The 55,474-nt window shown below is 60.5% G+C and carries 61 protein-coding genes, 4 tRNA genes and 2 rRNA genes (1 of these 67 cut by a window edge); 62 read left to right on the forward strand and 5 right to left on the reverse strand.

Annotated features, from left to right (window positions below):
- From C266_RS21400 to rpoC, 16 genes are all read left to right on the forward strand, one after another.
- Window positions 1–447, forward strand: a 23S ribosomal RNA gene (locus C266_RS21400); the annotation flags it as partial.
- A 146-nt stretch (window positions 448–593) separates the two neighbouring features.
- Window positions 594–706 (forward strand): 5S ribosomal RNA (gene rrf, locus C266_RS21405).
- 465 nt (window positions 707–1,171) lie between these two features.
- Complete coding sequence (locus C266_RS26415; protein ID WP_010804168.1) at window positions 1,172–1,945, forward strand: glycosyltransferase family 25 protein; 774 nt, start codon at window positions 1,172–1,174, stop codon at window positions 1,943–1,945.
- A 154-nt stretch (window positions 1,946–2,099) separates the two neighbouring features.
- Window positions 2,100–2,185, forward strand: a tRNA-Tyr gene (locus C266_RS21415).
- Between the two features lie 74 nt (window positions 2,186–2,259).
- A tRNA-Gly gene (locus C266_RS21420) sits at window positions 2,260–2,333 on the forward strand.
- Between the two features lie 34 nt (window positions 2,334–2,367).
- Window positions 2,368–2,442: transfer RNA gene (locus C266_RS21425), tRNA-Thr, on the forward strand.
- A gap of 73 nt (window positions 2,443–2,515) precedes the next feature.
- Entirely contained in the window at window positions 2,516–3,706 is a 1,191-nt protein-coding gene (gene tuf / locus C266_RS21430) for an elongation factor Tu (RefSeq protein WP_010804167.1), read from the forward strand.
- 64 nt (window positions 3,707–3,770) lie between these two features.
- Window positions 3,771–3,846: transfer RNA gene (locus tag C266_RS21435), tRNA-Trp, on the forward strand.
- Window positions 3,847–3,869: 23 nt separating this feature from the next.
- Entirely contained in the window at window positions 3,870–4,250 is a 381-nt protein-coding gene (gene secE / locus C266_RS21440; RefSeq protein WP_010804166.1) for a preprotein translocase subunit SecE, read from the forward strand.
- Window position 4,251: 1 nt separating this feature from the next.
- The gene (gene nusG / locus C266_RS21445) at window positions 4,252–4,809 is read left to right on the forward strand and encodes a transcription termination/antitermination protein NusG (protein WP_010804165.1); all 558 of its coding nucleotides are present in this window, start codon (window positions 4,252–4,254) and stop codon (window positions 4,807–4,809) included.
- Between the two features lie 144 nt (window positions 4,810–4,953).
- Window positions 4,954–5,385, forward strand: coding sequence for a 50S ribosomal protein L11 (rplK, locus tag C266_RS21450; protein WP_010804164.1), 432 nt, complete (start codon window positions 4,954–4,956; stop codon window positions 5,383–5,385).
- A complete protein-coding gene (gene rplA / locus C266_RS21455; protein WP_010804163.1) occupies window positions 5,385–6,080 on the forward strand; it encodes a 50S ribosomal protein L1 in 696 nt (231 codons plus the stop codon). The genes rplK and rplA overlap by 1 nt, the downstream gene beginning before the upstream one ends.
- A gap of 323 nt (window positions 6,081–6,403) precedes the next feature.
- Window positions 6,404–6,901 carry a 50S ribosomal protein L10 gene (rplJ, locus tag C266_RS21460; RefSeq protein ID WP_010804162.1) on the forward strand — a complete coding sequence of 166 codons (498 nt, stop codon included), beginning with the start codon at window positions 6,404–6,406 and terminating at the stop codon, window positions 6,899–6,901.
- A gap of 60 nt (window positions 6,902–6,961) precedes the next feature.
- Complete coding sequence (rplL, locus tag C266_RS21465; RefSeq protein ID WP_010804161.1) at window positions 6,962–7,339, forward strand: 50S ribosomal protein L7/L12; 378 nt, start codon at window positions 6,962–6,964, stop codon at window positions 7,337–7,339.
- A 495-nt stretch (window positions 7,340–7,834) separates the two neighbouring features.
- The gene (gene rpoB / locus C266_RS21470) at window positions 7,835–11,941 is read left to right on the forward strand and encodes a DNA-directed RNA polymerase subunit beta (protein ID WP_010804160.1); all 4,107 of its coding nucleotides are present in this window, start codon (window positions 7,835–7,837) and stop codon (window positions 11,939–11,941) included.
- 26 nt (window positions 11,942–11,967) lie between these two features.
- Entirely contained in the window at window positions 11,968–16,179 is a 4,212-nt protein-coding gene (gene rpoC, locus C266_RS21475; protein ID WP_010804159.1) for a DNA-directed RNA polymerase subunit beta', read from the forward strand.
- 197 nt (window positions 16,180–16,376) lie between these two features.
- Here the strand turns inward: rpoC and C266_RS21480 are convergent, their stop codons facing one another.
- Entirely contained in the window at window positions 16,377–18,572 is a 2,196-nt protein-coding gene (locus C266_RS21480) for a TonB-dependent siderophore receptor (RefSeq protein ID WP_081636374.1), read from the reverse strand.
- Window positions 18,573–19,072: 500 nt separating this feature from the next.
- On the opposite strand from C266_RS21480, the gene hpaH reads away from it, so the two are divergent.
- The 9 genes from hpaH to C266_RS21525 all read left to right on the forward strand — a co-directional run bounded on the left by hpaH (window position 19,073) and on the right by C266_RS21525 (window position 27,926).
- Window positions 19,073–19,882 carry a 2-oxo-hept-4-ene-1,7-dioate hydratase gene (hpaH, locus tag C266_RS21485; RefSeq protein ID WP_010804157.1) on the forward strand — a complete coding sequence of 270 codons (810 nt, stop codon included), beginning with the start codon at window positions 19,073–19,075 and terminating at the stop codon, window positions 19,880–19,882.
- A 57-nt stretch (window positions 19,883–19,939) separates the two neighbouring features.
- Window positions 19,940–20,725, forward strand: a complete 786-nt coding sequence (hpaI, locus tag C266_RS21490) for a 4-hydroxy-2-oxoheptanedioate aldolase (RefSeq protein ID WP_010804156.1) — start codon at window positions 19,940–19,942, stop codon at window positions 20,723–20,725.
- 52 nt (window positions 20,726–20,777) lie between these two features.
- A complete protein-coding gene (locus tag C266_RS21495; RefSeq protein ID WP_010804155.1) occupies window positions 20,778–22,253 on the forward strand; it encodes an aldehyde dehydrogenase family protein in 1,476 nt (491 codons plus the stop codon).
- A gap of 53 nt (window positions 22,254–22,306) precedes the next feature.
- Window positions 22,307–23,170: an extradiol ring-cleavage dioxygenase class III protein subunit B gene (locus C266_RS21500; RefSeq protein WP_010804154.1), complete on the forward strand. Its 864-nt coding sequence runs from the start codon at window positions 22,307–22,309 to the stop codon at window positions 23,168–23,170.
- Window positions 23,171–23,182: 12 nt separating this feature from the next.
- On the forward strand, window positions 23,183–24,133 hold the full coding sequence (locus C266_RS21505) for a fumarylacetoacetate hydrolase family protein (protein ID WP_010804153.1): 951 nt from the start codon (window positions 23,183–23,185) through the stop codon (window positions 24,131–24,133).
- A gap of 4 nt (window positions 24,134–24,137) precedes the next feature.
- Window positions 24,138–25,127, forward strand: a complete 990-nt coding sequence (locus C266_RS21510) for a 2-dehydropantoate 2-reductase (RefSeq protein WP_010804152.1) — start codon at window positions 24,138–24,140, stop codon at window positions 25,125–25,127.
- A gap of 275 nt (window positions 25,128–25,402) precedes the next feature.
- Window positions 25,403–26,335, forward strand: coding sequence for a LysR family transcriptional regulator (locus C266_RS21515; RefSeq protein ID WP_010804151.1), 933 nt, complete (start codon window positions 25,403–25,405; stop codon window positions 26,333–26,335).
- 198 nt (window positions 26,336–26,533) lie between these two features.
- Window positions 26,534–26,941 (forward strand): DUF302 domain-containing protein, encoded by a 408-nt coding sequence (locus tag C266_RS21520; protein WP_010804150.1) that lies wholly within the window; start codon window positions 26,534–26,536, stop codon window positions 26,939–26,941.
- 274 nt (window positions 26,942–27,215) lie between these two features.
- The gene (locus C266_RS21525) at window positions 27,216–27,926 is read left to right on the forward strand and encodes a dienelactone hydrolase family protein (protein ID WP_010804149.1); all 711 of its coding nucleotides are present in this window, start codon (window positions 27,216–27,218) and stop codon (window positions 27,924–27,926) included.
- A 297-nt stretch (window positions 27,927–28,223) separates the two neighbouring features.
- On the opposite strand, the gene C266_RS21530 is transcribed toward C266_RS21525, so the two are convergent.
- Complete coding sequence (locus C266_RS21530; protein WP_010804148.1) at window positions 28,224–28,532, reverse strand: DUF4148 domain-containing protein; 309 nt, start codon at window positions 28,530–28,532, stop codon at window positions 28,224–28,226.
- A 151-nt stretch (window positions 28,533–28,683) separates the two neighbouring features.
- Here C266_RS21530 and C266_RS21535 point away from each other — a divergent pair, with 151 nt between their 5' ends.
- Entirely contained in the window at window positions 28,684–29,082 is a 399-nt protein-coding gene (locus C266_RS21535; RefSeq protein WP_010804147.1) for a CopD family protein, read from the forward strand.
- A 213-nt stretch (window positions 29,083–29,295) separates the two neighbouring features.
- On the forward strand, window positions 29,296–29,997 hold the full coding sequence (locus C266_RS21540; RefSeq protein WP_246189928.1) for a helix-turn-helix domain-containing protein: 702 nt from the start codon (window positions 29,296–29,298) through the stop codon (window positions 29,995–29,997).
- On the opposite strand, the gene C266_RS21545 is transcribed toward C266_RS21540, so the two are convergent.
- The 3 genes from C266_RS21545 to C266_RS21560 all read right to left on the reverse strand — a co-directional run bounded on the left by C266_RS21545 (window position 29,945) and on the right by C266_RS21560 (window position 33,648).
- On the reverse strand, window positions 29,945–30,667 hold the full coding sequence (locus tag C266_RS21545) for an HAD family hydrolase (RefSeq protein ID WP_010804145.1): 723 nt from the start codon (window positions 30,665–30,667) through the stop codon (window positions 29,945–29,947). The two genes, C266_RS21540 and C266_RS21545, sit on opposite strands and share 53 nt — an antisense overlap.
- A gap of 220 nt (window positions 30,668–30,887) precedes the next feature.
- A complete protein-coding gene (locus C266_RS26420; RefSeq protein WP_010804144.1) occupies window positions 30,888–32,123 on the reverse strand; it encodes a hypothetical protein in 1,236 nt (411 codons plus the stop codon).
- 130 nt (window positions 32,124–32,253) lie between these two features.
- Window positions 32,254–33,648 (reverse strand): PLP-dependent aminotransferase family protein, encoded by a 1,395-nt coding sequence (locus C266_RS21560; RefSeq protein ID WP_010804143.1) that lies wholly within the window; start codon window positions 33,646–33,648, stop codon window positions 32,254–32,256.
- Between the two features lie 387 nt (window positions 33,649–34,035).
- Between C266_RS21560 and rpsL the strand changes: the two genes are divergently transcribed.
- The 35 genes from rpsL to dsbD all read left to right on the forward strand — a co-directional run.
- The gene (rpsL, locus tag C266_RS21565) at window positions 34,036–34,410 is read left to right on the forward strand and encodes a 30S ribosomal protein S12 (RefSeq protein ID WP_010804142.1); all 375 of its coding nucleotides are present in this window, start codon (window positions 34,036–34,038) and stop codon (window positions 34,408–34,410) included.
- Window positions 34,411–34,533: 123 nt separating this feature from the next.
- Window positions 34,534–35,004: a 30S ribosomal protein S7 gene (gene rpsG, locus C266_RS21570; RefSeq protein WP_010804141.1), complete on the forward strand. Its 471-nt coding sequence runs from the start codon at window positions 34,534–34,536 to the stop codon at window positions 35,002–35,004.
- Between the two features lie 117 nt (window positions 35,005–35,121).
- Complete coding sequence (gene fusA, locus C266_RS21575) at window positions 35,122–37,224, forward strand: elongation factor G (RefSeq protein WP_010804140.1); 2,103 nt, start codon at window positions 35,122–35,124, stop codon at window positions 37,222–37,224.
- Between the two features lie 83 nt (window positions 37,225–37,307).
- Window positions 37,308–38,516 carry an elongation factor Tu gene (gene tuf, locus C266_RS21580; protein WP_010804139.1) on the forward strand — a complete coding sequence of 403 codons (1,209 nt, stop codon included), beginning with the start codon at window positions 37,308–37,310 and terminating at the stop codon, window positions 38,514–38,516.
- A 118-nt stretch (window positions 38,517–38,634) separates the two neighbouring features.
- Window positions 38,635–38,946 carry a 30S ribosomal protein S10 gene (rpsJ, locus tag C266_RS21585; protein WP_010804138.1) on the forward strand — a complete coding sequence of 104 codons (312 nt, stop codon included), beginning with the start codon at window positions 38,635–38,637 and terminating at the stop codon, window positions 38,944–38,946.
- 204 nt (window positions 38,947–39,150) lie between these two features.
- The gene (gene rplC / locus C266_RS21590) at window positions 39,151–39,807 is read left to right on the forward strand and encodes a 50S ribosomal protein L3 (RefSeq protein WP_010804137.1); all 657 of its coding nucleotides are present in this window, start codon (window positions 39,151–39,153) and stop codon (window positions 39,805–39,807) included.
- 2 nt (window positions 39,808–39,809) lie between these two features.
- The gene (rplD, locus tag C266_RS21595) at window positions 39,810–40,430 is read left to right on the forward strand and encodes a 50S ribosomal protein L4 (RefSeq protein WP_010804136.1); all 621 of its coding nucleotides are present in this window, start codon (window positions 39,810–39,812) and stop codon (window positions 40,428–40,430) included.
- Window positions 40,427–40,741: a 50S ribosomal protein L23 gene (gene rplW / locus C266_RS21600; protein ID WP_010804135.1), complete on the forward strand. Its 315-nt coding sequence runs from the start codon at window positions 40,427–40,429 to the stop codon at window positions 40,739–40,741. Before rplD ends, rplW begins: the two co-directional genes overlap by 4 nt.
- Before the next feature lie 2 nt (window positions 40,742–40,743).
- Window positions 40,744–41,571 carry a 50S ribosomal protein L2 gene (gene rplB, locus C266_RS21605; RefSeq protein ID WP_010804134.1) on the forward strand — a complete coding sequence of 276 codons (828 nt, stop codon included), beginning with the start codon at window positions 40,744–40,746 and terminating at the stop codon, window positions 41,569–41,571.
- 13 nt (window positions 41,572–41,584) lie between these two features.
- Window positions 41,585–41,860 carry a 30S ribosomal protein S19 gene (gene rpsS / locus C266_RS21610; RefSeq protein ID WP_010804133.1) on the forward strand — a complete coding sequence of 92 codons (276 nt, stop codon included), beginning with the start codon at window positions 41,585–41,587 and terminating at the stop codon, window positions 41,858–41,860.
- Between the two features lie 10 nt (window positions 41,861–41,870).
- Window positions 41,871–42,200, forward strand: a complete 330-nt coding sequence (gene rplV, locus C266_RS21615) for a 50S ribosomal protein L22 (RefSeq protein ID WP_010804132.1) — start codon at window positions 41,871–41,873, stop codon at window positions 42,198–42,200.
- A gap of 9 nt (window positions 42,201–42,209) precedes the next feature.
- Window positions 42,210–43,013 (forward strand): 30S ribosomal protein S3, encoded by an 804-nt coding sequence (rpsC, locus tag C266_RS21620; RefSeq protein WP_010804131.1) that lies wholly within the window; start codon window positions 42,210–42,212, stop codon window positions 43,011–43,013.
- A gap of 2 nt (window positions 43,014–43,015) precedes the next feature.
- Entirely contained in the window at window positions 43,016–43,432 is a 417-nt protein-coding gene (rplP, locus tag C266_RS21625) for a 50S ribosomal protein L16 (RefSeq protein ID WP_010804130.1), read from the forward strand.
- A 14-nt stretch (window positions 43,433–43,446) separates the two neighbouring features.
- A complete protein-coding gene (rpmC, locus tag C266_RS21630; RefSeq protein WP_010804129.1) occupies window positions 43,447–43,641 on the forward strand; it encodes a 50S ribosomal protein L29 in 195 nt (64 codons plus the stop codon).
- Window positions 43,638–43,910, forward strand: coding sequence for a 30S ribosomal protein S17 (rpsQ, locus tag C266_RS21635; protein ID WP_010804128.1), 273 nt, complete (start codon window positions 43,638–43,640; stop codon window positions 43,908–43,910). The genes rpmC and rpsQ overlap by 4 nt, the downstream gene beginning before the upstream one ends.
- 265 nt (window positions 43,911–44,175) lie before the next feature.
- A complete protein-coding gene (gene rplN / locus C266_RS21640) occupies window positions 44,176–44,544 on the forward strand; it encodes a 50S ribosomal protein L14 (protein WP_010804127.1) in 369 nt (122 codons plus the stop codon).
- Between the two features lie 11 nt (window positions 44,545–44,555).
- Window positions 44,556–44,867 carry a 50S ribosomal protein L24 gene (rplX, locus tag C266_RS21645; RefSeq protein WP_010804126.1) on the forward strand — a complete coding sequence of 104 codons (312 nt, stop codon included), beginning with the start codon at window positions 44,556–44,558 and terminating at the stop codon, window positions 44,865–44,867.
- A gap of 18 nt (window positions 44,868–44,885) precedes the next feature.
- Entirely contained in the window at window positions 44,886–45,425 is a 540-nt protein-coding gene (gene rplE, locus C266_RS21650; RefSeq protein ID WP_010804125.1) for a 50S ribosomal protein L5, read from the forward strand.
- 7 nt (window positions 45,426–45,432) lie between these two features.
- On the forward strand, window positions 45,433–45,738 hold the full coding sequence (rpsN, locus tag C266_RS21655; RefSeq protein ID WP_010804124.1) for a 30S ribosomal protein S14: 306 nt from the start codon (window positions 45,433–45,435) through the stop codon (window positions 45,736–45,738).
- A gap of 13 nt (window positions 45,739–45,751) precedes the next feature.
- On the forward strand, window positions 45,752–46,147 hold the full coding sequence (gene rpsH / locus C266_RS21660; protein WP_010804123.1) for a 30S ribosomal protein S8: 396 nt from the start codon (window positions 45,752–45,754) through the stop codon (window positions 46,145–46,147).
- Between the two features lie 15 nt (window positions 46,148–46,162).
- Window positions 46,163–46,696, forward strand: a complete 534-nt coding sequence (gene rplF / locus C266_RS21665; protein WP_010804122.1) for a 50S ribosomal protein L6 — start codon at window positions 46,163–46,165, stop codon at window positions 46,694–46,696.
- A gap of 11 nt (window positions 46,697–46,707) precedes the next feature.
- A complete protein-coding gene (rplR, locus tag C266_RS21670) occupies window positions 46,708–47,073 on the forward strand; it encodes a 50S ribosomal protein L18 (protein WP_010804121.1) in 366 nt (121 codons plus the stop codon).
- A gap of 13 nt (window positions 47,074–47,086) precedes the next feature.
- Window positions 47,087–47,605: a 30S ribosomal protein S5 gene (gene rpsE / locus C266_RS21675; RefSeq protein WP_010804120.1), complete on the forward strand. Its 519-nt coding sequence runs from the start codon at window positions 47,087–47,089 to the stop codon at window positions 47,603–47,605.
- Window positions 47,606–47,616: 11 nt separating this feature from the next.
- The gene (gene rpmD / locus C266_RS21680; RefSeq protein WP_010804119.1) at window positions 47,617–47,799 is read left to right on the forward strand and encodes a 50S ribosomal protein L30; all 183 of its coding nucleotides are present in this window, start codon (window positions 47,617–47,619) and stop codon (window positions 47,797–47,799) included.
- 11 nt (window positions 47,800–47,810) lie between these two features.
- On the forward strand, window positions 47,811–48,245 hold the full coding sequence (gene rplO / locus C266_RS21685; RefSeq protein ID WP_010804118.1) for a 50S ribosomal protein L15: 435 nt from the start codon (window positions 47,811–47,813) through the stop codon (window positions 48,243–48,245).
- Between the two features lie 23 nt (window positions 48,246–48,268).
- The gene (gene secY / locus C266_RS21690) at window positions 48,269–49,606 is read left to right on the forward strand and encodes a preprotein translocase subunit SecY (protein ID WP_010804117.1); all 1,338 of its coding nucleotides are present in this window, start codon (window positions 48,269–48,271) and stop codon (window positions 49,604–49,606) included.
- Between the two features lie 12 nt (window positions 49,607–49,618).
- Window positions 49,619–49,837: a translation initiation factor IF-1 gene (gene infA / locus C266_RS21695; RefSeq protein WP_010804116.1), complete on the forward strand. Its 219-nt coding sequence runs from the start codon at window positions 49,619–49,621 to the stop codon at window positions 49,835–49,837.
- A gap of 19 nt (window positions 49,838–49,856) precedes the next feature.
- Entirely contained in the window at window positions 49,857–49,973 is a 117-nt protein-coding gene (rpmJ, locus tag C266_RS21700; protein ID WP_010804115.1) for a 50S ribosomal protein L36, read from the forward strand.
- Between the two features lie 35 nt (window positions 49,974–50,008).
- Complete coding sequence (rpsM, locus tag C266_RS21705) at window positions 50,009–50,374, forward strand: 30S ribosomal protein S13 (protein ID WP_010804114.1); 366 nt, start codon at window positions 50,009–50,011, stop codon at window positions 50,372–50,374.
- A gap of 17 nt (window positions 50,375–50,391) precedes the next feature.
- The gene (gene rpsK / locus C266_RS21710; protein WP_010804113.1) at window positions 50,392–50,796 is read left to right on the forward strand and encodes a 30S ribosomal protein S11; all 405 of its coding nucleotides are present in this window, start codon (window positions 50,392–50,394) and stop codon (window positions 50,794–50,796) included.
- 149 nt (window positions 50,797–50,945) lie between these two features.
- Entirely contained in the window at window positions 50,946–51,569 is a 624-nt protein-coding gene (rpsD, locus tag C266_RS21715; protein WP_010804112.1) for a 30S ribosomal protein S4, read from the forward strand.
- Window positions 51,570–51,671: 102 nt separating this feature from the next.
- Window positions 51,672–52,649 carry a DNA-directed RNA polymerase subunit alpha gene (gene rpoA, locus C266_RS21720; protein WP_010804111.1) on the forward strand — a complete coding sequence of 326 codons (978 nt, stop codon included), beginning with the start codon at window positions 51,672–51,674 and terminating at the stop codon, window positions 52,647–52,649.
- 155 nt (window positions 52,650–52,804) lie between these two features.
- Window positions 52,805–53,197, forward strand: coding sequence for a 50S ribosomal protein L17 (gene rplQ / locus C266_RS21725; protein ID WP_010804110.1), 393 nt, complete (start codon window positions 52,805–52,807; stop codon window positions 53,195–53,197).
- A gap of 193 nt (window positions 53,198–53,390) precedes the next feature.
- A complete protein-coding gene (cutA, locus tag C266_RS21730; RefSeq protein ID WP_010804109.1) occupies window positions 53,391–53,723 on the forward strand; it encodes a divalent-cation tolerance protein CutA in 333 nt (110 codons plus the stop codon).
- Window positions 53,716–55,474 carry the 5' portion of a protein-disulfide reductase DsbD gene (gene dsbD / locus C266_RS21735; protein ID WP_010804108.1) on the forward strand. The gene runs 227 nt beyond the window's last position, so the window shows 1,759 of its 1,986 coding nt (coding positions 1–1,759); the start codon lies at window positions 53,716–53,718; the stop codon falls past the right edge of the window. Before cutA ends, dsbD begins: the two co-directional genes overlap by 8 nt.

Consider the following 55,474-nt stretch of genomic DNA (forward strand, 5'->3'; position numbering starts at 1 on the left):
GATACCGCCCAAGAGTTCATATCGACGGCGGTGTTTGGCACCTCGATGTCGGCTCATCTCATCCTGGGGCTGTAGCCGGTCCCAAGGGTATGGCTGTTCGCCATTTAAAGAGGTACGTGAGCTGGGTTTAAAACGTCGTGAGACAGTTTGGTCCCTATCTGCCGTGGGCGTTGGAAGTTTGAAGGGGGCTGCTCCTAGTACGAGAGGACCGGAGTGGACGAACCTCTGGTGTACCGGTTGTCACGCCAGTGGCATCGCCGGGTAGCTATGTTCGGAAGAGATAACCGCTGAAAGCATCTAAGCGGGAAACTCGCCTTAAGATGAGACTTCCCTGGGAACTCGATTCCCCTTAAGGGTCGTTCAAGACCAGGACGTTGATAGGTCAGGTGTGGAAGCGCAGTAATGCGTTAAGCTAACTGATACTAATTGCCCGTGAGGCTTGATCCTATAACCAGTGTGTTTTTCCTGGTGTGAGTTGCGTGTGTGCCCCAATGCGGGCGCTGATACCCTCACAACCCAACTAAATGTTTGTACTACGCTTCTTCTGAATTGGTTTTGTTGCACTCACCGTGCAGCAAAACATACAAGTTATGCCTGATGACCATAGCGAGTTGGAACCACCCCTTCCCATCCCGAACAGGACCGTGAAACGACTCCACGCCGATGATAGTGCGGATACCCGTGTGAAAGTAGGTAATCGTCAGGCTCCCCTAAAAAACCCCTTGCTACAACGCGTAGCAAGGGGTTTTTGCTTTGTACTCCCACATGGCCTGTTTTGGTGGCTTCTTCTCGCGCCTCTCTCTCTCTTCCTCCATCCTCGCTTTTCTCATCCCGGCGGTGTTCCGTCGGGATCGCAGCCCAACTTCGAGGAAGATTTAATCTGCCTCAATGAAATATCTCATTGAATTCATCTGAAGTTAATTCAAGCAGCGAGAAAAAAAGGCATTTCCATTTGTCCAAAGCGAACTCTCCCATTTTCTTCGGTAGTTAGAGCTCCAAAGGGCCTGATCGCCGGCAACTAACAGAACATGAATTCCGTGGAGAGATTCTCTCGAAATGCGATGAGAGGCATCAACATTTGACATTTTTTGTCGTTATCGTATTGTCGTTTTAGTTGACGATACGAGCGCAATCCAGCTCTTACATTGGATGCGCGCTAACGATAGAAAGAATGAACCAGATATTCGCTTCGAACCAAAAACTTCCGCCCGTCGTTGTCATTTCCCTCGTGGATAGCGATGTCCGTCGCGCCCACATCACGGCGCAATTAGCGGATGCCGGTGTGCTCTTTCGCTTCTTCAACGCGCAGCGCATCGAGAAATACCCACCCGAATACGACGCCCGCACGCGTCTGCAGATGTACGCCAACCATCTGACGCTCGGGGAGGTCGGATGCTATGACAGCCATTACCGAATCTGGCAGGATCTGGCGCGCTCCAATGACGACATCTGGTGCATCCTGGAAGACGATATCGAACTGGCCCCCGATTTCTCGCAGCGCTTGGCTGGCGCATTGGATGTGCCGGTGCCGTGGGGTGTCATGCGGTTGAAAGACGCCGGTTCCGCAGGTCGGTGGCAAGTGGCTCAACTGCCCGGCGGCGGGGTTCTGAACGATCACCGCAAGCAACCAGGGGGTACGCAGGGTTACCTCATCCGACGCGATGCGGCATTAACGCTTCTGGCGTACGGAAAACGCATGATTCATCCCGTCGACGACATGCTCAATCGCAACTGGGAGCATGGCATTCGGATGATCTCCATATCACCGGATATGGTGGCTGATCGAGGCGATGAGTTGGGGACCACCATCGTCGGTCGCCAGAAAGCCAGGCGCAGCATTTCGCAGAAGCTCCGGCGCGAGTTTCATATGGGCCGAGATAGTCTGAGCCGATATATCGACGCCTGGCGCCGCCGGCTACTGACACCCACCCGTCGTTGGGAGTGACCGAGACCCGGTCGGCCTTCACATATCCAAGCAAATCAAAGACTTGCCGCATATAGTGAAAATCCGCAGAGCATCAGGCACAAAAACTGCGTATTTAATGCATGGAAGGTGTTGACAAGGCCGGGGGACATCTCCATAATTGCAAATTCTCTGCGGAGGGGTGCCCGAGTGGCTAAAGGGGGCAGACTGTAAATCTGTTGGCTTACGCCTACGTTGGTTCGAATCCAACCTCCTCCACCAGAATGCGGAAGTGATAAGCGTCGGGAATCCAGGTTTCCGGCGCTTGTTACCGAGAAGCGAGAGTCGGAATCCACGCGGGTGTAGCTCAATGGTAGAGCAGAAGCCTTCCAAGCTTATGACGAGGGTTCGATTCCCTTCACCCGCTCCAGGTGACGCGCAGACGCAGTAGAAGTAAAGGATTCGCCCATGTGGCTCAGTGGTAGAGCACTCCCTTGGTAAGGGAGAGGTCGGCAGTTCGATCCTGCCCATGGGCACCAAAAGATAGTGTGAAGCGCGGCAATCAACATGCCGAGCAACCTCGGCAATAGATAACCCCGTTAGGAGTCGGAAATGGCAAAGGAAAAATTCGAGCGGACTAAGCCGCACGTGAACGTTGGCACCATCGGTCACGTTGACCATGGCAAGACCACCCTGACGGCCGCTATCGCAACGGTTCTGTCGTCGAAGTTCGGCGGCCAGGCCAAGAAGTACGACGAAATCGACGCAGCACCGGAAGAAAAGGCGCGCGGTATTACCATCAACACCGCGCACATCGAGTACGAAACGGCTAACCGCCATTACGCACACGTTGACTGCCCGGGCCACGCCGACTACGTCAAGAACATGATTACCGGTGCCGCCCAGATGGACGGCGCTATCCTGGTTTGCTCGGCCGCTGACGGCCCGATGCCGCAAACGCGTGAGCACATCCTGTTGGCCCGTCAGGTTGGCGTGCCGTACATCATCGTGTTCCTGAACAAGTGCGACATGGTCGACGACGCCGAGCTGCTCGAGCTGGTCGAAATGGAAGTTCGCGAACTTCTGTCGAAGTACGACTTCCCGGGCGACGACCTGCCGATCATCAAGGGTTCGGCCAAGTTGGCGCTGGAAGGTGACAAGGGCGAACTCGGCGAACAAGCCATCATGCAGCTGGCTGACGCGCTCGACTCGTACATCCCGACGCCGGAGCGCGCCATCGACAAGGCATTCCTGATGCCGGTGGAAGACGTGTTCTCGATCTCGGGCCGCGGTACGGTTGTGACGGGTCGCGTTGAGTCGGGCGTGATCAAGGTCGGCGAAGAGATCGAAATCGTTGGCATCACGCCGACGGTCAAGACGATTTGCACGGGCGTTGAAATGTTCCGCAAGCTGCTCGACCAAGGTCAAGCAGGCGACAACGTCGGTATCCTGCTGCGTGGCACGAAGCGTGAAGAAGTTCAGCGTGGTCAGGTTCTGGCCAAGCCGGGTTCGATCACGCCGCACACGGAATTCACGGGCGAAGTGTACGTTCTGTCGAAGGATGAAGGTGGTCGTCACACCCCGTTCTTCAACAACTACCGCCCGCAGTTCTACTTCCGTACGACGGACGTCACCGGTTCGATCACCTTGCCGGAAGACAAGGAAATGGTCATGCCGGGCGATAACGTGTCGATCAGCGTCAAGCTGATTGCCCCGATCGCCATGACTGAAGGTCTGCGTTTCGCAATTCGCGAAGGTGGCCGTACCGTCGGCGCCGGCGTGGTTGCAAAGATCGTAGCTTAAGCCGGTACCTTAACGGTCCGCGCTTACGGGGTCAGCTTTTGGCGGCTGGCCCCTCTGCTGTTTTAGGGGTATAGCTCAACTGGCAGAGCGTCGGTCTCCAAAACCGAAGGTTGGGGGTTCGATTCCCTCTGCCCCTGCCAAAACAACTGTCTGCAAGCTGGAAATGGCGAATTCTCCCGTAGAAACTGTACGTACGACTGGCGACAAGCTGCTGCTGGCACTGGCCGGGCTGCTGGTTATTGCTGGCGTCGTGGCGTTCTACGCGTTGGAGCAACAAGCACTGTATGTGCGCGTTGCTGCCATCGTCGTCGTTCTGGCCATCGCAGCAGGTGTTGCATTGGCATCGCAAACCGGCAAAGGCTTCCTGGCTTTTGCCAAGGATGCGTATCGGGAAGTGGGTAAGGTCGTTTGGCCGACCCGTAAAGAGGCCGCTCAAACGACAGCGATTGTCTTCGCGTTCGTCATCGTCATGGCGCTGTATCTTTGGCTCAGCGACAAGACGATCGAATGGGCGGTGTTCTCTTTGATTCTTGGCTGGAAGTGATATGTCTGATACCGGGGCTGCACCGAGTAAGAAGCGCTGGTACGTCGTTCATGCGTATTCCGGCATGGAAAAGAGCGTAGCCAAGGCGCTTCGCGAGCGCATTGCGCGCGCTGGCATGGAAGAATACTTCGGCGAGATTCTCGTTCCGACCGAAGAAGTTGTTGAAACAAAGGGTGGCCACAAGTCGGTCACCGAGCGTCGTTTCTTTCCCGGCTATGTGCTGTGCGAGATGGAAATGACGGACGACACGTGGCACTTGGTGAAGAACACCGCCAAGGTCACCGGTTTTGTCGGCGGCACGGGCAATCGTCCGATTCCGATCCGTCAGGCCGAGGTCGACAAGATCATGTCGCAAATCAAGGACGGGGTGGAAAAGCCGCGTCCCAAGACGTTGTTCGAAGTGGGCGAGCTGGTTCGAGTCAAAGATGGTCCTTTCACGGACTTCAACGGCTCGGTGGAAGAAGTGAACTACGAAAAATCTCGCCTCCGTGTTTCCGTCACCATTTTCGGACGGGCGACTCCGGTAGAACTGGAGTTCGGACAAGTCGAAAAGATCTAAGAATAAAATGCGCCGGCGCGACGTCCGGCGCGTTTTTGCGTTGGTGACAGCCGTCGCCGAGGAGCGCCAGTAGCCGGTTTTCCGGTGAAAACGCGCTATGACTCAACCCCGAATATGCGCCACATATTCGTTCCGGAGTAAACCATGGCAAAGAAAATCATCGGCTTTATCAAGCTGCAGATTCCTGCAGGTAAAGCCAACCCGTCGCCCCCCGTGGGCCCGGCACTGGGTCAACGCGGCCTGAACATCATGGAGTTCTGCAAGGCGTTCAACGCGCAAACGCAGAGCCTCGAGCCGGGTCTGCCGATTCCGGTGGTGATCACCGCATTTGCGGACAAGAGCTTCACGTTCGTCCTGAAGACCCCGCCGGCAACGGTGCTGATCAAAAAAGCTGCCAACCTGCAAAAGGGTTCGAGCAAGCCGCACACCGATAAGGTGGGCAAGATCACCCGCGCACAAGCGGAAGAAATCGCGAAGACCAAGATGCCTGACCTTACCGCCTCCGATCTGGACGCCGCGGTTCGCACCATCGCTGGCAGCGCACGTTCGATGGGCATCACGGTGGAGGGTCTGTAATGGCTAAGATCTCGAAGCGTCAACAAGCACTGGCCGCCAAGGTCGATCGCAACAAGCTGTACCCGGTCGGCGACGCTCTGGCCCTGGTCAAGGAATGCGCAAGCGCCAAGTTCGACGAGTCGATCGACGTCGCCGTGCAACTGGGCGTGGATGCGAAGAAGTCGGACCAGGTGGTTCGTGGTTCGGTCGTTCTGCCGGCAGGTACCGGTAAGTCGGTTCGCGTGGCTGTTTTCGCCCAAGGCGAAAAGGCTGAGCAAGCCAAGGCTGCCGGCGCTGAAATCGTGGGCATGGAAGACCTGGCCGAGCAGATCAAGGCCGGCAACATGGACTTCGATATCGTGATCGCTTCGCCGGACACGATGCGTATCGTCGGTACGCTGGGCCAGATCCTCGGCCCGCGCGGCCTGATGCCGAACCCGAAGGTTGGCACGGTGACCCCGGACGTTGCTACGGCTGTGAAGAACGCCAAGGCAGGTCAGGTGCAGTTCCGCGTTGACAAGGGCGGCATCATTCACGCCACGATCGGTCGCGCATCGTTCGAACCGGCAGCGCTGCAGAAGAACCTGTCGGCACTGTTGGAAGCCCTGACGAAGGCCAAGCCGGCTTCGAGCAAGGGTGTCTACCTGCGCAAGATCGCCCTGTCGAGCACGATGGGCGTTGGCGTGCGTGTGGATCAGGCTAGCTTGGCTGCCTAAGCGAGACAGTATCGCAATCGCAGGGTGATGGCGTCCCCTGCGATGGCTGAGATCCTCGAGATCGAAAGCCAGTAGCAAAAGACTTTGGGCGGAAGCGAGTTCTTCGGAATGCGCTTCCGGTTATCAAAGACCGTTGGCGGGAATGGGCATTCACTGACGCTCCCTTAATACGCCAGCCAACGCAGATGGCGAACCCGAACAAGTTTTGCAGTCACACCGTCGCACGCGGGCAACCGGGCGCGAGGGTTGAAACTCCAGACATGTCGGTAAGCCGTTAGTGGAACGGCGTCACCATGAGGTGATGTCAATTTTGGAGGTTAACCGTGGCACTTAATCTTGATGATAAGAAAGCCGTCGTGGCAGAAGTTTCGGCGCAAGTCGCCGGCGCTTCGACCATCGTTGTGGCTGAATATCGCGGAATCACGGTTGGCGATCTGACGAAGCTTCGCGCCAATGCGCGTCAGCAAGGTGTCTACCTGCGCGTTCTGAAGAACACGCTGGCACGCCGCGCGGTGGAAAACACCCCGTTTGCTGACCTGGCTGAGCAGATGACCGGTCCTCTGATCTACGGTATCTCGACGGATCCCGTAGCCGCTGCGAAAGTCTTGAACGACTTTTCGAAGGGCAACGACAAGTTGATCTTGAAGGCCGGCTCGTACGACGGCAAGGTGATGGACAAGGCAGGCGTGCAAGCGCTGGCCTCGATCCCGAGCCGCGACGAACTGCTCGCGAAGTTGCTGGGTGTCATGCAAGCGCCGGTTTCCGGCTTTGCTCGCGTCCTGGCTGCCGTGGCCGAGAAGAAGCAAGCGGAAGCTGCTTAATTCTCGCCCCGGTTACACGATCGCTGACTTCGGTCCGAACACAATCTAGGAGTTTTACAAATGGCAATCACGAAAGACGAAATCATCGAAGCCGTAGGCGCGATGTCGGTTATGGAACTGAACGACCTGGTCAAGGCGTTCGAAGAGAAGTTCGGCGTGTCGGCTGCTGCCCTGGCAGTTGCTGGCCCGGCAGGTGCTGGCGGCGCCGCTGCTGCTGCTGAAGAGCAAACCGAATTCAACGTCATCCTGGCGGAAGTCGGTGCAAACAAGGTCGGCGTCATCAAGGCCGTCCGCGAAATCACCGGCCTGGGCCTGAAGGAAGCCAAGGATCTGGTTGATGGCGCTCCGAAGGCAGTCAAGGAAGGCGTTGACAAGGCTGCTGCTGAAGAAGCCAAGAAGAAGCTGGAAGAAGCCGGCGCCAAGGTCGAAGTCAAGTAATTCGGCTCTGCGCGTAGGGAAGGCTGGCGACGAAAAGTCGTCAGCCTTTTTGTGCTTTCAGGAGATGCAAATCCCATAAAGGATGTGCGGAATTCGAAAGCCGGCGCGAGGCAGCGCCAAGTGGTTGAAAGCAAAATGATTTCGCCAAAGTCGATGCAGACCGCGCTGTTTCAAACGCGTGTCCCATCGGCGAGTTGAGCGAAAGCGCGGTACCAGGGAAGTACGGAAGACGTATCGAAGAGGCCAAAGAAAAAATCGCGCGGCGTGTGTCTGCGGCGGTTTTCTCTTTGTCTTCTGAAGCGACTGCAGAAGGCAAGTTTGGTCGGGCGACGGGCAACACAGGCATCCGTCGCCGTCAGCCAGCGGTTGGTAGCGGCCAACCACCAAGCTCGTTGCTCTACGGCAAGCCCGCCGTGGGGGACGTCTGGTCTCAGTCGATGAACACCCGTTGACGATGCCTGCCGTCGTCGTCAGCGTAGTGATTCGGAGATCGTAATGCACTATTCCTTCACCGAGAAGAAACGCATTCGCAAAAGTTTTGCGAAGCGTCCGACCGTGCACAAGGTGCCGTTTTTGCTGGCCACCCAGCTCGCCTCGTACACATCGTTCTTGCAAGCCGATGCGCTTGCATCGGAGCGGAAGCCGGAGGGTCTGCAAGCAGCCTTCTCCTCCATTTTCCCGATCGTTTCTCACAACGGGTTCGCACGCCTGGAGTTTGTCAGCTATCTGCTCGGTACTCCTGCGTTCGATGTCAAGGAATGTCAACAGCGCGGCCTGACCTTTTGCTCGGCCCTGCGCGCCAAGGTTCGTCTGGTGATTCTCGACAAGGAATCGCCGAACAAGCCCGTCGTCAAGGAAGTCAAGGAACAGGAAGTGTACATGGGCGAAATTCCGCTCATGACCTCGACGGGTTCCTTCGTCATCAATGGCACGGAACGTGTCATCGTCTCGCAGCTGCATCGTTCGCCGGGCGTGTTCTTCGAACACGACAAGGGCAAGACGCACAGCTCGGGCAAACTGCTTTTCTCCGCGCGTATCATCCCCTACCGCGGCTCGTGGCTGGACTTCGAATTCGATCCGAAGGACATCCTGTACTTCCGCGTCGACCGCCGTCGCAAGATGCCGGTCACGATCCTGCTCAAGGCCATTGGCCTGACGCCGGAACAGATCCTCGCGAACTTCTTCGTGTTCGACAACTTCAAGCTGATGCCGGAAGGCGCACAGATGGAGTTCGTGCCGGAGCGTCTGCGCGGTGAAGTCGCGCGTTTCGATATCACGGATCGCGAAGGCAAGGTCATCGTCCAGAAGGACAAGCGCGTCAACGCGAAGCACATCCGTGATCTGGAGAACGCCAACACCAAGTTCATCTCGGTGCCGGAAGACTACCTGCTCGGCCGTGTGCTCGCGAAGAACGTGATCGATGGCGATACCGGCGAGGTGATCGCCAACGCCAACGACGAAATCACCGAAAGCGTGCTGGTCAAGCTGCGCGAGTCGGGCGTGTCGGACATCCAGACGCTGTACACGAACGATCTGGACCAGGGTTCGTACATCTCGGCCACGCTGCGTATTGACGAAACCGCCGACCGGACGGCTGCGCGTATCGCGATCTATCGCATGATGCGCCCGGGCGAGCCGCCGACCGAAGATGCGGTCGAGGCGTTGTTCAACCGTCTGTTCTACAGCGAAGAAGCGTACGACCTGTCGAAGGTGGGTCGTATGAAGTTCAACCGTCGTGTTGGCCGTGACGAAGTGCTCGGACCGATGACGCTGGAAGACGACGACATTCTCGCGACCATCAAGATCCTCGTGGATCTGCGTAACGGCCGCGGCGAAGTCGACGACATCGACCACTTGGGTAACCGTCGTGTGCGTTGCGTCGGCGAACTGGCCGAAAACCAGTTCCGTGCCGGTCTGGTGCGTGTCGAGCGCGCTGTGAAGGAACGTCTGGGTCAGGCCGAGTCGGAAAACCTGATGCCGCACGACCTGATCAACAGCAAGCCGATCTCGTCGGCCATTCGCGAGTTCTTCGGTTCGTCGCAGCTCTCGCAGTTCATGGACCAGACCAACCCGCTGTCGGAAATCACGCACAAGCGTCGCGTGTCCGCACTGGGCCCGGGCGGTCTGACGCGTGAGCGTGCAGGCTTCGAAGTGCGCGACGTGCACCCGACTCACTACGGTCGTGTGTGCCCGATTGAAACGCCGGAAGGCCCGAACATCGGTCTGATCAACTCGCTGGCACTGTACGCTCGCCTGAACGAATACGGCTTCCTCGAGACGCCGTATCGCAAGGTGGAAGACGGCAAGGTCACCGACCAGATCGACTACCTGTCGGCCATTGAAGAAGGTCGTTACGTGATCGCTCAGGCGAACGCGTCGATCGGCGAAAACGGCGAACTGACCGACGAACTGGTCTCGTCGCGTGAAGCTGGCGAAACGCTGATGGTCACGCCGGACCGCATCCAGTACATGGACGTGGCGCCGTCGCAGATCGTGTCGGTGGCAGCCTCGCTGATTCCGTTCCTCGAGCACGACGATGCGAACCGCGCATTGATGGGTTCGAACATGCAGCGCCAGGCCGTGCCTTGCCTGCGTCCGGAAAAAGCGGTCGTCGGTACGGGTATCGAACGTACGGTGGCGGTTGACTCGGGTACGACCGTGCAGGCGTTCCGTGGCGGCGTGGTCGATTACGTCGATGCCGGCCGTGTGGTGATTCGCGTGAACGACGATGAAGCCGTTGCCGGTGAAGTCGGCGTGGACATCTACAACCTGATCAAGTACACGCGTTCGAACCAGAACACCAACATCAACCAGCGCCCGATCGTGGAAGTGGGCGACAAGGTGGCGCGCGGCGATGTGATCGCCGACGGCGCGTCGACCGATCTGGGTGAGCTGGCGCTGGGTCAGAACATGCTGATCGCGTTCATGCCGTGGAACGGTTACAACTTCGAGGATTCGATCCTGATCTCGGAGCGCGTCGTTGCGGAAGACCGTTACACGTCGATCCACATCGAAGAGTTGAACGTGGTCGCTCGCGACACGAAGCTCGGACCTGAGGAAATCACGCGCGACATCTCGAACCTGGCGGAAGTGCAACTGAGCCGTCTGGACGAGTCGGGCATCGTGTACATCGGCGCGGAAGTCGAAGCCGGCGACGTGATGGTGGGCAAGGTCACGCCGAAGGGCGAAACCCAGCTCACGCCGGAAGAAAAGCTGCTGCGCGCGATCTTCGGCGAGAAGGCATCGGACGTGAAGGACACGTCGCTGCGTGTGCCGTCGGGCATGAGCGGCACGGTGATCGATGTGCAAGTGTTCACGCGTGAAGGCATTCAGCGCGACAAGCGCGCTCAACAGATCATCGACGATGAACTGAAGGGCTACCGCCTGGACCTGAACGACCAGCTGCGTATCGTGGAAGGCGATGCATTCCAGCGTCTGGAGCGCTTCCTGGTGGGCAAGACGGCCAATGGCGGTCCGAAGAAGCTCGCCAAGGGCACCAAGCTCACGAAGGAATACCTGGCCGATCTGGATCGCTACCACTGGTTCGACATCCGTCTGGCCGACGACGAAGGCGCGCAACAGCTCGAGCAGATCAAGGAATCGATCGAGCAGAAGCGTCACCAGTTCGATCTGGCCTTCGAAGAAAAGCGCAAGAAGCTCACGCAGGGCGACGAACTGCCGCCGGGTGTGTTGAAGATGGTCAAGGTGTACCTGGCAGTCAAGCGTCGTCTGCAGCCTGGCGACAAGATGGCCGGCCGTCACGGTAACAAGGGCGTGGTCTCGAAGATCGTGCCGATCGAGGATATGCCGTACATGGCCGATGGCCGTCCGGCCGACATCGTGCTCAACCCGCTCGGCGTGCCGTCGCGGATGAACGTGGGTCAGATTCTCGAGTCGCACCTCGGCTGGGCAGCGAAGGGTCTGGGCTGGCGTATCGGCGAAATGCTGCAAGCGCACACCAAGGTCCAGGAAGTTCGCAAGTTCCTGACGAAGATCTACAACGAGAGCGGTCAGCAAGAAGATATCGACAGCCTGTCGGACGACGAAATCATGTCGCTGGCGCGCAACTTGCAGAACGGCGTGCCGTTCGCAACGCCGGTGTTCGATGGTGCCCATGAAGAGGAAATCCACCGCATGCTGGATCTGGCGTTCCCGGATCACATCGCGAAGGAACTCGGCATGACGCCGTCGAAGAATCAGGTCACGCTGTTCGACGGTCGTACGGGCGAAGCCTTTGAGCGTCCGGTCACTTGCGGCTTCATGCACATGCTCAAGCTGCACCACTTGGTCGACGACAAGATGCACGCGCGTTCGACCGGTCCGTACTCGCTGGTGACGCAACAGCCGTTGGGCGGTAAGGCTCAGTTCGGTGGTCAGCGTTTCGGTGAAATGGAAGTGTGGGCACTGGAAGCCTATGGCGCATCGTATGTGCTGCAGGAAATGCTGACCGTGAAGTCGGATGACGTGACGGGTCGTACGAAGGTGTACGAAAACCTCGTCAAGGGCGATCACGTGATCGATGCCGGCATGCCGGAATCGTTCAACGTGCTGGTCAAGGAAATCCGTTCGCTCGGTATCGATATCGACCTGGAGCGCGGTTAATCGCGTTCAGGCAACAGGAGAAAGCAATGAAAGCTTTGCTCGATCTATTCAAGCAAGTCCAGCAGGACGAACAGTTCGACGCGATCAAGATCGGTCTGGCTTCGCCGGACAAGATCCGTTCGTGGTCGTTCGGCGAAGTGAAGAAGCCGGAGACGATCAACTACCGGACTTTCAAGCCCGAGCGTGACGGTCTGTTCTGCGCAAAGATCTTCGGTCCGATCAAGGACTACGAATGCCTTTGCGGCAAGTACAAGCGCCTGAAGCACCGTGGCGTGATCTGCGAGAAGTGCGGCGTGGAAGTCACGCTGGCGAAGGTGCGTCGCGAGCGCATGGGCCACATTGAGCTGGCCTCGCCGGTCGCGCACATCTGGTTCCTGAAGTCGCTCCCGTCGCGTCTGGGCATGGTGCTCGACATGACGCTGCGAGACATCGAACGCGTGCTGTACTTCGAAGCGTATGTGGTCCTCGAACCTGGCATGACGCCGCTCAAGCGTTGCCAGATCATGACGGAAGAGGATTACTACAACAAGGTCGAGGAATACGGCGACGAATTCCGTGCCGAGATGGGCGCGGAAGGCGTGCGCGAGCTGCTGCGCTCGATCGACATCGATCAGCAGGTCGAGCATCTGCGCGCCGAGCTGCAAGCCACGGGCTCGGAAGCCAAGATCAAGAAGTACGCCAAGCGCCTGAAGGTGCTCGAGGCCTTCCAACGCTCGGGCATCAAGCCCGAGTGGATGGTGCTCGAAGTGCTGCCGGTGCTCCCGCCCGAGCTGCGCCCGCTGGTGCCGCTCGACGGTGGCCGCTTCGCGACCTCGGACCTGAACGACCTGTATCGCCGCGTCATCAACCGTAACAACCGTCTGAAGCGTCTGCTCGAGCTTAAGGCCCCGGACATCATCGTGCGCAACGAAAAGCGCATGCTGCAAGAGTCCGTGGACTCGCTGCTCGACAACGGCCGTCGCGGTAAGGCGATGACCGGTGCGAACAAGCGCCCGCTCAAGTCGCTGGCCGACATGATCAAGGGTAAGAGCGGTCGTTTCCGTCAGAACCTGCTGGGTAAGCGCGTCGACTACTCGGGCCGTTCGGTGATTACCGTGGGCCCGACGCTCAAGCTGCATCAGTGCGGTCTGCCGAAGCTGATGGCGCTCGAACTCTTCAAGCCGTTCATCTTCCACAAGCTGGAAGTGATGGGCGTGGCCACGACCATCAAGGCCGCGAAGAAGGAAGTCGAGAACCAGACGGCCGTGGTGTGGGACATCCTCGAAGAGGTGATCCGCGAGCATCCGATCATGCTGAACCGCGCACCGACGCTGCACCGTCTGGGTATCCAGGCGTTCGAGCCGGTGCTGATCGAAGGCAAGGCAATTCAGCTTCACCCGCTGGTTTGCGCGGCATTCAACGCCGACTTCGACGGTGACCAGATGGCCGTTCACGTGCCGCTGTCGCTCGAAGCGCAGATGGAAGCGCGTACCCTGATGCTGGCCTCGAACAACGTATTGTTCCCGGCTAACGGCGATCCGTCGATCGTGCCGTCGCAGGATATCGTGCTGGGTCTGTACTACGCGACGCGCGACAAGATCAACGGCCGCGGCGAAGGCTTGTCGTTCATCGACGTGTCGGAAGTGCTGCGTGCGTACGACAACAAGGAAGTCGAACTGGCTTCGCGCGTGAACGTGCGTATCACGGAGTACACGGTCGATCCGGAAACGGGCGAAAAGACGCCGAAGATCACGCTGTACCCGACGACTGTCGGCCGCGCGATCCTGTCGGAAATTCTGCCGCCGGGCCTGCCGTTCTCGGTGCTGAACAAGTCGCTCAAGAAGAAGGAAATCTCGAAGCTGATCAACACGGCGTTCCGTCGTTGCGGTCTGCGCGAGACGGTCATCTTCGTCGACAAGCTGATGCAGTCGGGCTTCCGCCTGGCAACGCGTGCCGGTATCTCGATCTGCGTCGACGACATGCTCGTGCCGACGAAGAAGGAAGAGCTGATCGGCGAAGCGTCGAAGAAGGTCAAGGAATACGACCGTCAGTACATGTCGGGTCTGGTCACGGCACAAGAGCGTTACAACAACGTCGTGGACATTTGGGGTGCTACCGGTGACGCCGTGGGTAAGGCGATGATGGAGCAGCTCTCGAAGGAAAAGACGATCGATCGCGACGGCCACACCGTGGATCAGGAGTCGTTCAACTCGATTTACATGATGGCCGACTCCGGTGCGCGCGGTTCGAGCGCCCAGATTCGTCAGCTCGCCGGTATGCGTGGCCTGATGGCCAAGCCGGACGGCTCGATTATCGAGACGCCGATTACCGCGAACTTCCGCGAAGGCCTGAACGTGTTGCAGTACTTCATCTCGACCCACGGTGCACGTAAGGGTCTGGCCGATACGGCGTTGAAGACGGCAAACTCGGGTTACCTGACGCGTCGTCTGGTCGACGTGACGCAGGATCTGGTCGTGGTCGAAGACGATTGCGGCACGAGCAACGGCGTGGCGATGAAGGCGCTGGTCGAGGGCGGTGAAGTGGTCGAAGCCCTGCGTGACCGTATCCTGGGTCGCGTGGCAGTGGCTGACGTCGTGAATCCGGAAACGCAAGAGACGGTGTACGAGGCCGGCACGCTGCTCGACGAAGACGTCGTCGAGATGATCGAAACGCTGGGCATCGACGAAGTGCGCGTGCGCACGCCGTTGACCTGCGATACGCGCTACGGTCTGTGCGCAGCCTGCTACGGCCGCGACCTGGGTCGTGGTTCGCGCGTGAACGTCGGCGAAGCGGTCGGCGTGATCGCAGCGCAGTCGATCGGTGAACCGGGCACGCAGCTTACGATGCGTACGTTCCACATCGGTGGTGCGGCATCGCGTGCGGCAGTGGCCTCGTCGATCGAAGCCAAGTCGAACGGTACGGTTCGCTTCACGGCGACCATGCGTTACGTGACGAATGGCCGTGGCGAGCAGATCGCGATCTCGCGTTCGGGCGAAATCCTGATCACGGACGATCACGGCCGTGAGCGCGAGCGTCACAAAGTGCCGTACGGCGCCACGCTGCTGCATCTGGACGGCGCACAGGTCAAGGCCGGTGCCCAACTGGGGACGTGGGATCCGCTGACGCGCCCGATCATTACCGAACACGGCGGTTACGCCAAGTTCGAGAACGTCGAGGAAGGTGTCACGGTTGCCAAGCAGATCGACGATGTGACGGGGCTGTCCACGTTGGTCGTGATCGATCCGAAGCGCCGTGGTCCGGCGTCGAAGAACGTGCGTCCGCAGGTCAAGCTGCTCGACGAGAATGGTGTGGAAGTGAAGATCCCGGGTACCGATCACGCTGTGACGATCGGCTTCCAGGTGGGCGCACTGATTACCATCAAGGACGGTCAGCAAGTGCCGGTGGGCGAAGTGCTCGCACGTATCCCGACCGAAGCGCAGAAGACTCGCGATATTACGGGGGGTCTGCCGCGTGTGGCCGAACTGTTCGAAGCGCGTGCACCGAAGGACGCCGGCATTCTGGCCGAAGTCACGGGCACCACGTCGTTCGGTAAGGACACGAAGGGCAAGCAGCGTCTGGTCATTACCGATCTGGACGGCAACCAGCACGAATTCCTGATTCCGAAGGAAAAGCAGGTGCTGGTGCACGACGGTCAGGTGGTGAACAAGGGCGAAATGATCGTGGACGGCCCGGCCGACCCGCACGACATCCTGCGTCTGCAGGGTATCGAAGCGCTGGCACGTTACATCGTCGACGAAGTTCAGGACGTGTACCGTTTGCAGGGTGTGAAGATCAACGACAAGCACATCGAGGTGATCGTTCGCCAGATGCTCCGTCGTGTACAGATCACCGACAATGGCGATTCGCGCTTCATCATCGGCGAACAGGTCGAGCGTTCGGACATGCTTGACGAGAACGACGCCATGAACGCTGCGGACAAGCGTCCGGCGCAGTACGAGAACGTGCTGCTGGGTATTACGAAGGCGTCGCTGTCGACGGATTCGTTCATCTCGGCGGCATCGTTCCAGGAGACGACGCGCGTGTTGACCGAAGCCGCCATCATGGGCAAGAAGGACGACCTGCGTGGCCTGAAGGAAAACGTCATCGTCGGCCGTCTGATCCCGGCAGGTACGGGTCTGGCGTATCACAAGGCCCGCAGGGCCCGCGAGACGTCGGATCGCGAGCGTCACGACCAGATCGCTCTGGAAGAGGCGTTTGCCCCGATGCCGAACTCGGTGGAAGAGCCTACGGCAGAGTAATCAGGAAGGCGGCGCTTGCGAAAGCGAGCGCTGCCGGCCCGAAACCGACGTCGTTACAGAAACGGCACCCTTTGCGGGGTGCCGTTTTTTTTTGAGGAATTACGTCATCGCGATAACGGCCACGTTGAAGGGGCACGTGCAGGATGCGAAGGGCGCGATCCCGTCGGCATCGCGCCCGCGCCTTAACCGTTTCCGGATCAGAACCCGAAGTGCCCCTGCACGTAGACCATGCGCGGTGCGCCGACCATGCGTCCCGCGTTGCCGTCCACGTTACGCGCGTAGTAGCGCTTGTCGAATATGTTGTTCAAACCCACGGTGACGTCGGCATTCTTGTAACCGGGGAGCTTGTACATCGTTTGCAGGTTCCACACGCGAAAGCCCGGCACCTTGCCGTTGCTGCCATCGGCCGATTCCACCGCGGTATTCGCCAGATCCGAGTACTGCGAGCTTTGGTGCGTGGTCGAGACATTGAACGTCCACTGACCGATCTCGTACCGAGCGCCGAGCGTGTCGGTGACGCGCGAGTAGAACGGCACATCGAGACCGGCGGTCGCGCCCGACTTCTGGATCGCACGCGTGTAGGTGAAGTTCGCATACACGTTCAGCCCGCGAAGCACGCTGTCGCGATCGAACGTGTAGTCGACGGCAGTTTCGATACCGTCGTGATTCGTCGCACCAATGTTCTGGAAGACAGGCGGGTTCGTGCCGGACACTTGCAGAATCTGATTGTCGAACCGCATATGGAAGGCGGTCAGCTCCGCCTTCCAGCGCTTATCCGTCCAGCGTGTACCGATTTCATACGTGCGCGCCAGTTCCGGCACCAGCGGGTTGGTGGCCGACATCGAGTTCAACTGTGAATTCTGCACCGGTCCGAACGACGTGCTGTAGTCGGCGAATACCGTCCACGCATCGTTCACCAGATACGACAGGTTCACCGACGGAAGCGGCTTGTTGTTGTCCGTTCGATAGGTTGCGCCCGACGCGTTGTCGACGCGCTGCGAGCGGATCGCTTCGTAGCGCACGCCCGGCGTGAAGCGCCAGTTGCCCCACGCCATGCGATCGTCGATATAGAACGCGCTCGCGTTGGTGAAGTTGTTGAACGTCTGAGTGGCCGAGTTGCGGCCAGTGGCAAGGGTCGTGGTCCAGTTATTGTCGTCGCCGCGCTCGTGCACGTAACGGTAGCCGACAGTCACGTCGTGTGCGGTCGGGCCGAAGAAAAGACGCTGCGTGAAGCGTGGCTCGATGCCGAACGTCTGATAGTTGCGTGGTTGGTGCGTGGTCTGAGTGTAAGTCGAGTTGACCAGCGTGCTCTGGCGGTAGCTCTCGTTGTAGAACGTGCGAACCTCGAATTCCTGCGTCTCGGACAAGGTGTTCAGATACCCGAAATCGAGGCCGGTGCGGTTGCCGCTCCAGTAGTCGTTCGGACGCGTGTTCTGGAATGGGTCGGCGTTGTATTGCGCGACGCTCAGGCCGCCGGGCGTCTTCGACTTCACGTCGTAGTACGAGACCTTGCCGTACACCTGCTGGTTCGGTGTGATGTCGTAGCGCCACTTCAGCGCTAGGTCGTTCACGCGTTCGTCGCTACCCTTGCGCCAGTCGCGTCCGACCATGCCCGAATACAGTAGCGCGAGCCCCAGGCCGTTGTCCATCTGCGTGCCGAGGAACACGCCGTACTGCGTGTTCGCGCCTCCCCCCGTGGTGTAGATGTTCTCTCGCACCGTGGCATCTGCGGTGAGGCCTGGCGTGTTGGGAATCGAACGGGTCTTGAAGTTGATCACCCCGCCTACGTTTTGCGGCCCATAGCGCACGGCGCCGCCGCTGCGCACCACGTCGATGCTCTCGATGTTGAACAGACTCACCGGGGCGAACGACAACTGCGGCTGGCCATAAGGGGCCACCGCCATGGGAACGCCGTCGAGCAGCACGGTCGAACGCGGCGTGAATCGGCCGGATAGACCGCGTACCCCGATGTTCAGCGAAATGGCGCTGCCGGCGGTGCCCGAGTTGTCCGTGGCTTGCACCCCCGGAATGCGGCGCATGACGTCGCCGATGCTCGTCGCACCGGATTCCTCTATCTGCTGCTTCTTCACGACGGTGCGCGCGCCGGGAAACGTTTTCGCGCTGTTGTCGAGTCCGGTGCCGAGCCAGTCGCCCGAGACATTGACCGCGCCGAGTTCGACGTCGGCCTTGGCTTCTGCGGCTGGGTTGGCCGGTGTCGTCTGCTGCGCATGGGCGATGCCGAGCGTTGCCATAAGCAACGCAGCGGCACAGACGGTGGCGCGGGGGCGACGAGCCGGGGAGGTGAGGCGATCGACTTGAATGGGACTGGCGGCGCTAACCGTGCTCGCGGCGTCGGCGGCCACGTGCATACGGCGACTTACGGACATCTTCATCTTGGCTGACCTTCGTAACTGCGAGAGTGTGGCGAGCGCTAGCCGCCGGCAAAATCGGAGACAGCGGCGTTCGTATCGTTACGCGTAACGCGTCGTAATAAAGCGTCGCAGATTATAAATGCAAATCACTCTCATTTCTAATTTGTCTTCCTGAGTCTCGAGCGCCAATGGTCGGCGGAGGCAGGGACGGAAGACGAAAGTGACGAGAAATGCCGAGGTTGCCGGCAGAAGTCGGTCAATGGCGTTGTGAAGCCTGGAGAAAGGCTGAAAGGCGGGCTTCGCCGGACGGGGTTCAACGCACGGTTGAAGATGCGGCGGTCTGGCGCCAGCGGGGGCATTCCGCGCGGACGGGACGCATCAGGCGCCGCACGATTATCCAGTTTTACTTATGAATCGCCCAAAATCGATTGATTGTCGGTGGTGCGGGCGACCGTAAGAATAGCGGCTATCGACCGACAAAACACGCCGCCTGCGCCGGGCGGTGCCATGGAGACAACGCGATGCCGACGCTCGATGCCTCGACTCATCAGGCCCTTGCCCGCGAGCTGCACGATGCCGAGCGCAGCCGCACGCCTGTCATGCAGTTTTCCCGCCGCTATCCCGACATGACGATCGCCGACAGCTACGCGATTTCGCAAGCGTGGCTGGCATTGAAGTACGCGCAAGGCCGTCGCATGATCGGGCACAAGATCGGGCTGACGTCGCGCGCCATGCAGGTTGCCGCGCAGATCGCCGAACCCGATCACGGCACGCTGCTCGACGACATGCTCGTGGCCGACGGCGCGACGCTCGAGGCCTCGCGCTTCATCGTGCCGCGGCTCGAAGTGGAGTTGGCATTCATTCTGGCCAAGCCGCTCAAGGGACCGGGTGTCACGCTGTTCGACGTGCTCGACGCCACCGCATGGGTGACGCCGGCACTCGAATTGATCGACGGCCGCATCGAGCTGTTCGACCGCGACACGAAAGCGCCGCGCAAGGTCTTCGACACGATTGCCGACAACGCGGCCAACGCGGCGGTGATTCTTGGCGGGCGTCCCGTGAAGCCGGACGCCATCGACCTGCGCTGGACAGGTGCACTGCTCTATCGCAACGGCGTGATTGAAGAGTCGGGCCTGAGTGCGGCCGTACTCAACCATCCCGGCAACGGCATTGCGTGGCTCGCCAACAAGCTGGGGGCATTCGACGAAGGGTTGCAGGCCGGCGAAATCGTACTGGCGGGGTCGTTTACGCGGCCCGTGGCCTGTGCAGCGGGCGACGTCTTCCACGCAGACTACGGCCCGCTCGGCGCCATCGGTGTGCGCTTCGTCTAACCTTGTGCGAGGGCGCGCGCCGCGCCTGTCCTTCCGTATCTCACTGGAGCCGATGTCATGAAAACACCCCCGAATCTCTTCAAGCAGGCACTCGCGCGCGGCGAGCGTCAGATCGGTCTGTGGCTGGGACTGGCGACACCGTACGCTGCCGAATTGTGCGCGGACAGCGGCTTCGACTGGCTGGCGATCGACGGCGAGCACGCGCCGAACGACTTGCGCACGATGCTGGCGACATTACAGGCGGTGGCGCCGTACCCGACGCATCCCATCGTGCGGTTGCCCCACGGCGATGCCGTGTTGATCAAACAGGTGCTCGAAATCGGTGCGACGACGCTGCTCGTGCCGATGGTCGAGTCTGCCGCGATGGCTCAGGCCCTTGTCAGCGCCACGCGCTATCCGCCGCAGGGCATACGCGGCGTAGGCAGCGGATTGGCGCGCTCCTCGCGGTGGAATCGCTACGACGACTATCTGCATGCCGCGAACGATACGACCTGTCTGCTTGTGCAAGTGGAGACGGCCAATGCGCTGGCGCAGGTCGACGACATTGCCGCCGTCGAAGGCGTCGACGGCGTGTTCATCGGTCCGGCCGATCTCGCCGCGTCGATGGGCTATCTCGGTCAGGCAGCGCATCCCGAGGTGCGCAAGGCCATCGACGATGGCATCGCGCGTATTCGCCGCGCGGGCAAAGCCGCCGGCATCCTGTGTGCCGACGAGACGCTTGCCCGCCATTACCTCGACCAGGGCGTGACTTTCATCGCGGTAGGCATCGACACTGCGTTGCTCGCGAGCGCGAGCCGTTCGCTGGCCGCGAAGTTCGTCCCCGGCAAAGACGCGACGCGCTGAGGACGCGCCGTGGGCTTCACGTCGTCCCTCACCCTTTCGCAAGAGACATGGCATGAGTGCTACCCGCTTTGACGTCACCGGCGTATCGGTATCGCCCGACCACTATATCGACGGTCGCCGCGTGGCGTCCGACGATACCTTCGAGTGCTTCTCGCCCATCGACCAGACCCGGCTTGGCGACATCGCCGGTGGCAGTCTGGCGCATGTCGATGCGGCGGTGACGTCGGCAGCACTGGCGTTTCCCTCGTGGGCGGCGCTGGGAGCGGCGGGGCGTCAGCCGTATCTTCAGCGCTTTGCCGAGGCGATCGGGCGTCGCGCCGACGCTTTCGCCACGTTGGAGAGTGCCGACGCGGGTGTGCTGCGCTCGCGTATGGCACACGGCGTGGTGCCGCGGGCGATGCAGAACCTCACATGGTTCGCCGAGCATGCATTGACGTTGCAAGACCGCGTGATCGAGACGCCGCAGGCGCGCCACCTCGTGCGTCACGACCCGGCAGGGGCGGTTGCGGTGATCACACCATGGAATTCGCCGCTGATGCTTGCGACATGGAAGATCGGTCCGGCGCTCGCATCTGGCAACACGGTGGTATTGAAGGCCCCGGAGTGGGCGCCACTCACTTCCTCGCTGCTCGCCGACTGCGCGCACGAAGCGGGCTTGCCGCCAGGCGTGTTCAATCTGTTGCAGGGCTCGGGGGCAGTGACTGGGGCGGCGCTCGTGAGCGACGCACGGCTCGCCCGTATCTCGTTCACGGGATCGGTGGCAACGGCCAAGTGGATAGCGAAGACGGCGGCGGCCAACCTCGTGCCTTGCAGTCTGGAACTGGGCGGCAAGTCGGCCTTCATCGTGCTGGCGGATGCCGATCTCGACGCCGCCGCCGCAACCGCCGCATTGATGTATCGCAACGCGGGACAGGTGTGCCTGGCGGGCACCCGTTTGCTGGTGCATGCCGGCGTGGCGACGCTGTTTACCGAAAAGCTGCGAGCGCAGCTTGAGCGTCTGGTGGTGGGCGATCCGCGCGACGGGGCTACCGAGATCGGTCCGATCATTCACATGCGCCAACTGGAGCGCGTGCAGAGCTTCGTCGAACGTGCTGTCGCAGGGGGCGCGCGTGTGCTCTGGGGCGGCACGCGGCATCCGTTCGGCGCGCAGTATTTCGCGCCGACGCTGCTTACCGATTTGCGCCAGCGCGACGAGATCGTGCAGCAGGAGGTCTTCGGTCCCGTGCTCACCCTGCAAACGTTCGCAAACGACGACGAAGTCGTCGATATGGCCAATGGCACCGACTACGGGCTGGGCGGCGTGTGTTATGGCGACGAGGCGCGTGCCATTGCCGTGGCGGAGCGCGTTCGCACCGGCTTCATCTGGATCAACAGTTTCGGCATTCGCGATCTTGCCGCGCCGTTCGGCGGCATCAAACGCTCGGGCATCGGACGCGAAGGCGGCGACTGGAGTTTCGAATTCTTCTGCGACGTCAAGGATGTCGTCGTACCCCGGCAACCGTTTAAGGCGAGCTTCAGCCATCGCTGATGCGCCGCGCACAGCGACATAACGACATCACAACGAGAGGAGAGGAGCGCAACATGGGACAGATCGTCGGCGCGGCACTGGTGTCGCATCACCCCGGCCTGATGCAGTGCGAGGAGTTTCGCGTATTGCAGGGCGCGGGAGCGGATTCGGACCTGATTCCCGGCTATGCGCGGGTGCGTGAGCACATCGTGGCGGCGCGCCCGGACGTCATCGTGATTTTCGACTCGCACTGGTTCACCACGGGCTATCACCTGATCGATGGCGGTGCGCACTACTCGGGCAGGTACATCTCCGACGAGATGCCGTGGTATCTGCACGGTGTGCCGTACGACTATCGCGGGCATCCGGAGCTGGCGCTGGGCATCGACGCCGTCGCGCGCGAGCGTGGCGTGCGCGCCCGCGCGGTGCAGCATCCCGATTTGCCGCGCCATTATCCGACGATCAACGTCATCAAGCAGATGCGGCTCGACGGGTGGCCGATCGTCACCGTGAGTTCGTGCCAGAACTGCGAGACGCCGCATTTCCTGGAGTCGGGCGAAGTGATCGGCGAGGCGATTCGCCGCAGTCACCTACGCGTGGTGATGCTGGCGTCGGGGGCGTTGAGTCACAAGTTCAACGGTATCGACTGGAAGCCGAATCATCCGCGCATTTTCCACGAGAGCAATGTGTCGCGTCCGGAGAATATCGCGAGCGACAAGCGGGCGATCGAGGCGTTTCGAGAGGGGCGTCACGACCGGATTCTGGCCGATTGGGACGACGACTACCGCACGCGGCCGTGGGAAGCGCACGGAGCGCACTATTTGCAGATGGTAGGGGCGTTGGGCGGCGCGGCGTGCCGTAACGCGGGCACGGTGTTGTCCGAGTACGAGAACGCGCGCGGCACCGGCAACGTGCATATCTGGTTCGACACCCTCTGACAAGGCGAGACCATGGACTTCCAATTTCCGTTGCGCGAATTGCCTGCCGTAATGCGCGGCCCGCGTGTCGAACGCCGTCGTATCCTGCTCGGCGGCAGCGCGTTCTGGGGCACGATCGTCGAGGAAGGGGCAGAGCGCGGACTGCTGCGGCTTGATGACGGGCGCACCGTCGATCCGCAGACGGTGGCGCACCTGCCGCCGGTCGAGCCGTCGAAAATTGTCGCGGTGCATATCTCCTATCGCTCGCGTAGCATGGAGACGCGCAACAAGCCGCAGCCGACGGACACCCCGACGTACTTCACGAAGCCGCCGACCTCGTTGAACGGGCACGGTGGTCAGATCCTCAAACCAGCGGACTGCCGCTATCTGAACTACGAGGGCGAGTACGCCGTGGTGATCGGGCGTACGTGCCGGAATGTGCTGCCGGATGAGGCGTGGGATTACGTCGAAGGCTTCTGCCCGGCGCTGGATATGGGACTGCAAGACTTTCGCGACACGGATCAGGGTTCGATGCTGCGCGTGAAGGGCGCCGATACGCTGTTGCCCATCGGCCCCGGCATCGTGCGCGGCGTGAATCTGTTCGCGCAGACATTGCGCACGTATCGCAATGGGCGCGTTGTGCAGGAAGCGGATATCGGCGACGAGACGATCTGGGGTCCGCACTACGTGATCGCGGACCTTGCACGGCACATCACGCTGGTGCCGGGCGATGTGATCCTGATGGGTACGCCCTGTCATTCGCGCTCTGTGGACGCCGGCGATCTCGTGGAGTGCGAGATCACGGAACTCGGACGGCTTTCCGGCATGGTCGTGCGTATCGACGCACCGCGTGCGGCGGCGTTAGGAGTGGGGCATGCGCCGGGCGACAGCCCTGAAGTGCGCCGGGTGGCGCTGGGCTTTGATGAACGGGTGCCGGAGCGATTCAAGGAAAACTATCGACTCGCGGCACATCGACAGGAGTGAAGGCATGAAGGTGACGATCATTGGCGCGGGTGCCATCGGTGGTTTGCTCGGTTTGAAGCTCGCGGCAACGGGCGAGGCGCAGGTTAGTGCGCTGGCGCGCGGCGCGACGCTGGCGGCGCTGCGTGAGCACGGCTGGCGAGTGAAGCAGGGTGAGACGCTGGCAGTGGCGCCGGTCGCGGCGGTGTATCCGCTGGAAGAGGCGGCGAAGCTGGGCGTTCAGGATCTGGTCGTGATTGCGGTGAAGGGGCCGGCGCTCGCGCAGGTGGCTGCGTGCGTCGCGCCGTTGCTCGGGCCGCAGACGCTGGTGTTGCCCGCGATGAACGGCGTGCCTTGGTGGTTTTGCAAAGGCGTGACGCCTTTTGGCGACGAGACGTTGACGAGCGTCGATCCGCAAGGGGCGATTGGCGCGGCGATTCCGCAGGCGAACGTGATCGGTTGTGTGGTGCATGCGAGTGCGGCGACACCGGCGCCGGGATTGGTCGATCACAAGATGGGGCGAGGCCTCATCATCGGCGAGCCGGGCGGCGGAACGAGCGAGCGTGTGCAACGGCTTGCGGCACTGCTCACGCGTGCGGGTTTCGACGTGACGGCGTCGGAGAACGTGCGTCTCGACATCTGGTACAAGCTGTGGGGCAATCTGACGATGAATCCGGTCTCGGCGATCACGGGGGCGACCATCGATCGGTTGCTGGACGATCCGCTCGTGCGGGCGTTTTGCTCGGCGGCGATGCGCGAGGCGGCGGCGATCGGCGCAAAGATCGGTTGCGCGATCGAGCAGTCGCCCGAAGACCGGCATGAGGTGACGGCCAAGCTGGGCGCGGTCAAGACATCGATGCTGCAGGACGTGCAAGCGCAGCGTCCTATCGAACTCGACGCGTTGGTCGGCGCGGTGCGAGAGATCGGCCAGCGCGTAGCCGTTCCCACGCCCAACATCGACGCCTTGCTCGGCCTGACGCGGCTCTTCGGGCGGGTGCATGGGTTGTATCCACAATAAGCCGGTCGTCTGGCGAAGCAAAAAAGCACCTCGGTGCCCTTTTTGACGATCCGCGGGGCAGCGGCTCGATATCCGCCGGCACCGCAGATTCGGCGTTGCATACGGCCTGCATGACCGGCAGGCGCTCGTCGTCGAAATCAATGCGGATCGACAGGTTGACCTTGTGCTGACACGGGGCGTGTGAATTTCAACAATCGATTGTGGGCGACGCCCCTTCACGGAACAATCAATCGATTTTGGTCTATTCGTCAGCAAAACTTGATAATCGACACGTCATGCCCCTGACCCGCGTTACGCTCCGCCAGTTCGAAGCCTTGGTGGCCATCGCCGAATTGCATAGTTTTGCGGAGGCCGGCAACCGGCTGGGGCTCACGTCGTCCGCCGTGAGCCAACTCGTCGCCGAACTCGAATCGGTGCTCGGCTTTCGCATCTTCGATCGCACCACCCGGCGAGTGGCGTTGTCCAGCGCGGGGCGCGATTTCCTCGCCTCGGCCGAATCGGTGCTGCGCCATGTGCAGGCTGCCGAGAAGACCGCCGACGATCTGCGCAACCGCGCAGCCGGCATCGTGCGCGTGGGGGCGCCGCTCGTGCTCGCCAGCATGGCGCTGCCTGCGGCGATTCGCGCTTACGCCGACACGCGGCCCAAGGTCGTGGTGCGCGTGGTCGACACGCCGGTGGATATGCTCATCGATCATGTCGCCAACGGCGATCTCGATCTGGCCATCGGTCCCAACCGTGCCACCGGCGCGCATGTCGCAGGAGCACCCGCGTTCGACAGTCCCTGGGTGTTGTGGTGCACGCCCGATCACCCGCTTGCACGCCGGCGCCGCGTGCGTTGGGCAGACTTGCGCGACACGCCGCTCGTAGCCGCCGGACGCGATCATGAACGCAGCGTGGCGCAAATGCGCTTGTCCGCGCCGCCCGACGCGCGCATCACACCTATCGATGTCGTCGATAACGTCACGACGGCACTCGGTGTCGCGGCGCAAGGGCTGGCCGCGACGCTGACACCCGGCTATGTGGCCGCGCTCGCGCATCCGTTCGGTTTGGTGATGCGGCGTGTCGTGGCGCCCGAGACGATTCGTCAGGTGTGTGTCTATCGTCCGCTGTCTCGCGCCGCCTCGCCGGCGGCGGAAGGCTTTGCGCAGTTCTTGCTGGAATGGCTGCCGCAGTGGAACGAGCGAATCATGGCGGTGCCTCAGGAATGAACCGGATGCAACGGCGCGCGCAATGTCGGGACGGTGACTGCGGTATCCACCGGTTTCAACGCTTCGCGCGATGGCTTCGCGCAGAGGGTGGCGCAGCATCGGGAGGGACAAGCGTGTGGCGTTACACTGATCGTTCGCCGCGCAAACGGGCGCGGGAATGGCTTTCGACTCCGGCCACAGCGTTCGAGGAGACCCCGTATGACAACCGATTTCGTGCATCCCGCCACTGTCACGTCATGGCGCAGCCCGGTGGATTTCAACGCCACACTGACGCGCGTGATCGATGCGCTCAAGCAACACGGCATGACGATCTTCGCGGACATCGATCAGCGTGCGGCGGCCGCGTCCGCCGGACTGGAACTACGACCGACACGCCTGCTGCTCTTCGGCAACCCGAAGGGCGGCACCCCGGTGATGGCCGCCAATCCGCATGCCGGGCTGGAGTTGCCGCTCAAGGTAATGGTGTGGGCGGCGTCCGCCGACGAGGTGCGGGTGGATTTTCTGAATCCCGGGCCGTCATTGAGTGCCCTGTATGGCATCGGCTCTGCGCAGGCGGCGGGATTTGGCGGCGTGGCGAAGCTGCTCGACGCCGCACTCGCGGGGTGAATGCGCGACTCGGGTTCGGCCGTCGAAACCGTGCGACGCGTGATGCGGGCGAGGTGTTGAGGACTGGCGGCGCAAGGTGACGATGTGCGCTTGCTCACTGCCCGCACAGCCTTGTACGGCGGGCTTTGCCGCGTGCTGTGCGGCAGCGCAAAAGTGCCTATACTGATCCGGCCTCACTGCGCGCGGCCGGCGCTGTCTGCGGCGCCCCGTTTCTGCGGGCGTCCGGACACTGCCCGGCGCAGGCATCCCCCCTTTCTTTGATGGAGTAACTTCCGTGTCGAACAGTCAATGGATTCGTGTCGAAACCGTGGACGGCGCCTTCGATGCCTATCTGGCTTTGCCGCCGTCGGGTAAGACGGCGAATGCCCCGGGCATCGTGCTGGTGCAGGAAATCTTCGGCGTGAACGAACACATTCGCGGCGTTGCCGATCAATACGCGATGGACGGCTACGTGGTGCTCGCGCCGGACATCTTCTGGCGCGCCGCCCCGCGCGTGGAATTGGGCTATTCGGGCGATGACCTGGCCCGGGCGATGGAACTGCGCCAGTCGGTCGACGTCGAGAAGGCCGTGAAAGACATCGAAGCCACGGCCAAGGTGCTTCGCGCCAAGATCGACGGCCATGCGAAGGTCGCCGTTGTCGGCTATTGCTTTGGCGGTCTGCTGTCGTACCTGAGCGCGGCACGCGGGCTGGTCGACGCCGCCGTGCCGTATTACGGCGGCGGCATTCACAACTATCTAGGCGAGGCGGCCAAGCTGAACGTGCCGGTGCAGTTCCACTATGGCGCATTGGACAGTCACATCACGCCGGATATCGTGAGCGCCGTGAGCGATGCCGTGAAGTCGCGTCCGAACACCGAAGTGTTCGTGTACCCAGAGGCCGATCACGGCTTCAACTGCTGGGCACGTGGTTCGTATCATCAGCCGTCGGCGGCGTTGGCTCACGGCCGCGCGCTGGAGTTCCTCGCGAAGTGGCTGACGAAGTAAGTCTTGACGTCGTGCGGTAGAACGGCAAGAAGCCCGCTTCGGCGGGCTTCGTCGTTTCCGGGCACGGCATTGGGGATCTCGCGAACCGGCCGGCTGCACAGCGGTTCGGTAAAAAAGCCCGTCGCAGGAGCGACGGGCAAAGTCCTGTGCGTTGAACCACTACGCACAGCGACAGGAGTCTTGGGTCGGGAAGACCGGAGATCACGCTATGCGTCGGCGGATGCCGGCGCGTCGTTATGCGCAGAACAACGCGCCGCGGCCGCCTCTAATGAGAGGCGCGCGGTGCGGCGAGTTACATTACGAACCGAAGTAGGTCATGCCGGCGCGTTGCTGGCCGCCAACCGAACCCATCGTGACCGGAGCGCTGGCCGATACCGGCTGTGCCTTGGGAGCGGTCTTCGGGTACACGGTGTCGTGTTGAACCAAGAGACCGGCCTGTTGCGTCTGAATCAGTTCCTGACGCACCTGAGCGCGGCTCAGAACGCTGGTTTGCGGCACCCACGAGAATTCCGAGGGACCTTCGAAGGCGTCGCTGGCGAAAGCCGAACCGGCCGAGACGGCCAGCGTTGCACAAACCAGAGCAGAGGTAATAAGGGGGCGTTGCATGATGTTCTTCTCCTGTCTTTTGAAAGGGGCGATGTTGATTTCATCGTCGACAGTAGAAGTCTATTGGTGCTGGCCCTGTGGATAAAGACGACTTAAGACAAGCAATTCTTGCTGATAAAGAAATAATTCATCGACACCCCAGGAGACGCCGATGCTCTATTTGTGGATCAAGGCTGTGCATCTGATTGCGGTGATTACGTTGATTGCCGGGATGGTGACGATGGCGCTGGGCGGGCGTCTCGTGCAGCCGGAATGGAGGCGCCTCGCGCGGCGCGCGGACTATGGGCTGGCGTCGCCCGCGTTGATCGTGGTGTGGCTAACGGGCCCCACGCTGGCGATCATGGCGAATTGGTGGAGCGCACCGTGGCTGATGGCCAAGCTGGTTCTGGTGCTGGTCATCTCGGGGCTGCACGGCCGCCTGTCTGCCACACTCCGTCGGCTCGAGCGCGACGGTGCCACGACACCGCCCGCACTTTTTCAGCGTGCGCTGCCCGTGACACTGGTCTCGATGGCGGTGATCGTGGCGTTGGTGATCGTCAAGCCGTTCTGAACGGTACGCAACGAGCAACGACGCGCCAAGGGATTCAGCTTGGTGGGCGGGCGCGGCCGGTGTTACGCTGGAGACATCGCCAAAAACGACCCAAAAATTACGCCTTTGACAGGCCTGGTGCCGATGCCGATCACAAGTGCGGTACCCCTGGAATTTCAGGGGCATGACCGCCCCGTCGGCGCGTTGGCGATAGATTATCCGGATGGCCACGTCGTGCGAACGCATTCCCATCAGCGTGCGCAATTGATGTACGCAAGGGCTGGCATTCTCGAAGTGCGCACCGACACGTCGTTCTGGATGATACCGCCGCAACGCGCGTTGTGGATTCCGGGGAAAATCGCGCATGAAGTGCGCATGCGCGGCAGAGTCGAAATGCGCACGATCTACGTCGACGTGGTCCGATGCGGTATATCGGCACCCGACGTGCCCGTGGTCATCCGTGTTTCCGCCTTATTGCGCGAGTTGATCCTGCGCGCAATGACGCTTCCCGAAGACTGGTCGCCCAACGGCCGCGACGCGCTCGTCATGGCGCTGCTGCTCGAGGAAGTCGAGTGGAAGAGCGACTCGCCGCTGCACTTGCAAGTGCCCCAAGACCCTCGTCTGCGCAAGATCTTCGATAGCTACCTGAGTACACCGGCCGATCCCCGCAGCTTGCAGGACTGGGCGATCGAGGTAGGGGCGTCGAGCCGCACGCTGGAGCGGCGTTTCATGACGGAGTTCGGCTTGCCGTTCCGGGAGTGGCGTCAGCAGATGCGCCTGCTCGGCGCGCTGCCGCTGTTGAGCGCGGGGCGGCCCATCACGCAGGTGGCGCTCGAAGTCGGTTACGACACCCCGAGCGCGTTTTCCACCATGTTCCGCCGCTTTATGGGCGTGACGCCAAGCGAGTACCTGACGCGCGCCCGCGGCCAGGCGTGAGCCAGTGCATGGCGTCCCACATGTCGTCGTAGACGGTCACGCCTTCGGCATGCAGGGGGGAGCGCTGGCGCTTCGAGCCGATCCCGACGAAATCGATGCCAAGCTGACGCGCCACTTTCAGGTCCCACATCCCATCGCCCATCGAGACGATCGCGCGCGGCTTCGCAATGCCGTAACCCGCCTGTGCCCGCTTGATCGCTTCGGTGACGAGCTGTTCGCGTGAGCTGTATTCAGATGCCGTAATGAGCATCGCGTCCGTGTAGTCGATGGCCACCGAGCGCAGCTTGCGGTGACTGACCTGCCGGATGCCGCCCGTCGCGAACACCACGCCCCAGCGCGAACGGTGAGCGGCGTCGACGAACGCGCGTGCGCCGGGAATCTCGGCCAGACCGTGGGCGTTGAGCAGGGCAGTGAAGCGCTCGTCGATCTCATGCTCGAAGCGCGCCAGGTCATGCGGCTGCGGCAGCGCCCGGCCGTGCTCCGCGTGGGCGTGAATGAGGATGCCGGTGTCGGTGTGATGGGGGTAGCTGCCCCAATCGGTGTTCAGGCCTTCGAACGCCAGCGACTCCATCGCGCCAAGCAGCGCGCGCTGGTGAATGCGTACCGAATCGGTCAGAGTGCCATCGACATCGAGCACCAGAATGCTGTCTTTTTCGAAACTTGCCTGCATGGCTGAATGGGGACTCGTGTCAGGGGGCGGAGGTCTTCCCTCCGAATGGAGGGAGTGTACGAATTCGCGCCTTTGAAAAAAACGCGTTGAGTGACATCGGCTACGCCGGATGCGACACCCGAGCTATGGGATTTGATAGTTCGAGGTGGTTTTCCCCCGCCGTCCAGCGCAAAAGCGCCACGCTGGCTGCCTTTCGAGAGGAGAGCGACGCGTTTCCGGATCAGCCGTAACGGGGGCGTGCCAGTGTCGAGTATTCCCGGTCCAGACGCTCAAGCGTCGCTAGCGCCTGTTGCATTTCGGCGACCGAAGGCGGGTCACGCCGCATGCGTGCTCGGGACGGGGCCTGCGTCGGGGCGGCGCTTGCCTGCGGTCGTCCCTCGCTCGGAGAGGTGGCGGGTGCCGGCGAGGTCATTTGTGTCGCCGGGAAGGGGGGGGCCGGAAGACCCGGCCGGCATGACGGCTGCCGGACGTGGCGATGCGATTCGGGGGCAAGCGCCTCACGCGTCTCGCCGCGGGCGAACTCGCCGTAGCGTTGATGGCCGTCGTGAAGCAGCTCGGCCAGTGTGCGCACGATGCCGCTGCCGGGCCCCACGGCCCGCATCTGCATGCGGGTGGTCATGTAGGACTCCGGGATTTCGCCGAACAGGTGAGGCACATGCCGAGCCGCGTGTGTGAGCGTGTCCTGAAACACCCGCTGTACGGTCGTCGGCGTTGCCAGCGAGACGAAGAGCGTGCGAAGCCGGTTATTCACAGGTGTGGTGATGTAGGCGCCAAGCATGGCGTCGCGCACCTCGGGGGCACTGGCCGAGCGCTGGGTACGCGCATCCGGGAATGGGCCCGCAACGTGATGGCGCCGCGCCTCCTGCTCGCCGGTCAGCACGCGTAAGAACGTTAGCTGCGGCACTTCAATGTACGTGTCGGCACGGCGCAGCATGTGCTGAATGTCCGGTGGCATTTGGCTGAGTCGCTGTGTCAGGCGTGCTTCAATGGAGGACACCGAAAATTTGCCCTCGGACTCGGCCGTGAAGGTTTCGGAAAACGCTTGCTCGAGCGCGAGGGTGTCGCGCCCCTGCCTCGAGAGCTCCGCACGCATGGGAGCGGGCAGCGATGCTTCGCAGCCGGCGAGCATCAGACGGCTTGCACTGACGTCGACGTCGGTGTCCGCAGGAAGATCGAGCAGACAATTCTCGGCATCGTTGCGGCTGCCTCTCACGCAAACCGGCCGCACGTCCGAGAGCCGTTCCGCGAAGACGCGTGCGCGGGTGGTCGGCGCGCGCGACCAGTCGAACGTGGTCGCGGTGATGGGGGCCGCCGGACTTCGCGAGGTGACGGACGCCGGCGCCGGGGCAACCTGCCTGAGATCGGACGTCATGTCGTGAGTGTTCAGGTGCGGCAATGGCACGCCGTATGAGACGGTTAGCGCAGTCGTTACCCAATTCATCAGAGGAAAATACATCGCTGCCACTCCAGTTGAGGTCACGGGTCCGTTCCCGCGATGCGCCGGAGTATGGGCGTTGCGTTGCCTCAGACTATTGCGTCGGGGCGTGTGCGTTCGGGGTTCGGCACAGGCGGGGGCGCTGTCCTATTCAAACGATGGCGGCGCGCACGCTGGGCGGCACTTCGCGCAGCAGCGACTTCAGGCGCTTGAGCGCGCTGGCCAGACGCTCGGTGTCTCGCACGCCGCCTAGCGAAATGCGGATGGCGTTGGGGACTTCGGGGCTCAGACAGAACGCGTCGGCGGGGGTGACGGCCAGCCCTTCAGCGCGGGCAGCCATCGTCAATTCGCGAGCCGTCCACGGGGCAGGCAGCGCTTGCCAGAGATGAATTCCCTGCACCGCAGGCGTGTGTGCGTCGCCCAAAATGCCGGCGGCGATGGCCTGACGCTGCGCGGCAGCGTCCTTCACGCCATCCAGAATGCGATCGGCCATGCCATTATGAATCCACTGTGTGGCCAGCCCTGTCATCAGCGGCGGCGCCATGAGCGCGAAGGAGTGCAGCGTATTCAGGAAGTTGTCGCGTTGGCGCGCGTTGGCAAGCCGAACGTATGCGGTGCGCAACCCCGGCGTGAGGCATTTCGACAGCGTAGCCACGTAATGCACGCGATGCGGGGCAAGACGCGCCAGAGGTGGCGGGGCGTCTTTGGCGAGACGCCAGTAGGGATCGTCTTCGATCAGCGTCAGATCGAGCGTTTCGGCGACAGCGAGCAACTCGCGGCGGCGGCGCTCGGGCATCGTGCGGGTGGTCGGATTCTGAAGTGTCGGGTTCAGATAGACCAGACGCGCGTTGTGCTCTTGTGCGGCAGCGCGCAGGGCGTCGGGCTGCATACCGTCGTCGTCGGTGGCCACGTGTGCCAGTCGGCGTCCGAGCGCGCGCGCCGCGCTATGGAGGCCTGGGTAGATGATCGGCTCGCATAGCACCGTCTCGTCGGGCGCGGTGCCCGCGAGCAGCAGGGCGGCCAGTGTGGCTTGCGCGCCGGGACAGACGAGCACGTCGGACGCGGAGACAGAACCGAGCATCGGCGCGAGCCACAAGGCGCCGGCTTGCCGGTCGGCCACGCCACCGTCACCCAGTTGATACGCCATGAGCATCGACGCATCCGTGTGCCGGAGCACTTCGTCGATCCCCTTGTGCAGCATCTCGCCGAGAAACAGCCCGGCTGGCGCAGGCGGGATATTCATCCCGAGATCGAGCACCTGATCGAGTGCTACGCGAGGCGTGCTCACGAATGTGCCGAGGGGGCCGCGTCCCTCGATGGCGTTGCGCTCGCGCGCCCGGTTGTAAGCGCGCGTGACCGTCGTGAAATCGATACCCAGCCACGCCGCCAGCTCACGCTGCGCCGGCAGACGGTCGCCCGGACGCAGACGTCCATCCGCCACCGACTGCTCGATGAAACCGGCCAGCCGCAGATAGCGTGGCCCCTTGCCGGCGGTAAGCGCGGGTTTCCAGAAGGTGGCGCGCAGGCTGTCGTGGGAGGCGTCCATGGCGATGTCGGTGTTATGTATGGAAATTTTCGGTATTCATGCCGAATATTCACAGTGTAATTTGCATACATGGGTGTCGCAATACTTGAATTCGGGAAGTCATGCCGCATCTTGAGCCGGTACGCCTGCGCGGGTTGACGCGGCAACGCGTTAACAATCAACGACTTACCGGACAAATTTGCACGAGAGTGCATTGACACTTGTGTTGAGCACAGGTATAGTCGCAGGCTCCGGTTTTTCCGGCGGTATGGCTATGCCTAATGCAAAGTGCTTATGCATCAAGCGTTTAGATGCGGGCAATCCGCAAGAGCAACCGGGGAGTACGCAGTAAAGTCGCATGACGGCCCGCCTTGGCTTTCATGCTTTTGACACGTTTAGGAAATCACAATGCCAACGATTAACCAATTGGTCCGCAAGCCGCGCACCTCTGCTCAAATCAAGAGCAAGAGCCCGGCCCTGCAGGACTGCCCGCAGCGTCGTGGCGTGTGCACCCGTGTGTACACGACGACGCCGAAGAAGCCGAACTCCGCACTGCGTAAGGTTGCCAAGGTGCGCCTGACCAACGGTTTCGAAGTCATCTCGTACATCGGCGGTGAAGGCCACAACCTGCAGGAACACTCGGTCGTGCTGATTCGCGGCGGTCGTGTGAAGGACTTGCCGGGTGTGCGTTACCACATGGTGCGCGGTAGCCTCGACACGCAGGGCGTCAAGGACCGTAAGCAGGCCCGTTCGAAGTACGGCGCGAAGCGTCCGAAGGCCTAAGCGGCTGAGCGGATATACGTTCGGTGATGGTGGTACATCGTCACTGAGTAAGTGGTCACTCGGCCTGTTGGCTAGTAGGTGGCCTGGAGCCAAGCTCCAACTGAATCTATTAAGGAAGAAATCATGCCGCGTCGTCGCGAAGTCCCCAAGCGCGAAGTGTTGCCCGATCCGAAGTTCGGCAACGTTGATGTCGCTAAATTCATGAACGTGCTCATGCTTGCCGGCAAGAAGTCGGTTGCAGAGCGCATCGTTTATGGTGCTTTCGAGCAGATCCAAACCAAGGCGGGCAAGGATCCGCTGGAAGTCTTCAACACCGCTCTCGGTAACGTGAAGCCGGTGGTTGAAGTCAAGAGCCGCCGTGTTGGCGGTGCAAACTATCAAGTTCCGGTCGAAGTGCGTCCGTCGCGTCGTATGGCATTGGCGATGCGTTGGTTGCGTGAGGCCGCGAAAAAGCGTAGCGAGAAGTCGATGGCCCTGCGTCTGGCAGGTGAGCTGATCGAGGCCTCGGAAGGCCGTGGCGGCGCCATGAAGAAGCGTGACGAAGTTCACCGCATGGCCGAAGCCAACAAGGCATTCTCGCACTTCCGCTTCTGACGCTGGCAAGCAGTACCTAGAGCAGAAACCGGGGCGGGTGCGCATGAGAAATTGCGCCTCGCCCGTTTGTGTTAGTAGCCCCCTCAAAAATGGCGGCTACATTGAAAGAGGCTTAAAGTGGCTCGTACAACCCCTATCGAGCGCTACCGCAACATCGGTATTAGCGCTCACATCGACGCAGGTAAGACCACGACGACCGAGCGCATTTTGTTCTACACCGGTGTGAACCACAAAATCGGTGAAGTGCACGATGGCGCCGCGACGATGGACTGGATGGAGCAGGAACAAGAGCGTGGCATTACGATTACGTCGGCTGCCACGACCTGCTTCTGGTCCGGCATGGCGAACAATTACCAAAAGCACCGCATCAACATCATCGACACGCCGGGGCACGTCGACTTCACGATTGAAGTCGAGCGCTCGATGCGTGTTCTCGATGGCGCGTGCATGGTGTATTGCGCTGTGGGTGGCGTGCAGCCCCAGTCGGAAACCGTTTGGCGTCAGGCCAACAAGTACGGCGTGCCGCGTCTGGCGTTCGTCAACAAGATGGACCGTACCGGCGCGAACTTCTTCAAGGTCTACGACCAACTGAAGAACCGCCTGAAGGCCAACCCGGTGCCGGTGGTGGTGCCGATCGGTGCCGAAGAAAGCTTCAAGGGCGTGGTCGACCTGATCAAGATGAAGGCGATCATTTGGGACGAAGCGTCGCAGGGCATGAAGTTCGACTACGTCGACATTCCGGCCGAGCTGCAAGCGGAAGCCCAGAAGTGGCGCGAAGGCATGGTTGAGGCTGCTGCCGAGTCGAGCGAAGACCTGATGAACAAGTATCTGGAAGAGGGCGACCTCTCCGAGGCTGAAATCATCAACGGTCTGCGCACGCGTACCATCGCTTGCGAAATTCAGCCGATGCTGTGCGGTACCGCGTTCAAGAACAAGGGTGTGCAGCGTATGCTGGACGCCGTGATCGACTTCCTGCCGTCGCCGGTCGACATTCCGCCGGTCAAGGGCACGGACGACAAGGAACAGCCGGTCGAGCGCCGTGCGTCGGATGACGAGAAGTTCTCGTCGCTGGCGTTCAAGATCATGACCGACCCGTTCGTTGGCCAGTTGATCTTCTTCCGCGTCTACTCGGGTGTTGTGAACAAGGGCGACACGCTGCTGAACTCGGTCAAGGGCAAGAAGGAACGTCTGGGCCGTATCGTGCAGATGCACGCGAACCAGCGCGAAGAAATCGACGAAGTGCGCGCAGGCGACATCGCCGCAGCCGTCGGTTTGAAGGACGCGACCACGGGTGACACGCTGTGCGACCCGACCGCCCCGATCGTGCTCGAGCGCATGGTGTTCCCGGAGCCGGTGATTTCGCAGGCTGTCGAGCCGAAGACCAAGGTCGACCAGGAAAAGATGGGCCTCGCCCTGAACCGCCTGGCGCAGGAAGATCCGTCGTTCCGCGTGCAGACCGATGAAGAATCGGGTCAGACCATCATTTCGGGGATGGGCGAGCTCCACCTCGAAATTCTGGTCGACCGTATGAAGCGCGAATTCGGCGTGGAAGCCAACATCGGCGCACCGCAAGTTGCTTACCGCGAGACCATTCGCAAGTCGGCAGCGGACGTCGAAGGCAAGTTCGTCAAGCAGTCGGGTGGTCGCGGCCAATTCGGTCACGCGGTCATCACGCTGGAGCCGAACGAGCAAGGCAAGGGCTACGAGTTCCTGGACGAGATCAAGGGCGGTGTCATTCCTCGTGAATACATCCCGGCGGTCGACAAGGGGATTCAAGACACCCTCAAGAACGGTGTTCTGGCCGGCTTCCCGGTCGTGGACGTCAAGGTGCATCTGACGTTCGGTTCGTACCACGATGTGGACTCGAACGAAAACGCGTTCCGTATGGCCGGTTCGATGGCTTTCAAGGAAGCCATGCGCCGCGCCAGCCCGGTGATTCTTGAGCCGATGATGGCCGTGGAAGTCGAAACGCCGGAAGACTACATGGGTAACGTGATGGGCGACTTGTCGAGCCGTCGCGGCATTATCCAGGGCATGGACGACATGGTCGGCGGCGGCAAGATCGTGCGCGCTGAAGTTCCGCTGTCGGAAATGTTCGGCTACTCGACGTCGCTGCGTTCGGCCACGCAAGGCCGCGCCACGTACACGATGGAGTTCAAGCACTACGCTGAAGCTCCGAAGAACGTGAGCGAAGGCATCATCAGCGCTAAGAACAAGTAATTGATTTGGTGGGTGAGCGCATCGGGTGATGCGCTCACCCTACTCACTGTTTAATCGTCTATTCAGTATCTGAGGATTCGGAAATGGCAAAGGAAAAATTCGAGCGGACTAAGCCGCACGTGAACGTTGGCACCATTGGTCACGTTGACCACGGCAAGACCACGCTGACGGCTGCTATCGCAACGGTTCTGTCGTCGAAGTTCGGCGGTCAGGCCAAGAAGTACGACGAAATCGACGCAGCACCGGAAGAAAAGGCACGCGGTATTACCATCAACACCGCGCACATCGAGTACGAAACGGCCGCTCGCCACTACGCACACGTTGACTGCCCGGGCCACGCCGACTACGTCAAGAACATGATTACCGGTGCTGCCCAGATGGACGGCGCTATCCTGGTTTGCTCGGCCGCTGACGGCCCGATGCCGCAAACGCGTGAGCACATCCTGTTGGCCCGTCAGGTTGGCGTGCCGTACATCATCGTGTTCCTGAACAAGTGCGACATGGTCGACGACGCCGAGCTGCTCGAGCTGGTCGAAATGGAAGTTCGCGAACTTCTGTCGAAGTACGAGTTCCCGGGCGACGACGTGCCGATCATCCATGGTTCGGCCAAACTGGCGCTCGAAGGCGACAAGGGCCCGCTGGGCGAAGAAGCCATCATGAAGCTGGCTGACGCTCTCGATACGTACATCCCGACGCCGGAACGCGCAATTGACGGCACGTTCCTGATGCCGGTGGAAGACGTGTTCTCGATCTCGGGCCGTGGCACCGTGGTGACCGGTCGTATCGAGCGCGGCATCATTAAGGTCGGCGAAGAAATCGAAATCGTTGGTATCGCCATGGACGGCGACAAGCCGAAGATCGACAAGACGACTTGCACGGGCGTGGAAATGTTCCGCAAGCTGCTCGACCAAGGTCAGGCAGGCGACAACGTCGGTATTCTGCTGCGCGGCACGAAGCGTGAAGATGTCCAGCGTGGTCAGGTTCTGGCCAAGCCGGGCACGATCAAGCCGCACCGCAAGTTCTCGGGCGAGGTCTACATTCTGTCGAAGGACGAAGGTGGCCGTCACACCCCGTTCTTCAACAACTACCGTCCGCAGTTCTACTTCCGTACGACGGACGTGACCGGTTCGATCGCCCTGCCGGCGGACAAGGAAATGGTCATGCCGGGCGACAACGTGTCGATCCAGGTTAGCCTGATTCAGCCGATCGCCATGGAAGAAGGTCTGCGTTTTGCAATTCGCGAAGGTGGCCGTACCGTCGGCGCCGGCGTCGTTGCCAAGATTGAAGACTAATTGCGGATTCGATGACCCAGGTGCCGGCGCTGCCGGCGCCTGTTTCTCAAAGTCTGTTTGCTCTTTGTGATTTACCCGGCACCCGAACGAGGGCTGCCACGCTCTTTGGAGAAATACCATGCAGAACCAAAAGATCCGCATTCGCCTGAAGGCTTTCGACTACCGCCTGATCGACCAGTCGGCCGCCGAAATCGTTGAAACCGCCAAGCGCACCGGCGCCATCGTCAAGGGCCCGGTGCCCCTGCCGACGCGTATCGAGCGTTTCGACATCCTGCGTTCGCCGCACGTCAACAAGACGTCGCGCGACCAGCTCGAAATCCGCACGCACCAGCGCCTGATGGACATCGTCGATCCGACGGACAAGACCGTCGACGCGCTGATGAAGCTGGACCTGCCGGCTGGCGTCGACGTCGAGATCAAGCTGCAGTAAGGCTTGCGAGCGACTTTGCTCTTGAAAGCCCCGCCAATGCTGGACCGGCGGGGCTTTGTTATGCGATTTAGCAACACTTGTCAAGCGATAAAAGTCCGTCTATAATGGCGGGCTCAAGTGTAGTTTTGAAAAGATGGCCCACATCCGTGGACCATCCTTTTGTCATTTAGCCCCGGCCAATCGCAGTCGGGAATGGAGAAAATCATGAGCCTTGGCCTTGTCGGTCGCAAGGTTGGCATGACGCGTATTTTCACGGACGACGGCGATTCGATTCCCGTTACCGTGCTCGACGTGTCTAACAACCGCGTGACGCAAATCAAGACGGATGAAACGGACGGCTACACCGCCGTTCAAGTCACTTTCGGCAATCGCCGCGCAACGCGCGTGGTTAAGGCCGCCGCCGGTCACTTCGCGAAAGCGGGTGTCGAAGCCGGTGAAATCCTCAAGGAATTCCGCGTTGACGCTGCCAAAGCTGCTGAATTGCAGCCGGGCGCAGTGGTTGGCGTCGATCTCTTCCAAGTGGGCCAGAAGGTCGACGTGCAAGGTGTGTCGATCGGTAAGGGCTACGCCGGTACCATCAAGCGCTACAACTTCGCTTCGGGCCGCGCTTCGCACGGTAACTCGCGTTCGCACAACGTGCCGGGTTCGATCGGTATGGCGCAGGATCCGGGTCGTGTGTTCCCGGGTAAGCGCATGACGGGTCACCTGGGCGACGTCACCACGACGGTGCAGAATCTCGAAATCGCGCGCATTGACGCTGAGCGTAACCTGATCTTCGTGAAGGGTGCCGTTCCGGGCGCCAACGAAGGCAAGGTTTTCGTGACCTCGGCAGTCAAGGCCAAACTCGCGAAGGGAGCGTAACAATGGAACTGAAGCTCCTGAATGAGCAAGGTCAGGAAGGCGCCGCTGTCAACGCGTCGGACGTCGTGTTCGGCCGTGACTACAACGAAGCGCTGATCCATCAGGTTGTGGTGGCTTATCAAGCCAACGCCCGTAGCGGCAATCGTGCGCAGAAGGACCGTGAACAGGTCAAGCACACGACCAAGAAGCCGTGGCGTCAGAAGGGTACGGGCCGTGCTCGTGCCGGTATGTCGTCGAGCCCGCTGTGGCGCGGCGGTGGCCGTATCTTCCCGAATTCGCCGGAAGAGAACTTCACCCACAAGGTCAACAAGAAGATGTACCGCGCCGGTGTGTGCTCGATTCTGTCGCAGCTCGCCCGTGAAGGTCGTCTGTCGGTCGTCGAGGACATCAAGCTGGATGCTCCGAAGACGAAACTGCTCGCTGAGAAGATCAAGGCCATGGGCCTTGAGTCGGTGCTGCTGATCACGGATAGCGTGGACGAGAACCTGTTCCTGGCCTCGCGCAATCTGGCTCACGTTGCCGTCACCGAGCCGCGTTTCGCCGACCCGCTGTCGCTCATCTACTTCAAGAAGGTGCTGCTGACGAAGGGCGCGATCGCCAAGATTGAGGAGATGCTGTCATGAGCGACGTGCGTAAAAACGACCATCGTCTGTACCAGGTCCTGCTCGCGCCGGTGATCTCCGAAAAGGCGACGCTGGTGGCTGACAAGAACGAACAAGTGGTGTTCCAAGTTGCACGCGACGCGAACAAGCAAGAAGTGAAGGCTGCAGTTGAGCTTCTCTTCAAGGTGGAAGTCGAGTCGGTGCAGATCCTGAACCGTAAGGGCAAGCAAAAGCGCTTTGGCCGCTTCATGGGTCGTCGCGACCACGAGAAGAAGGCCTACGTGAGCTTGAAGCCGGGTCAGGAAATCAATTTTGAAGCGGAGGCCAAGTAATCATGGCACTCGTCAAAACGAAACCGACGTCGCCGGGCCGCCGCGCGCTGGTCAAGGTCGTCAACAAGGATCTGCATAAGGGCAAGCCGTTCGCCCCGTTGCTCGATACCAAGAGCAAGACCGCTGGCCGTAACAACAACGGTCACATCACCACCCGTCATATGGGTGGCGGTCACAAGCAGCACTACCGTATCGTCGATTTCCGTCGCAACAAGGACGGCATCACGGCGAAGGTCGAGCGTCTGGAATACGATCCGAACCGCAGCGCGAACATCGCTCTGCTGTGCTACGCCGATGGCGAGCGTCGTTACATCCTTGCGCCGAAGGGCGTGACCGTTGGTCAGCAACTGGTGAGCGGCTCGGAAGCGCCGATCAAGGCTGGCAACACGCTGCCGATCCGCAACATTCCGGTCGGTACGACGATTCACGGCATCGAGCTGCAACCGGGCAAGGGCGCGCAAATCGCTCGTGCCGCAGGTACCTCGGCAATGCTGCTGGCTCGCGAAGGCACGTACGCCCAAGTGCGTCTGCGTTCGGGTGAAGTTCGTCGCGTGCACATCGAGTGCCGCGCGACCATCGGTGAAGTCGGTAACGAAGAGCACAGCCTGCGCCAACTCGGCAAGGCCGGTGCAAAGCGTTGGCGCGGTATTCGCCCGACCGTTCGCGGTGTGGCGATGAACCCGGTGGATCACCCGCATGGTGGTGGTGAAGGTCGTACGGCTGCTGGTCGTCATCCGGTCAGCCCGTGGGGTCAGCATACCAAGGGTAAGCGTACCCGCTCGACCAAGCGCACCGACAGCATGATCGTTCAGCGTCGCAAGAAGCGTTAATTGGAGCTAGCAAATGACTCGTTCTGTTAAAAAAGGTCCGTTTTGCGACGCTCATCTGCTGAAGAAAGTGGAAGCGGCAGCTGCATCGCGTGACAAAAAGCCGATCAAGACCTGGTCGCGTCGTTCGACCGTCCTGCCCGATTTCATCGGCCTGACGATCGCCGTGCATAACGGCCGCCAGCACGTGCCGGTGTACGTGACGGAAAACATGGTCGGCCACAAGCTGGGTGAGTTCGCGCTCACCCGTACCTTCAAGGGCCATGCGGCCGACAAGAAGGCGAAGAAATAAGGGGCCGATCATGGAAGTGAAAGCAATTCATCGCGGTGCCCGTATCTCGGCGCAGAAAACGCGTCTGGTCGCTGACCAGATTCGTGGCCTGCCGCTGGAGCGCGCACTGAATGTCCTGACCTTCTCGCCGAAGAAGGCCGCGGACATTATCAAGAAGGTTCTCGAGTCGGCTATCGCCAACGCCGAGCACAACGAAGGTGCTGACATCGACGAACTGCGCGTTAAGGGCATTTACGTCGACAAGGGCACCTCGCTCAAGCGTTTCACGGCCCGTGCAAAAGGCCGCGGTAACAAGATCGAGAAGCAAACCTGTCACATCACTGTGACGCTGGGCAACTAAGGGGTCACGATGGGACAGAAAATTCATCCGACTGGCTTCCGTCTGGCTGTCAGCCGTAACTGGGCTTCGCGTTGGTACGCCAACAATCAGAATTTCGCAAAGATGTTGAAGGAAGACATCGACGTTCGCGAATATCTGAAGAAGAAGCTGAAGAACGCTTCGGTCGGCCGCGTGATCATCGAACGTCCGGCACGTAACGCGCGCATCACGATTTTCAGCTCGCGTCCGGGTGTTGTGATCGGCAAGAAGGGCGAGGACATCGAAATCCTCAAGGCCGAGCTGCAAAAGCGCATGGGCGTGCCCGTGCACGTGAACATCGAGGAAATCCGCAAGCCGGAAACCGATGCGCAGCTTATCGCTGATTCGATCGCTCAGCAGCTCGAGCGCCGTATCATGTTCCGTCGCGCAATGAAGCGCGCGATGCAGAACGCGATGCGTCTGGGTGCCCAAGGCATCAAGATCATGAGCGCCGGCCGTCTGAACGGTATCGAAATCGCCCGTACCGAGTGGTATCGCGAAGGCCGTGTGCCTCTGCATACGCTGCGCGCCGACATCGACTACGCAACTGCGGAAGCGAAGACGACGTACGGCATCATCGGTATCAAGGTGTGGGTGTACAAGGGTGACACGCTGGGCCGCAACGACGCTCCGGTGGCTGAAGAGCCGGCCGAAGAAAAGCGTCCGCGCCGCAACGCGCGTCCGGGCGACCGTCGCCCCCGTCGTGACGACGCTGGCGATAAGGCCGGTGCGAAGCGCGGTGGTGCACGCCGTCCGGCTGGCAAGCCTGAAGGCGACGCCAAGACTGGAGAATAATCATGCTGCAACCGAAACGCAGAAAGTATCGCAAAGAGCAGAAGGGCCGTAACACTGGCGTCGCCACGCGTGGCAACGAAGTGTCGTTCGGCGAATTCGGCCTGAAGGCGGTCGGTCGTGGTCGCCTGACGGCTCGTCAAATCGAAGCCGCGCGTCGTGCCATGACTCGCCACATCAAGCGCGGTGGTCGTATCTGGATCCGTATCTTCCCGGACAAGCCGATCTCGCAAAAGCCGGCAGAAGTGCGTATGGGTAACGGTAAGGGTAACCCGGAGTACTACGTCGCCGAGATTCAACCGGGCAAGATGCTGTACGAAATGGACGGTGTGGATGAAGCGCTGGCGCGCGAGGCGTTCCGCCTGGCTGCCGCCAAGCTGCCGATTCAGACGACGTTCTTCGTACGTCGCCTTGGCGCCTGAGGGGAGAATTTGAAATGAAAGCATCCGAACTTCGTGCCAAGGATGTCGACGGCCTGAACAAGGAACTGTCGGATCTGCTGAAGGCCCAATTCGGTCTTCGCATGCAAGCGGGCACCCAACAACTGAGCAACACCAGCCAGCTGAAGAAGGTGCGCAAGGACATCGCGCGTGTGCGTACCGTGTTGACTGAGAAGGCGAGCCAGAAATGAACGATACCGCTAAGACCTCGCTGAAGCGTACCCTCGTGGGTAAGGTTGTCAGCGACAAGATGGACAAGACGGTTACCGTGCTGGTCGAGCGTCAAATGAAGCACCCGCTCTACGGCAAGTACATCGTGCGTTCGAAGAAGTACCACGCGCACGATGAGACCAACCAGTACAAGGAAGGCGATACGGTCGAGATTCAAGAATCCCGCCCGCTGTCGAAGACCAAGGCCTGGACGGTCTCCCGTCTCGTGGAAGCCGCCCGTATCATCTAAGGTGAGCTGAAGCGAAGGCTTGACTTGCAAGTCCGGAATTATCATTGTATAATTCCGGACTTTCCGCTTCTTTCGCTAAAACCGGTCTTTGGTTTCGCAAGGGAGTGGATGGCTTCCTGATCCGATTCGTATCCTCTACGAGGCAGGTGAAGGTAGCAAGGTTGTCCACTTTTGAACGACTCAACCCAAACGGCATCCTTTGGTGCTGACGGGGACCAAGACTGACCGACGCGTATGTGTCGGATTAAGTTGGGAAGATAACACCATGATTCAAACTGAAACCCGGCTCGAAGTAGCCGACAACACCGGTGCGCGCGAAGTGATGTGCATCAAGGTGCTGGGCGGCTCCAAGCGTCGCTACGCCGGCATTGGCGACATCATCAAGGTCAGCGTGAAAGATGCTGCCCCGCGTGGTCGCGTCAAGAAGGGCGAAATCTACAACGCAGTGGTCGTGCGCACCGCCAAGGGCGTGCGTCGCCAGGACGGCTCGCTGGTCAAATTCGACGGCAACGCCGCCGTGCTGCTTAATACCAAGCTCGAGCCGATCGGCACCCGTATCTTCGGGCCGGTTACGCGTGAACTGCGTACCGAACGCTTCATGAAGATCGTGTCGCTGGCCCCGGAAGTGCTGTAAGGAGCCGACACATGAACAAGATTCGTAAGGGTGACCAAGTCATCGTGCTGACGGGTAAGGACAAGGCCAAGCGTGGCACGGTCCTGGCCGTTGATGGCGACAAGTTGGTCGTCGAGGGCGTGAACGTTGCCAAGAAGCACGTCAAGCCGAACCCGATGAAGGGCACGCAAGGTGGCGTGGTCGACAAGACGATGCCGATCCACGTTTCGAACGTGGCGCTGGTGGATGCCAATGGCAAGCCGTCGCGTGTGGGCATCAAGGTCGAAGACGGCAAGAAGGTCCGCTTCCTCAAGACGACCGGTGCTACGGTCGTCGGTGCCTAATCGCAGGGAGTATAGATAATGGCCCGTTTGCAAGAATTCTATAAAGACAAAGTTGTCGCCGAGCTGACTAAGCAGTTCGGTTACAAGTCTGTCATGGAAGTGCCGCGCATCACCAAGATCACCCTGAACATGGGCCTTGGTCAAGCCGTTGCTGACAAGAAGATCATTGAGCACGCCGTTGGCGACCTGACGAAAATTGCCGGTCAAAAGCCGGTGGTGACGAAGGCTCGCAAGGCTATCGCCGGTTTCAAGATCCGCGAAGGTTACCCGATCGGTACGATGGTGACGCTGCGCGGTGAACGTATGTTCGAATTCCTGGATCGTTTCATCACCGTGGCTCTGCCGCGCGTGCGTGACTTCCGTGGTATTTCGGGTCGTGCGTTCGACGGTCGTGGCAACTACAACATCGGTGTGAAGGAACAGATCATCTTCCCCGAAATCGAGTACGACAAAATCGACGCGCTGCGTGGTCTGAACATCAGCATCACCACGACCGCGAAGACTGACGAAGAAGCCAAGGCTCTTCTGTCGGCGTTCAAATTCCCGTTCCGTAACTGAGGTAATCGTGGCTAAACTGGCACTTATCGAACGCGAAAAGAAACGCGCCCGTCTGGCGCAGAAATTTTCTGCCAAGCGCGACGCCCTCAAAGCGATCATCGAAGACACCAGCAAGTCGGAAGACGAGCGTTATGAAGCACGTCTGGCGCTGCAACAGCTGCCGCGTAACGCCAATCCGACGCGTCAACGCAATCGTTGCGACCTGACTGGCCGTCCGCGCGGTACCTTCCGCAAATTCGGCCTGGCCCGTAACAAGATCCGTGAAATCGCCTTCCGTGGCGAAATCCCGGGCGTGACCAAAGCTAGCTGGTAATAGGAGAAGCACCATGAGCATGAGCGATCCTATCGCCGATATGCTGACTCGCATCCGCAACGCTCAGATGGTTGAGAAAGCATCGGTGAAGATGCCCTCTTCCAAGCTGAAGGTCTCGATCGCCAAAGTCCTCAAGGACGAAGGTTACATCGAAGACTTCGCGGTTGAAGCAGAAGAAACGAAGCCGGTGCTGAACATTGCACTGAAGTACTACGCTGGCCGTCCTGTGATTGAGCGCCTCGAGCGCGTGTCGCGTCCGGGTCTGCGTGTGTACAAGAGCCGCAACGACATCCCGCAGGTCATGAATGGCCTCGGCGTTGCTATCGTCTCGACCCCGAAGGGCGTGATGACCGATCGCAAAGCACGCGCCACCGGCGTGGGCGGCGAAGTCATCTGCTACGTCGCCTAACCGAGGAGAGTTGAAATGTCTCGAGTAGGTAAGAGTCCCATTGCACTGCCGAAGGGCGTTGAAGCAACGCTGGCTGGCAATGTGCTGACGATCAAGGGCGCCCTGGGTTCGCTGACCCGCGGCATCAATCCCCTTGTGATCGTCAAGATCGAAGACGGCACCGTCACCTTCGCCCCGGCCGATGAAAGCCGCGAAGCGAATGCGCTGTACGGTACGGAACGTGCGCTGGTCAACAATATGGTGACCGGCGTGAGCAAGGGTTTCGAAAAGAAACTGCAACTCGTTGGCGTGGGTTACCGTGCCAAGGCTGAAGGTAACAACCTGAAGCTCGAGCTGGGTTTCTCGCACGATGTTGTGCATGCCATGCCGGAAGGCGTGAAAGCAGAGACCCCGACGCAGACGGAGATCATCATCAAAGGCGTTGATAAGCAACGCATCGGACAAGTGGCTGCGGAAGTTCGCGGTTACCGTCCGCCCGAGCCCTACAAGGGTAAGGGCGTCCGCTATGCGGACGAGGTGGTGATCCTCAAGGAAACCAAGAAGAAGTAAGGGTGCGAAACATGGACAAGAAACAATCTCGTGTGCGCCGCGCTCGCCAGACTCGTATCAAGCTGGCAGCTCAGAAGGTGCATCGCCTTTCCGTGCATCGCACCAACGTGCACATTTACGCGCAAGTTTTCTCGGAAGACGGCACGCAAGTGTTGGCCAGCGCTTCGACGCTGGAAGCCGAAGTGCGCAAGGAACTGGGCGACAAGGAAGGCAAGGGTGGCAACGCTGCCGCTGCAGCGCTGATCGGCCGTCGTATCGCCGAGAAGGCGAAGGCTGCCGGCATCGAAAGCGTTGCTTTCGACCGCTCGGGCTTCCGCTATCACGGTCGCGTTAAGGCTCTCGCCGACGCTGCCCGTGAAGCCGGCCTCAAGTTCTAAGTAAGGATCCGTCATGGCAAAGATGCAAGCGAAAGTTCAGGCTGACGAACGCGACGACGGCCTTCGCGAGAAGATGATCGCGGTCAACCGTGTCACGAAGGTTGTGAAGGGTGGCCGTATTCTCGGTTTTGCCGCGTTGACCGTGGTTGGTGACGGCGATGGCCGCATCGGCATGGGCAAAGGCAAAGCGAAGGAAGTCCCGGTTGCCGTTCAAAAGGCAATGGAACAAGCCCGCCGCAATATGTTCAAGGTGCCCCTGAAGAACGGCACCCTGCAACACAACGTTCTCGGCCAGCATGGCGCCTCGCGCGTCCTGATGTCGCCGGCAAAGGACGGTACCGGTGTTATCGCCGGTGGCCCGATGCGCGCGGTGTTCGAGGTGATGGGCGTGACCAACGTGGTGACGAAGAGCCTTGGCTCGACGAACCCGTACAACCTGGTCCGCGCCACGCTCGACGGCCTGAAGAAACAATCGACTCCTGCTGACATCGCCGCCAAGCGTGGCAAGTCGGTGGAAGAGATCCTCGGCTAAGGGTGATCAATATGTCGCAGCAAACTGTGAAAGTTAAGCTGGTCAAGAGCCTGATCGGTACGCGTGAAGAACACCGCGCGACCGTCAAGGGCCTGGGCCTGCGTCGCCTCAATTCGGTCAGCGAGTTGCAGGATACGCCCGCTGTGCGGGGCATGATCAACAAGGTCTCGTACCTTGTGAAGATCGTCGACTGAGCGAGGGCAAAATGGAATTGAATTCGATTAAGCCGGCAGAAGGCGCCAAGCACGCCAAGCGCCGCGTTGGCCGTGGCATCGGTTCGGGTCTGGGTAAAACCGCCGGCCGTGGTCACAAGGGTCAGAAGTCGCGTTCGGGCGGCTTCCACAAGGTGGGCTTCGAAGGCGGTCAAATGCCGCTGCAACGTCGTCTGCCGAAGCGTGGCTTCAAGTCGCTGACGCGTCGTTTCGTGGGCGAAGTTCGCCTGGCCGACCTGAACAACCTGCCGGTCGACGAGATCGATCTGCTGGTTCTGAAGCAGGCTGGTCTGGTGAGCGAGCTGTCGCTGTCGGCCAAGATCATCGCCTCGGGCGAGATCACCCGCAAAGTCGTTGTGAAGGGTCTGGGCGTCACCAAGGGTGCGCTCACCGCCATTCAAGCGGCTGGCGGTTCGGTTGCAGAGTAAGTTAGGTCACCCCGGAGCCAGCATTGGCCAAGTCTCCTAATCTCGCTAAGCCTGGTACGCAGGGCCCGAAGTATGCGGATCTGCGTCGGCGGCTGGTTTTCCTGCTGCTGGCGCTGATTGTCTACCGTATTGGTGCGCATATCCCGGTGCCGGGCATCGACCCCGATCAGCTGGCGCAGTTGTTCCAGCGCCAGTCGGGCGGGATCCTGGGCATGTTCAACATGTTCTCGGGCGGTGCGTTGTCGCGCTTCACGATCTTCGCGCTGGGGATCATGCCGTATATCTCGGCATCGATCATCATGCAGCTGTTGGCGATGGTTTCGCCTCAGTTGGAAGCATTGCGTAAGGAAGGCCAAGCCGGACAGCGCAAGATTACGCAGTACACCCGGTATTTCACGGTGGTACTCGCACTCTTCCAGGCTGCGGCGATCGCGGTGACGTTGGAAAGCGAGCCGGGGCTCGTCGTCGATCCGGGCATGTTGTTCCGCCTGACGACGGTGATCACGCTCGTGACCGGCACGATGTTCCTGATGTGGCTCGGTGAGCAGATCACCGAACGCGGCCTCGGTAACGGTATCTCGATCATCATCTTTGGTGGTATCGCGGCCGGTTTGCCGAATGCTGTGGGCGGTCTGTTCGAGCTTGTCGGTACCGGTTCGATTGGTCCGTTCTCGGCCATCGTGATCTGTGCCCTCGTGGTACTCGTGACGTTCTTCGTCGTGTTCGTCGAACGTGGTCAGCGCAAGATCCTTGTGAATTACGCCAAGCGTCAGGTCGGCAACAAGGTCTACGGCGGTCAGGCTTCGCACCTGCCGCTCAAGCTGAACATGGCAGGCGTGATTCCGCCGATCTTTGCATCGTCGATCATCCTGTTCCCGGCAACGATCGCGAATTGGTTTGGTGCGGGCGATAACGCGCGCTGGCTCAAGGATATTGCGGCGAAGTTGTCGCCGGGTCAGCCGATCTACGTGATGCTCTACGCACTGGCGATCGTGTTCTTCTGCTTCTTCTACACCGCACTGGTGTTTAACAGCAAGGAGACCGCTGAGAACCTGAAGAAGAGTGGTGCGTTTGTTCCGGGGATTCGTCCTGGCGACCAGACTGCGCGATATATCGACAAGATCCTGACGCGTCTGACACTGGCCGGCGCAGCTTACGTCACCTTGGTGTGTTTGCTGCCTGAGTTTCTGGTGTTGCGTTGGAACGTCCCGTTCTACTTCGGTGGAACCTCACTGCTGATTATCGTGGTGGTGACGATGGACTTCATGGCGCAAGTGCAGTCGTATGTGATGTCGCAACAATATGAGTCGCTGCTCCGTAAGGCGAATTTCAAGGGCGGCAATAACATGACGCTTCGCTAATGATCCTGGATCATGTCGAAAGACGACGTTATTCAAATGCAGGGCGAGGTTCTTGAAAACCTCCCCAATGCCACCTTCCGGGTAAAGCTGGAAAATGGCCATGTAGTACTCGGACATATTTCCGGCAAGATGCGGATGCATTACATCCGCATCCTTCCCGGAGATAAGGTGACGGTAGAGTTGACGCCCTACGATCTGTCGCGTGCGCGGATCGTCTTCCGGGCGAAGTGATTAGAGAGAGGGAATTGTCATGAAAGTTTTGGCATCTGTTAAGTGCATCTGCCGCAATTGCAAGTTTGTGAAGCGCAAAGGCGTGCTGCGCGTGATCTGCAGTTCGGATCCGCGCCACAAGCAACGTCAGGGCTAATCGGCCTTTAACGCTATTTAGTTGGGGAATTACGAATGGCTCGTATCGCAGGGGTTAACATCCCGAACCACCAGCACACCGCTATCGGCCTGACGGCTATTTACGGTGTCGGCCGCACGCGCGCTCGCCAGATTTGCGAAGCCGCCGGTGTGCCGTTCTCGAAGAAGGTCAAGGACCTCGACGACGCTGATCTCGAAAAGCTGCGTGATCAAGTCGGTCAATTGACGGTTGAGGGTGACCTGCGCCGTGAAGTGACGATGAACATCAAGCGCCTGATGGATCTGGGCTGCTATCGTGGTATGCGTCACCGCAAGGGCTTGCCGCTCCGCGGTCAGCGCACCCGTACCAATGCGCGTACCCGTAAGGGTCCGCGTAAGGCCGGCGTCTCGCTGAAGAAGTAACCAGAGGATAGGAACTCATGGCTAAGCAACAGAACAACGCCGCTTCGCAGCGCGTTCGCAAGAAGGTCAAGAAGAGCGTTGCAGAAGGCGTCGTGCACGTCCACGCTTCGTTCAACAACACCATCATCACGATCACCGATCGTCAGGGCAATGCGCTGGCATGGGCGACGTCGGGTGGCCAGGGCTTCAAGGGTTCGCGTAAATCGACCCCGTTCGCTGCCCAGGTTGCTGCTGAGTCGGCTGGCCGCGTGGCACTCGAATACGGTGTGAAGAACCTGGAAGTTCGCATCAAGGGCCCGGGCCCGGGTCGCGAATCCGCGGTTCGCGCGCTGAATGCGCTGGGTATCAAGATCACGGCCATCTCGGACGTGACGCCGGTCCCGCACAACGGCTGCCGCCCGCCGAAGCGTCGTCGTATCTAAGACGCTTCAAATCCTGTTATAATCGCGGGTTCGCGCACGGTCTCGGCCGTGCGCGTAGCAATTTCTAAGACCACCGTCCGGTACATTGGTGCCGGACTTGCGTAGTGGACAAAGTTCGCTACGTCAGATTTTGAGATAAAGGAACAACCGTGGCACGTTATATCGGCCCGAAGGCCAAACTCTCCCGCCGTGAAGGTACTGACCTCTTCCTGAAGAGCGCACGTCGCTCGCTCGCCGACAAGTGCAAGCTGGATAGCAAACCGGGTCAGCATGGCCGCACCTCGGGTGCACGTACGTCGGACTACGGTAACCAACTGCGCGAAAAGCAGAAGGTCAAGCGTATTTACGGCGTGCTCGAGCGTCAGTTCCGTCGTTATTTCGCGGAAGCCGACCGTCTCAAGGGCAACACGGGTGAAAACCTGCTGCAAGTGCTCGAGTCGCGCCTGGACAACGTCGTGTACCGCATGGGCTTTGGCTCGACGCGCGCTGAAGCGCGCCAGCTGGTCGGCCACAAGGCGATCGTGCTGAACGGTGTTGTTGCCAACATCCCGTCGATCAAGGTCAAGGCCGGTGACATCGTCACCGTGCGCGAGAAGGCCAAGAAGCAAGTGCGTATTCAAGAATCGCTGTCGCTGGCTGAGCAAGTCGGTTTCCCGATCTGGGTTTCGGTTGACGCCAAGAAGATGGAAGGCACTTTCAAGGCACTGCCGGAACGTAGCGATATCGCGGGCGACATCAACGAAAGCCTGATCGTCGAATTGTATTCGCGTTAATCCGTATGCTGACGCGCCTCACGGCGCGTTTTGCGTTCCGTGCAGGTTGTCACCCATCAGCCTTATCGGTGTAACGAGCCGAGGGTATTGAAAAGGAAACCTATGCAAACCAGTTTGTTGAAGCCCAAGATCATTGCGGTTGAGCCGGTCGGTGAGCATCACGCCAAAGTCGTGATGGAGCCGTTCGAACGTGGCTACGGCCACACCTTGGGCAACGCGCTTCGCCGCGTGCTGTTGTCGTCGATGGTGGGCTATGCGCCGACCGAAGTGACGATCGCTGGCGTTGTGCATGAATACTCCACCATCGACGGTGTCCAGGAAGATGTCGTCAACTTCCTGTTGAACCTGAAGGGTGTTGTGTTCAAGCTGCATAACCGTGACGAAGTCACCGTTACGCTGCGCAAGGATGGTGAAGGTGTAGTGCGCGCTTCGGATATCGAAGTGCCGCATGATGTGGAACTGATCAACCCCGATCACGTGATTGCGCATCTGGCCAAGGGCGGCAAGCTCGACGTTCAGATCAAGATCGAAAAGGGTCGTGGTTATGTCCCGGGTAACGTGCGCCGTTATGGCGACGATTCGGCCAAGGTGATTGGTCGTATCGTCCTCGACGCGTCGTTCTCGCCGGTCAAGCGTGTGAGCTATGCGGTCGAATCGGCCCGTGTGGAGCAGCGTACCGACCTGGACAAACTCGTGATGAACATCGAAACCAACGGTGTGGTGTCGCCGGAAGAAGCGATCCGTCAATCGGCTCGCATCCTCGTCGACCAACTTTCGGTGTTCGCTGCGCTGGAAGGCACGGAAGCCGCCAGCGAAGCGCCGTCGCGTGCGCCGCAGATCGATCCGATCCTGCTGCGTCCGGTGGACGATCTCGAGTTGACGGTGCGTTCGGCCAACTGCCTGAAGGCCGAAAACATCTACTACATCGGTGACCTGATCCAGCGTACCGAGAACGAATTGCTCAAGACCCCGAACCTGGGTCGCAAGTCGCTCAACGAGATCAAGGAAGTGCTTGCCTCGCGTGGTCTCACGCTGGGCATGAAGCTCGAAAACTGGCCGCCGGCTGGTCTCGAGAAGTAATGTGTAACGACATGGCCGCCTTCGGGTGGCCATGTCGTTGCGTAAGTGCGGCACGTCGGAGTGTTCCGATACGGCCGATAGCGAAGGTACCGGCCCGCGGTGTTTGTCACCGATAGAAGAGCTAGGTCGAAAACTCTGTTTAAAGGAAAGTTGAAATGCGTCACCGTCATGGTCTGCGTAAACTGAACCGCACCAGCAGCCACCGTCTGGCAATGCTGCGTAACATGTCGAACTCGTTGATCCAGCACGAAGCGATCAAGACCACGCTGCCGAAGGCCAAGGAGCTGCGTAAGGTTGTCGAGCCCCTCATCACCCTGGGCAAGAAGGACTCGGTTGCCAACCGTCGTCTGGCGTTCAATCGCCTGCGCGATCGTGAAATGGTCACCAAGCTGTTCAACGAACTGGGTCCGCGTTTTGCCAACCGTCCGGGCGGCTATCTGCGTATCCTGAAGATGGGTTTCCGCGTGGGCGATAACGCTCCGATGGCTTTCGTCGAACTGCTGGACCGTCCGGAAGTCGACACGGAAGCGCCGGAAGTCGCTGAGTAAGCGATTCGCGCAACGATCTTTTCGAGATCGTGAGTCGTATGAGAAAGCCAGGTCATTGACCTGGCTTTTTTCGTTTCGGCGTGTTGTCCGAAGGCGTGATGGCATCAGTCCGGAAATTGCAGACCGATGCGCACGTTTCATGGGGGCGGTGTACAGTGAACAATCCTTATGCCTGAACGGTCTACCGCACACTATGGATGCTCTTCTTATCGTCATGACGACGTTTCCCGACGAGACTAGCGCCGAAGCCGTGATCGACGGCATGCTTTCCGAGCGGCTGGCGGCATGTGTACAGCAATTGGCGCCGGTGCGTTCCAGCTATCGGTGGCAAGGCAAGCGCGAGACGAGTATCGAAGTGCCACTCATGATCAAGACGACTGCCGCCCGTTATGGTGCGCTTGAGCAGTACATCAAAGAACATCATCCTTACGACGTACCTGAAATCGTTGCATGGCCCGCCACTGCGGCATTGCCTGCCTATGCACGCTGGGTCGAAGATGAGACGCGGGGGAAACTGAATGTTTGATGTGTTAAGAATTGCCGGGCCGCTGATCGTGAGAGCCGGTAGCGATCCGTGGGCATTGCCACGCAATCGCATCTTCCGACGATGGACGTTTGTAGGGTTGGTCGTGGCAGTCGTGCTCTCGCTAGGCGCGGGGCTTGCTCATGCTGCCGACGATTTTCTCGATCCTGATGTCGCCTTCAAGGTGTCGAAGACGGAGCAGCCCGGTGCTGTTCTCCTGCATTTCGAAGTGGCCAAGGGCTACTACCTTTATCGTGAGCGATTCGCCTTCGCGGCGGACAACCCTGCCGTTAAGCTTGGTGCGCCAGAATTTCCGAAGGGAGAGGTCAAGCATGACGAGACCTTCGGCAAGGACATGGAGGTGTATCACGAACCCATCGACGTCCGTATTCCTGTCAGTCAGGCGGGCGGCCCGTTCACACTGAATGTCACCATGCAGGGCTGTGCGGACAAGGGGCTGTGCTATCCGCCGATGGACAAGCCGCTCAAAATTTCGGCGGCTGCTGTTGGTAGCCCGGCGAGCGAGAGTTCAACCGCCGCACCGGCCTCCGGTTCGGTCACGAAGGCACTGCTCGGCGAGGGGGCGCAGGCACCTGGTGGCAAACCGGCTGACACAGCTCAGGTGGTAACGTCCGCCCGCACGGCAGGTGGCTGGTTGTCGGCACGAGACGACTACAGCGAGGCGGAGCGCATTCTTTCCGGTGGCAGTTTTGCGTTGGCGCTGGGTATCTTCTTCGCGCTCGGCGTCGGGTTGGCTTTCACGCCATGCGTATTGCCGATGGTGCCGATTCTTCTGTCGATCGTCGCGGGACAAGAGGCCAGCCGCGGTAAGGCGATACGTCTTGCCATTGCTTACGTGCTCGGCATGGCCGTGGTGAATACCGTCATCGGTGTGGCGGCCGGATTATTGGGGCAAGGCCTCATCGCGTTTTTGCAAGCCCCGTGGGTGTTAGTCCTGTTTGCGTTGCTGATGGTCATCCTGTCGCTGTCGATGTTCGGGATGTACGAGATTCAGTTGCCGTCAGCATTGCGCGCCAGAATCGATGACGCTGCACGCAAGCAGAAGTCCGGTCAATGGATCGGTGCCGCCATGATGGGCGTGCTCTCGGGGCTGATTGTCAGCCCATGCGTGACGGCTCCGCTGGCAGCTGCGCTCGCCTTCATCGCGAAGACAGGGGACGCGGTCTTTGGTGGTGCGACGCTCTTCGCATTGTCGTTGGGGATGGGGTTGCCGCTCGTGATCCTCGCAGGCGGTGGCGGTGCATTGCTGCCGCGCGCCGGGGCGTGGATGGACGGCGTGAAGCGTTTCTTTGGCTTCCTGCTCCTCGGTGTCGCCCTGTGGATTGTGCGGCCGTTGCTGCCAACGCCCGTTCTGTTGTTGGGCTGGGGGATCCTGCTGTTGGTGGCCGCTACCTTCATGCACGTTTTCGACAACCTGCCTGACGGCGTGAGCGGTGCGCGACGCCTTCTTAAGGGGCTCGGTGTTGTCGTTGCGCTTCTTGGGGCTGTCGCGTTGGTGGGCGCTGCGGCCGGGGCACGTGATCCGCTCGCGCCACTGGCCGGGTTGACGACGGTGGCCTCGGGGAACACCGGCGCGAGTCCTGCGGCGTTCGAGGGCGTCAGGTTTCAGCGTGTACGTAGCGTTGCGGAACTCGATCGGGTTTTGGCGACGGCGGGGCGTCCGGTGATGTTCGATTTCTATGCCGACTGGTGCATTAGCTGCAAGGAGATGGAGCGCTTTGTCTTCACGGATC

This window comes from Pandoraea sp. SD6-2 (genome assembly GCF_000389825.1).
Classification (GTDB): Bacteria; Pseudomonadota; Gammaproteobacteria; order Burkholderiales; family Burkholderiaceae; genus Pandoraea; species Pandoraea communis.

Bases quoted from the DNA above. Each gene is read 5' to 3' on its own strand.
- C266_RS26415 (WP_010804168.1), top strand. From the start codon at position 1,172: ATGAACCAGATATTCGCTTCGAACCAAAAACTTCCGCCCGTCGTTGTC.
- tuf (WP_010804167.1), top strand. From the start codon at position 2,516: ATGGCAAAGGAAAAATTCGAGCGGACTAAGCCGCACGTGAACGTTGGC.
- secE (WP_010804166.1), top strand. From the start codon at position 3,870: ATGGCGAATTCTCCCGTAGAAACTGTACGTACGACTGGCGACAAGCTG.
- nusG (WP_010804165.1), top strand. From the start codon at position 4,252: ATGTCTGATACCGGGGCTGCACCGAGTAAGAAGCGCTGGTACGTCGTT.
- rplK (WP_010804164.1), top strand. From the start codon at position 4,954: ATGGCAAAGAAAATCATCGGCTTTATCAAGCTGCAGATTCCTGCAGGT.
- rplA (WP_010804163.1), top strand. From the start codon at position 5,385: ATGGCTAAGATCTCGAAGCGTCAACAAGCACTGGCCGCCAAGGTCGAT.
- rplL (WP_010804161.1), top strand. From the start codon at position 6,962: ATGGCAATCACGAAAGACGAAATCATCGAAGCCGTAGGCGCGATGTCG.
- rpoB (WP_010804160.1), top strand. From the start codon at position 7,835: ATGCACTATTCCTTCACCGAGAAGAAACGCATTCGCAAAAGTTTTGCG.
- rpoC (WP_010804159.1), top strand. From the start codon at position 11,968: ATGAAAGCTTTGCTCGATCTATTCAAGCAAGTCCAGCAGGACGAACAG.
- C266_RS21480 (WP_081636374.1), bottom strand. From the start codon at position 18,572: ATGAAGATGTCCGTAAGTCGCCGTATGCACGTGGCCGCCGACGCCGCG.
- hpaH (WP_010804157.1), top strand. From the start codon at position 19,073: ATGCCGACGCTCGATGCCTCGACTCATCAGGCCCTTGCCCGCGAGCTG.
- hpaI (WP_010804156.1), top strand. From the start codon at position 19,940: ATGAAAACACCCCCGAATCTCTTCAAGCAGGCACTCGCGCGCGGCGAG.
- C266_RS21495 (WP_010804155.1), top strand. From the start codon at position 20,778: ATGAGTGCTACCCGCTTTGACGTCACCGGCGTATCGGTATCGCCCGAC.
- C266_RS21500 (WP_010804154.1), top strand. From the start codon at position 22,307: ATGGGACAGATCGTCGGCGCGGCACTGGTGTCGCATCACCCCGGCCTG.
- C266_RS21505 (WP_010804153.1), top strand. From the start codon at position 23,183: ATGGACTTCCAATTTCCGTTGCGCGAATTGCCTGCCGTAATGCGCGGC.
- C266_RS21510 (WP_010804152.1), top strand. From the start codon at position 24,138: ATGAAGGTGACGATCATTGGCGCGGGTGCCATCGGTGGTTTGCTCGGT.
- C266_RS21515 (WP_010804151.1), top strand. From the start codon at position 25,403: ATGCCCCTGACCCGCGTTACGCTCCGCCAGTTCGAAGCCTTGGTGGCC.
- C266_RS21520 (WP_010804150.1), top strand. From the start codon at position 26,534: ATGACAACCGATTTCGTGCATCCCGCCACTGTCACGTCATGGCGCAGC.
- C266_RS21530 (WP_010804148.1), bottom strand. From the start codon at position 28,532: ATGCAACGCCCCCTTATTACCTCTGCTCTGGTTTGTGCAACGCTGGCC.
- C266_RS21535 (WP_010804147.1), top strand. From the start codon at position 28,684: ATGCTCTATTTGTGGATCAAGGCTGTGCATCTGATTGCGGTGATTACG.
- C266_RS21545 (WP_010804145.1), bottom strand. From the start codon at position 30,667: ATGCAGGCAAGTTTCGAAAAAGACAGCATTCTGGTGCTCGATGTCGAT.
- C266_RS26420 (WP_010804144.1), bottom strand. From the start codon at position 32,123: ATGTATTTTCCTCTGATGAATTGGGTAACGACTGCGCTAACCGTCTCA.
- C266_RS21560 (WP_010804143.1), bottom strand. From the start codon at position 33,648: ATGGACGCCTCCCACGACAGCCTGCGCGCCACCTTCTGGAAACCCGCG.
- rpsL (WP_010804142.1), top strand. From the start codon at position 34,036: ATGCCAACGATTAACCAATTGGTCCGCAAGCCGCGCACCTCTGCTCAA.
- rpsG (WP_010804141.1), top strand. From the start codon at position 34,534: ATGCCGCGTCGTCGCGAAGTCCCCAAGCGCGAAGTGTTGCCCGATCCG.
- tuf (WP_010804139.1), top strand. From the start codon at position 37,308: ATGGCAAAGGAAAAATTCGAGCGGACTAAGCCGCACGTGAACGTTGGC.
- rpsJ (WP_010804138.1), top strand. From the start codon at position 38,635: ATGCAGAACCAAAAGATCCGCATTCGCCTGAAGGCTTTCGACTACCGC.
- rplC (WP_010804137.1), top strand. From the start codon at position 39,151: ATGAGCCTTGGCCTTGTCGGTCGCAAGGTTGGCATGACGCGTATTTTC.
- rplD (WP_010804136.1), top strand. From the start codon at position 39,810: ATGGAACTGAAGCTCCTGAATGAGCAAGGTCAGGAAGGCGCCGCTGTC.
- rplW (WP_010804135.1), top strand. From the start codon at position 40,427: ATGAGCGACGTGCGTAAAAACGACCATCGTCTGTACCAGGTCCTGCTC.
- rplB (WP_010804134.1), top strand. From the start codon at position 40,744: ATGGCACTCGTCAAAACGAAACCGACGTCGCCGGGCCGCCGCGCGCTG.
- rpsS (WP_010804133.1), top strand. From the start codon at position 41,585: ATGACTCGTTCTGTTAAAAAAGGTCCGTTTTGCGACGCTCATCTGCTG.
- rplV (WP_010804132.1), top strand. From the start codon at position 41,871: ATGGAAGTGAAAGCAATTCATCGCGGTGCCCGTATCTCGGCGCAGAAA.
- rpsC (WP_010804131.1), top strand. From the start codon at position 42,210: ATGGGACAGAAAATTCATCCGACTGGCTTCCGTCTGGCTGTCAGCCGT.
- rplP (WP_010804130.1), top strand. From the start codon at position 43,016: ATGCTGCAACCGAAACGCAGAAAGTATCGCAAAGAGCAGAAGGGCCGT.
- rpmC (WP_010804129.1), top strand. From the start codon at position 43,447: ATGAAAGCATCCGAACTTCGTGCCAAGGATGTCGACGGCCTGAACAAG.
- rpsQ (WP_010804128.1), top strand. From the start codon at position 43,638: ATGAACGATACCGCTAAGACCTCGCTGAAGCGTACCCTCGTGGGTAAG.
- rplN (WP_010804127.1), top strand. From the start codon at position 44,176: ATGATTCAAACTGAAACCCGGCTCGAAGTAGCCGACAACACCGGTGCG.
- rplX (WP_010804126.1), top strand. From the start codon at position 44,556: ATGAACAAGATTCGTAAGGGTGACCAAGTCATCGTGCTGACGGGTAAG.
- rplE (WP_010804125.1), top strand. From the start codon at position 44,886: ATGGCCCGTTTGCAAGAATTCTATAAAGACAAAGTTGTCGCCGAGCTG.
- rpsH (WP_010804123.1), top strand. From the start codon at position 45,752: ATGAGCATGAGCGATCCTATCGCCGATATGCTGACTCGCATCCGCAAC.
- rplF (WP_010804122.1), top strand. From the start codon at position 46,163: ATGTCTCGAGTAGGTAAGAGTCCCATTGCACTGCCGAAGGGCGTTGAA.
- rplR (WP_010804121.1), top strand. From the start codon at position 46,708: ATGGACAAGAAACAATCTCGTGTGCGCCGCGCTCGCCAGACTCGTATC.
- rpsE (WP_010804120.1), top strand. From the start codon at position 47,087: ATGGCAAAGATGCAAGCGAAAGTTCAGGCTGACGAACGCGACGACGGC.
- rpmD (WP_010804119.1), top strand. From the start codon at position 47,617: ATGTCGCAGCAAACTGTGAAAGTTAAGCTGGTCAAGAGCCTGATCGGT.
- rplO (WP_010804118.1), top strand. From the start codon at position 47,811: ATGGAATTGAATTCGATTAAGCCGGCAGAAGGCGCCAAGCACGCCAAG.
- infA (WP_010804116.1), top strand. From the start codon at position 49,619: ATGTCGAAAGACGACGTTATTCAAATGCAGGGCGAGGTTCTTGAAAAC.
- rpmJ (WP_010804115.1), top strand. From the start codon at position 49,857: ATGAAAGTTTTGGCATCTGTTAAGTGCATCTGCCGCAATTGCAAGTTT.
- rpsM (WP_010804114.1), top strand. From the start codon at position 50,009: ATGGCTCGTATCGCAGGGGTTAACATCCCGAACCACCAGCACACCGCT.
- rpsK (WP_010804113.1), top strand. From the start codon at position 50,392: ATGGCTAAGCAACAGAACAACGCCGCTTCGCAGCGCGTTCGCAAGAAG.
- rpoA (WP_010804111.1), top strand. From the start codon at position 51,672: ATGCAAACCAGTTTGTTGAAGCCCAAGATCATTGCGGTTGAGCCGGTC.
- rplQ (WP_010804110.1), top strand. From the start codon at position 52,805: ATGCGTCACCGTCATGGTCTGCGTAAACTGAACCGCACCAGCAGCCAC.
- cutA (WP_010804109.1), top strand. From the start codon at position 53,391: ATGGATGCTCTTCTTATCGTCATGACGACGTTTCCCGACGAGACTAGC.